The sequence below is a fragment of the Lawsonibacter celer genome (genome assembly GCF_014281125.1).
GTDB lineage: Bacteria > Bacillota > Clostridia > Oscillospirales > Oscillospiraceae > Lawsonibacter_B > Lawsonibacter_B celer.
In genome coordinates this window covers 113659-171329 of record NZ_JACOEA010000005.1, presented here as the reverse complement: position 1 = coordinate 171329, position 57671 = coordinate 113659, and the positions used below count along the sequence as shown (strand labels likewise).

Annotated in this window: 45 protein-coding genes and 2 pseudogenes (2 of these 47 only partly in view); 24 read left to right on the top strand and 23 right to left on the bottom strand. The window is 59.1% G+C overall.

Translation table 11 applies throughout. The features are described 5' to 3' along the window. From infB to H9Q75_RS09875, 5 genes are all read right to left on the bottom strand, one after another. A protein-coding gene (gene infB, locus H9Q75_RS09895) for a translation initiation factor IF-2 (RefSeq protein ID WP_207720819.1) crosses the window boundary here: on the bottom strand, positions 1-1486 show its 5' portion. It extends 899 nt beyond the left edge of the window; the window shows 1486 of its 2385 coding nt (coding positions 1-1486); its start codon is at positions 1484-1486; the stop codon falls past the left edge of the window. Between the two features lie 114 nt (positions 1487-1600). Then, positions 1601-2143, bottom strand: coding sequence for a L7Ae/L30e/S12e/Gadd45 family ribosomal protein (locus H9Q75_RS12805; protein WP_186566603.1), 543 nt, complete (start codon positions 2141-2143; stop codon positions 1601-1603). Then, on the bottom strand, positions 2136-2408 hold the full coding sequence (rnpM, locus tag H9Q75_RS09885) for an RNase P modulator RnpM (protein ID WP_186566601.1): 273 nt from the start codon (positions 2406-2408) through the stop codon (positions 2136-2138). Before rnpM ends, H9Q75_RS12805 begins: the two co-directional genes overlap by 8 nt. Positions 2409-2480: 72 nt before the next feature. After that, a complete protein-coding gene (gene nusA, locus H9Q75_RS09880; protein WP_186566599.1) occupies positions 2481-3635 on the bottom strand; it encodes a transcription termination factor NusA in 1155 nt (384 codons plus the stop codon). A gap of 70 nt (positions 3636-3705) precedes the next feature. Further along, positions 3706-4161, bottom strand: coding sequence for a ribosome maturation factor RimP (locus H9Q75_RS09875; RefSeq protein ID WP_186566597.1), 456 nt, complete (start codon positions 4159-4161; stop codon positions 3706-3708). 253 nt (positions 4162-4414) lie between these two features. Here H9Q75_RS09875 and H9Q75_RS09870 point away from each other — a divergent pair, with 253 nt between their 5' ends. From H9Q75_RS09870 to H9Q75_RS09845, 6 genes are all read left to right on the top strand, one after another. After that, complete coding sequence (locus tag H9Q75_RS09870; RefSeq protein WP_186566595.1) at positions 4415-5350, top strand: AAA family ATPase; 936 nt, start codon at positions 4415-4417, stop codon at positions 5348-5350. A gap of 4 nt (positions 5351-5354) precedes the next feature. Further along, positions 5355-6362, top strand: coding sequence for a DUF58 domain-containing protein (locus H9Q75_RS09865; protein WP_186566594.1), 1008 nt, complete (start codon positions 5355-5357; stop codon positions 6360-6362). After that, a complete protein-coding gene (locus H9Q75_RS09860) occupies positions 6359-8668 on the top strand; it encodes a transglutaminase-like domain-containing protein (RefSeq protein ID WP_186566592.1) in 2310 nt (769 codons plus the stop codon). The genes H9Q75_RS09865 and H9Q75_RS09860 overlap by 4 nt, the downstream gene beginning before the upstream one ends. Positions 8669-8785: 117 nt before the next feature. Next, a complete protein-coding gene (locus H9Q75_RS09855; protein WP_341480934.1) occupies positions 8786-11110 on the top strand; it encodes a sugar phosphate nucleotidyltransferase in 2325 nt (774 codons plus the stop codon). Positions 11111-11377: 267 nt separating this feature from the next. After that, complete coding sequence (locus H9Q75_RS09850) at positions 11378-13036, top strand: ribonuclease J (RefSeq protein WP_186566588.1); 1659 nt, start codon at positions 11378-11380, stop codon at positions 13034-13036. Positions 13037-13180: 144 nt separating this feature from the next. Then, positions 13181-15241 carry a sulfatase-like hydrolase/transferase gene (locus H9Q75_RS09845; RefSeq protein ID WP_186566586.1) on the top strand — a complete coding sequence of 687 codons (2061 nt, stop codon included), beginning with the start codon at positions 13181-13183 and terminating at the stop codon, positions 15239-15241. Positions 15242-15309: 68 nt separating this feature from the next. Here H9Q75_RS09845 and H9Q75_RS09840 read toward each other — a convergent pair whose 3' ends face one another. From H9Q75_RS09840 to H9Q75_RS09810, 7 genes are all read right to left on the bottom strand, one after another. Continuing rightward, positions 15310-17103 carry a substrate-binding domain-containing protein gene (locus tag H9Q75_RS09840; RefSeq protein WP_186566584.1) on the bottom strand — a complete coding sequence of 598 codons (1794 nt, stop codon included), beginning with the start codon at positions 17101-17103 and terminating at the stop codon, positions 15310-15312. A 155-nt stretch (positions 17104-17258) separates the two neighbouring features. Next, positions 17259-17816 carry a prolyl-tRNA synthetase associated domain-containing protein gene (locus H9Q75_RS09835; protein WP_341480933.1) on the bottom strand — a complete coding sequence of 186 codons (558 nt, stop codon included), beginning with the start codon at positions 17814-17816 and terminating at the stop codon, positions 17259-17261. Positions 17817-17821: 5 nt separating this feature from the next. Next, positions 17822-19105, bottom strand: coding sequence for an O-acetylhomoserine aminocarboxypropyltransferase/cysteine synthase family protein (locus H9Q75_RS09830; RefSeq protein WP_186566582.1), 1284 nt, complete (start codon positions 19103-19105; stop codon positions 17822-17824). A 72-nt stretch (positions 19106-19177) separates the two neighbouring features. Further along, the gene (locus tag H9Q75_RS09825; protein WP_186566580.1) at positions 19178-20095 is read right to left on the bottom strand and encodes a GerMN domain-containing protein; all 918 of its coding nucleotides are present in this window, start codon (positions 20093-20095) and stop codon (positions 19178-19180) included. Next, positions 20092-21549: a sensor histidine kinase gene (locus H9Q75_RS09820; protein WP_186566578.1), complete on the bottom strand. Its 1458-nt coding sequence runs from the start codon at positions 21547-21549 to the stop codon at positions 20092-20094. The genes H9Q75_RS09825 and H9Q75_RS09820 overlap by 4 nt, the downstream gene beginning before the upstream one ends. A gap of 229 nt (positions 21550-21778) precedes the next feature. After that, the gene (locus H9Q75_RS09815; protein ID WP_186566576.1) at positions 21779-22462 is read right to left on the bottom strand and encodes a response regulator transcription factor; all 684 of its coding nucleotides are present in this window, start codon (positions 22460-22462) and stop codon (positions 21779-21781) included. Further along, positions 22459-22860, bottom strand: coding sequence for a ComEA family DNA-binding protein (locus H9Q75_RS09810; protein ID WP_243200782.1), 402 nt, complete (start codon positions 22858-22860; stop codon positions 22459-22461). The genes H9Q75_RS09815 and H9Q75_RS09810 overlap by 4 nt, the downstream gene beginning before the upstream one ends. A 101-nt stretch (positions 22861-22961) precedes the next feature. Here H9Q75_RS09810 and H9Q75_RS09805 point away from each other — a divergent pair, with 101 nt between their 5' ends. The 3 genes and pseudogenes from H9Q75_RS09805 to H9Q75_RS12695 all read left to right on the top strand — a co-directional run. Further along, entirely contained in the window at positions 22962-24380 is a 1419-nt protein-coding gene (locus tag H9Q75_RS09805; protein WP_186566574.1) for a D-alanyl-D-alanine carboxypeptidase family protein, read from the top strand. 101 nt (positions 24381-24481) lie between these two features. Further along, the gene (locus H9Q75_RS09800; protein WP_207720818.1) at positions 24482-24775 is read left to right on the top strand and encodes a MerR family transcriptional regulator; all 294 of its coding nucleotides are present in this window, start codon (positions 24482-24484) and stop codon (positions 24773-24775) included. 40 nt (positions 24776-24815) lie between these two features. Next, positions 24816-24982, top strand: a pseudogene (locus H9Q75_RS12695) (TipAS antibiotic-recognition domain-containing protein); the annotation flags it as partial. Positions 24983-25139: 157 nt separating this feature from the next. On the opposite strand, the gene H9Q75_RS09785 reads toward H9Q75_RS12695, so the two are convergent. Genes H9Q75_RS09785 through H9Q75_RS09775 form a run of 3 tightly spaced genes read right to left on the bottom strand, consistent with a single transcriptional unit; the run spans position 25140 to position 27006 of the window. Further along, positions 25140-25349: a PF20097 family protein gene (locus H9Q75_RS09785; RefSeq protein ID WP_186566572.1), complete on the bottom strand. Its 210-nt coding sequence runs from the start codon at positions 25347-25349 to the stop codon at positions 25140-25142. Positions 25350-25408: 59 nt separating this feature from the next. Next, a complete protein-coding gene (locus H9Q75_RS09780) occupies positions 25409-26608 on the bottom strand; it encodes an ATP-binding protein (RefSeq protein WP_186566569.1) in 1200 nt (399 codons plus the stop codon). A 56-nt stretch (positions 26609-26664) separates the two neighbouring features. After that, positions 26665-27006, bottom strand: coding sequence for an MGMT family protein (locus H9Q75_RS09775; RefSeq protein ID WP_186566567.1), 342 nt, complete (start codon positions 27004-27006; stop codon positions 26665-26667). A gap of 149 nt (positions 27007-27155) precedes the next feature. Here H9Q75_RS09775 and H9Q75_RS09770 point away from each other — a divergent pair. The 6 genes and pseudogenes from H9Q75_RS09770 to H9Q75_RS09745 form a co-directional block, all read left to right on the top strand. After that, positions 27156-27254, top strand: a pseudogene (locus tag H9Q75_RS09770) (AbrB/MazE/SpoVT family DNA-binding domain-containing protein); the annotation flags it as partial. 324 nt (positions 27255-27578) lie between these two features. Next, positions 27579-28172, top strand: a complete 594-nt coding sequence (locus H9Q75_RS09765) for a type IV toxin-antitoxin system AbiEi family antitoxin domain-containing protein (protein WP_186566565.1) — start codon at positions 27579-27581, stop codon at positions 28170-28172. After that, on the top strand, positions 28169-29014 hold the full coding sequence (locus tag H9Q75_RS09760) for a nucleotidyl transferase AbiEii/AbiGii toxin family protein (protein WP_186566563.1): 846 nt from the start codon (positions 28169-28171) through the stop codon (positions 29012-29014). Before H9Q75_RS09765 ends, H9Q75_RS09760 begins: the two co-directional genes overlap by 4 nt. A gap of 490 nt (positions 29015-29504) precedes the next feature. Further along, entirely contained in the window at positions 29505-30224 is a 720-nt protein-coding gene (locus tag H9Q75_RS09755) for a TetR family transcriptional regulator (protein WP_186566561.1), read from the top strand. Between the two features lie 117 nt (positions 30225-30341). Continuing rightward, positions 30342-37427 carry an S-layer homology domain-containing protein gene (locus H9Q75_RS09750; RefSeq protein WP_186566559.1) on the top strand — a complete coding sequence of 2362 codons (7086 nt, stop codon included), beginning with the start codon at positions 30342-30344 and terminating at the stop codon, positions 37425-37427. Positions 37428-37536: 109 nt separating this feature from the next. Beyond that, a complete protein-coding gene (locus H9Q75_RS09745; RefSeq protein WP_186566557.1) occupies positions 37537-37827 on the top strand; it encodes a DUF6809 family protein in 291 nt (96 codons plus the stop codon). A 38-nt stretch (positions 37828-37865) separates the two neighbouring features. On the opposite strand, the gene H9Q75_RS09740 is transcribed toward H9Q75_RS09745, so the two are convergent. Beyond that, positions 37866-38816: a sigma-70 family RNA polymerase sigma factor gene (locus H9Q75_RS09740; protein WP_186566555.1), complete on the bottom strand. Its 951-nt coding sequence runs from the start codon at positions 38814-38816 to the stop codon at positions 37866-37868. Continuing rightward, a complete protein-coding gene (locus tag H9Q75_RS09735) occupies positions 38813-40099 on the bottom strand; it encodes a DUF6076 domain-containing protein (RefSeq protein WP_186566553.1) in 1287 nt (428 codons plus the stop codon). Before H9Q75_RS09735 ends, H9Q75_RS09740 begins: the two co-directional genes overlap by 4 nt. 335 nt (positions 40100-40434) lie before the next feature. Here H9Q75_RS09735 and H9Q75_RS09730 point away from each other — a divergent pair, with 335 nt between their 5' ends. The 7 genes from H9Q75_RS09730 (at position 40435) to H9Q75_RS09700 (ending at position 49940) form a co-directional block, all read left to right on the top strand. Then, positions 40435-42048, top strand: coding sequence for a hypothetical protein (locus H9Q75_RS09730; RefSeq protein ID WP_186566551.1), 1614 nt, complete (start codon positions 40435-40437; stop codon positions 42046-42048). Between the two features lie 678 nt (positions 42049-42726). Beyond that, the gene (locus tag H9Q75_RS09725) at positions 42727-43056 is read left to right on the top strand and encodes a plasmid mobilization protein (RefSeq protein WP_423788648.1); all 330 of its coding nucleotides are present in this window, start codon (positions 42727-42729) and stop codon (positions 43054-43056) included. Between the two features lie 2 nt (positions 43057-43058). Continuing rightward, positions 43059-44453 (top strand): relaxase/mobilization nuclease domain-containing protein, encoded by a 1395-nt coding sequence (locus tag H9Q75_RS09720; protein ID WP_186566547.1) that lies wholly within the window; start codon positions 43059-43061, stop codon positions 44451-44453. 48 nt (positions 44454-44501) lie between these two features. Continuing rightward, entirely contained in the window at positions 44502-44762 is a 261-nt protein-coding gene (locus H9Q75_RS09715) for a hypothetical protein (protein WP_186566545.1), read from the top strand. A 139-nt stretch (positions 44763-44901) separates the two neighbouring features. After that, positions 44902-45918 (top strand): virulence RhuM family protein, encoded by a 1017-nt coding sequence (locus tag H9Q75_RS09710; RefSeq protein WP_186566543.1) that lies wholly within the window; start codon positions 44902-44904, stop codon positions 45916-45918. A 2-nt stretch (positions 45919-45920) separates the two neighbouring features. Further along, positions 45921-48077 (top strand): stage V sporulation T C-terminal domain-containing protein, encoded by a 2157-nt coding sequence (locus tag H9Q75_RS09705; protein WP_186566541.1) that lies wholly within the window; start codon positions 45921-45923, stop codon positions 48075-48077. A gap of 468 nt (positions 48078-48545) precedes the next feature. Further along, entirely contained in the window at positions 48546-49940 is a 1395-nt protein-coding gene (locus H9Q75_RS09700) for a TrpB-like pyridoxal phosphate-dependent enzyme (RefSeq protein WP_186566539.1), read from the top strand. 59 nt (positions 49941-49999) lie between these two features. Here H9Q75_RS09700 and sleB read toward each other — a convergent pair whose 3' ends face one another. Further along, positions 50000-50668 (bottom strand): spore cortex-lytic enzyme, encoded by a 669-nt coding sequence (sleB, locus tag H9Q75_RS09695; protein WP_186566537.1) that lies wholly within the window; start codon positions 50666-50668, stop codon positions 50000-50002. Positions 50669-50803: 135 nt separating this feature from the next. On the opposite strand from sleB, the gene H9Q75_RS09690 reads away from it, so the two are divergent. Then, on the top strand, positions 50804-51085 hold the full coding sequence (locus tag H9Q75_RS09690) for a translation initiation factor 2 (RefSeq protein WP_207720817.1): 282 nt from the start codon (positions 50804-50806) through the stop codon (positions 51083-51085). Further along, positions 50970-51932, top strand: a complete 963-nt coding sequence (locus H9Q75_RS09685) for a nitroreductase family protein (protein ID WP_423788647.1) — start codon at positions 50970-50972, stop codon at positions 51930-51932. The genes H9Q75_RS09690 and H9Q75_RS09685 overlap by 116 nt, the downstream gene beginning before the upstream one ends. Before the next feature lie 72 nt (positions 51933-52004). On the opposite strand, the gene H9Q75_RS09680 is transcribed toward H9Q75_RS09685, so the two are convergent. From H9Q75_RS09680 to H9Q75_RS09660, 5 genes are all read right to left on the bottom strand, one after another. Continuing rightward, complete coding sequence (locus tag H9Q75_RS09680; protein WP_186566533.1) at positions 52005-53888, bottom strand: S-layer homology domain-containing protein; 1884 nt, start codon at positions 53886-53888, stop codon at positions 52005-52007. Between the two features lie 85 nt (positions 53889-53973). Further along, entirely contained in the window at positions 53974-55209 is a 1236-nt protein-coding gene (locus tag H9Q75_RS09675) for an ABC transporter permease (RefSeq protein WP_186566531.1), read from the bottom strand. After that, entirely contained in the window at positions 55206-55961 is a 756-nt protein-coding gene (locus H9Q75_RS09670; RefSeq protein ID WP_186566529.1) for an ABC transporter ATP-binding protein, read from the bottom strand. The genes H9Q75_RS09675 and H9Q75_RS09670 overlap by 4 nt, the downstream gene beginning before the upstream one ends. A gap of 4 nt (positions 55962-55965) precedes the next feature. Then, positions 55966-57612, bottom strand: a complete 1647-nt coding sequence (locus H9Q75_RS09665; RefSeq protein WP_186566527.1) for an RND family efflux transporter — start codon at positions 57610-57612, stop codon at positions 55966-55968. A 17-nt stretch (positions 57613-57629) separates the two neighbouring features. Next, a protein-coding gene (locus tag H9Q75_RS09660) for a TetR/AcrR family transcriptional regulator (RefSeq protein ID WP_186566525.1) crosses the window boundary here: on the bottom strand, positions 57630-57671 show its 3' portion. The gene runs 570 nt beyond the window's last position; 42 of the gene's 612 nt are visible here — the last part of the coding sequence; the start codon falls outside the window, past its right edge — the gene reads right to left on this strand; the stop codon is at positions 57630-57632.

The following is a 57671-nucleotide window of genomic DNA, read 5'->3' as shown; positions in this document are numbered from 1 at the left end:
CGTTCTGCACCAGCAGGGTGGCCACGGGGCCGCGTCCCTTATCCAGCTTGGCCTCGATCACCGCGCCGTGGGCTGTACGGTTGGGGTTGGCCTTGAGCTCCTTCATCTCGGCGGTCAGGATCACCATCTCCAGCAGGTTGTCGATGCCCTGGCCGGTTTTGGCCGAGATGGGGCAAATGATGGTGTCGCCGCCCCACTCCTCGGGCACCAGCTCGTAGGCGGTGAGCTGCTCCTTAATACGCTCGGGGTTGGCCTCTGGCTTATCCATCTTGTTGATGGCCACAATCACCGGGATATTGGCGGCCTTGGCGTGGTTGATTGACTCCACCGTCTGGGGCATAATGCCGTCGTCGGCGGCCACCACCAGGATGGCCACGTCGGTGACCATGGCGCCCCGGGCGCGCATGGCGGTAAAGGCCTCATGGCCAGGGGTATCCAGGAAGGTGATGGGCTGGCCGTTGACCTGCACCTGATAGGCGCCGATGTGCTGGGTAATGCCGCCCGCCTCACCGGATACCACATTGGCGTGGCGGATATAGTCCAGAAGGGAGGTCTTGCCGTGGTCCACGTGGCCCATGACCACCACCACGGGGGCGCGGGGCTCCAGATCCTCTTCCTTGTCCTCGGCGGTGTCAATCAGGCGCTCCTCAATGGTGACAATGATCTCCTTCTCCACCTTGCAGCCCAGCTCCTCGGCGATGATGGCCGCGGTGTCAAAGTCGATCACATCAGAGAGGGACGCCATGACCCCGTTCTTCATCAGGGTCTTGACCACCTCGGCGCCGGTCTTTTTCATGCGGGAGGCCAGCTCACCCACACCGATCTCGTCGGGGATTTTCACCACCAGCGGGTGCTTTTTGGCAATCTCCGCCTGGAGGCGGCGCATCTTCTCCTGCTCCTCCTGGCGGCGCTTGCTGCCCTGGAAGCCGCCCTTGCGATTGCCGCCCCGGCCCTGGAACTTCTGCTTGCCGCCCTGCATCTGCTTGGTGCGTCCGGCGGCCAGATTCTCCAGCTTCTCATCGTATTTGGCCAGGTTCACATCGCCGCCCTTGCGGGTGTCCACAATCTTTTTCTCCGGCACCCGGGTGGTGGGGCGGCTGACCGGCTGCTGCTCCTGGCTCTGGGCAGGGCGCGGCTGGTTTTGTGCCTGCGCCGGAGCGCCGCTGCCGCTGGGGCGGGGCTGGGCCGGCAGCTGGGTCCGCTGTGTCTGGCCCGCCGGCGCGCCCTTCCCCGCCGGGGCCGCCATCTCCTGCTTGGCCGGCTGGGCGGGCTTGGGCTCCCGGTACACATCGGCAAAGATGCTCTCAATACTCTCCACCTGGTTGTGCTGGGTCAAATACTCGAAGATCAAGGAGAGCTCCCGGTCCTCCAGCACCTGCATATGATTTTTCGGGGTCGTTGCATACTTGGTGAGAATGTCGGAAATCTCCTTTGAATTCTTGCCAAAATCCTTAGCTACCTCATGCACACGATATTTATTCAGCAAAAAAGCCACCTCCACTGGAGGGCTTGCACCAATAGGAAAACCCGGAATTTTTCCGCGCTTTCTTATTGGAACAAGCCCGTCTGTTTCTATGCTGTACGCCGTTTCCTTTTTGGTTCATGGCGTCTGTTTTTTCCGGATGCTTACAATGCCGCGGGGGGCGGGCCGCCTCCCGGCCGGCGCGCCCGGCCCTCCGGCTCTGGGCCGCGCCTTCGGCTTGGCGGCCGGCGCTGCCCAAGGCTTTTTCTTCGCCTTGAGCAGATTCTTCTCGTGCCGGTGCTGTTCCTTCTGCCGCTGGAGCGCCTTCTGCGCCTTCTCCTCTAGCGCCCGGGCCGTCTCGCCGTAGCGCTCCGGCTCCTGCTGCGCCAGCTTGGCACACAGCGCGCAGGCCAGCCCGATCTCCGTCACCGCTGCCAACGCGCAGGAAGCGCGCCCCACTGCGCCGCCCAGCTCCACCTTGGTAAAGCCGGCCCTCAGCCAGGGCACATTGCCCTGCTGAGCGAAATGGGAGGCCCGCCGGACCGTGTTCTCCGCCGCGTCCGACGCCACCAGGATCAGCTTTGCCTGGCGCGCCCGGGCGGCGGCGCCCACCGGCTCCTCCCCCACCTCCAGGCGGCCCGCCTTTTTGGCGATACCGACCAGATGCAGTATACTATCCATCTCCGCCCTCCTTCATCTGCGCCTCCAGGGCATCGTACACCCCGTCCGGCATCTGGGCGGAAAAAGCTCTCTCCAATGCTCTGGACTTGCGGACCCGCTTGAGACACTCCGGATCCGGGCACAGATAGGCGCCCCGGCCCGGCTTCTTGCCCTTAAAGTCCAGTGAGATCTCCCCCTCTGGGGAGCGGACCACCCGGATCAGCTCCTTCTTGGGTTTCATCTCCCTGCATCCAAGACACTGGCGCAGCGGTATTTTCTTGGGCACGATGGGTCACCTCCTGCTCACTTCGGCCCGGGGAACCGGGTTCAGACACAAGTCCCGCCGGAACCGCCTTTTTTACTCCTCGGCCTGCTCCTCATCCTCCAGGAGCATGTCGCCCTCTGCCTCCGGCTCCTCGGCGGGGGCGGAGGCGGGCTTGATATCGATCTTCCAGCCGGTCAGCTTGGCCGCCAGCCGGGCGTTCTGGCCCTCCTTGCCGATGGCTAGGGAGAGCTGGTCGTCCGGGACCACCACGCGGCAGCTCTTGCCCTCCTCCTGAGTATCCACGCTGAGCACGTCGGCGGGGGCCAGGGCTGCGGCCACATAGGCGGCCGGGTCCTCCGACCATTTGATGATGTCCACCTTTTCCCCCTTGAGCTCCTCCACAATGTGGTTGACCCGCTGGCCGCGGGGACCCACACAGGCGCCGATGGGGTCCACGTTGGGGTCGGCGGACCACACGGCCAGCTTGGTGCGGCTGCCCGCCTCCCGGGCGATGGATTTGACCTCCACCGTGCCGTCGTAGATCTCGGGCACCTCCATCTCAAACAGCCGCTTGACCAGCCCCGGATGGGTGCGGGAGATGAGCACCTGAGGCCCCTTGGTGGAGCGGCGCACCTCCACCACATACACCCGCAGGCGCATGCCCTCGGTATAGCTCTCGCCGCGGACCTGCTCGCCGGGGGCCAGGAAGGCCTCGGTGGCCTCGCTGCCGGAGCCGATGCGCAGACTGGCCGCGCCGGAGCGGGGGTCGATGCGGGTCACCACGCCGGTCAGGATCTCGTGCTCCTTAGAGCTGAATTCATCATAAATCATGCCCCGCTCGGCCTCGCGCATACCCTGGATAATCACCTGGCGGGCGGTCTGGGCGGCGATACGGCCAAAGTCCCGGGTCTTGACCTCGATGCGGATCACGTCGCCCAGGGAGACCTGGGGCAGTTTTTCCCGCGCCTCGGCCAGGCTCATCTCGGTGCAGGGGTTATCCACCGTCTCCACCACGTCCTTCTTGACGTACATGCGCACGGTGCCCGCCTGCTCGTTGGCGTCCACCATCACATTGTCGCCCACGCCCTCATGGTCCCTCTTATAGGCGGATACCAGGGCCTGGGTGATCTTTTCCAGCATATAGCTCTTGGGGATACCCTTTTCCTTTTCAATCAGATCAATGGCCGCGAAAAACTCGGCCCCGTCCAGCTCGTTGGTCTTCTGCGCTTTGCTATTCTTCTTCGGCATAATCCTTCTCCTCTCCCCGCCGGGCCCGCTTGGCCGGGCTTCGGCGCGGCCTGTATCTCTAAATGAATGGTTAAAACCGGACCGCCAGCCGCACCTGGGCCACGTCCTTTTTGGCAAATTCCTTCCGGCCACCGAGGGTGTCCAGGCTCACTGCGCCGTCACTGTAGCCGGCCAGCGCCCCGATCCAATCCTTCGCGCCGTCCAGCGCCCGGTAGAGGCGTACCTCCACCTCCGCGCCCATGAACTGCGCAAAATGCTCTGGCTTTTTCAGCGGCCGGTCCGCGCCGGCGGAGGACACCTCCAGCGTATAGGAGCCCTCAATGGGGTCCAGCTCATCCAGCTTGTCGGACAGGGGACGGGAGACTGCCTCGCAGTCCTCAATGGACACGCCGCCCTCCTTGTCGATATACACCCGCAGAAACCAGGAGCCGGCCTCCCGCACATATTCCACGTCCCAGAGAGAGCACCCCTGCTCCGCCGCGATGGGAGCGGCCAGCTGGGCCGTCAGTTCCGTTACTTTCGCCATGCACATACCTCCGGGACGGGACATCCACAATTTTCCAGTCCCATTTTTCTCAATCAAAAAGAGCGGGGCGGACCCCACTCTCATTACACCTACACTACCTTATAGTTGTGATTATAGCACAAAGCCGCTTCCCGCGCAAGGCTTTTCCGTGATTTTTTAGGGGTTGTCATCTGTTTTGTAACCGTTTCTCAGTTGACATAACTATCACCTTTCGATAAAATGGAAGAAATTGATGCAGGAGGGCGGCGCATTCATGAAGGGGAATCCGTTATTGGGCGAGGTACTCGCCCAGGTCCGTCAGGCCGTGGTGGGCAAGGACGAGGTGCTGGGCAAGGTTCTGCTGGCCATTTTGGCCCGGGGACATATCCTCCTGGAGGATATTCCCGGCGTGGGCAAGACCACCATGGCCCTGGCCTTCTCCCGGGCCCTGGGTCTGTCCTATAACCGAGTGCAGTTCACGCCGGACGTGATGCCCTCGGACATCACGGGCTTTTCCATCTTTAACAAGGCGTCTGGACGGATGGAGTACCAGCCGGGCGCGGTGCTGTGCAATCTGTTTCTGGCGGACGAGCTCAACCGGGCCACCAGCCGCACCCAGTCCGCCCTGCTGGAGGCCATGGAGGAGGGGCAGGTAACGGTGGACGGGGTATCCCATGCGGTGCCCCAGCCCTTTCTGGTCATCGCCACCCAGAACCCGGCCGGCGCCTCCGGCACCCAGCTGCTCCCCGACTCCCAGCTGGACCGGTTTATGGTGCGTCTGTCCATCGGCTACCCCGCCCCGGCGGATGAGGCGGCCATGGTGCGCCGCAAGCAGGCGGGCAATCCCCTGGACCATGTGCGTCAGGTGACCGATCTGGCCGGTCTGGCCGATCTGCGGACGCAGGCCGACCGGGTCTACGTCTCTGACGAGGTGCTGGACTACATCGTCAGGCTGATCACCGCCACCCGCAGTCATCCCCTGATCCTCCAGGGGGCCAGTCCCCGGGCCACGCTGGCGGTGACCGCCATGGCCAAGGCCGCCGCCCTGCTGCTGGGGCGGGACTATGTCCTGCCGGAGGATGTGGCCCTGGTGTTCTCCGACGTGGTGACCCACCGGCTGCTGCTCTCCCCCCGGGCTCAGAGCGAGGCCGAGCCCTTCCGCCCGGCGGAGGAGCTGCTGCGCGCCGTCCCGGCCCCCAAGGTGGAGTAAGGCCATGCTCCATCGCCGGATCGGCTATGCCGGGCTTTTGGCCGCCGCAGTTCTCTTCCAGATCGTCTTTGTAGGCTGGCTGTCCACTTTTCTTCTGGCACTGGCCTTCCTCTTTCCCCTGCTCTCTCTGGCCCTGAGCCTGCCGGGGATGCGCCTTTGCCGCCTCTCCCTCGGCCCTCGTGCCTCCCGGGTCGTCCGGGGAGCGGAGGGCGCCTTTGTGCTGTCCCTGTCCAATCCCACCCATCTGCCCCTGTCCCGGGTGCGGGTGTGGTATGATTATACCAATCAATTGACCGGGACGCGCCGCAGCTTCCGTCGGGATTTCTGCGGGGCCGGCGGGGGTGCGGCGATGGAGATCTCCTTTGCCGCACCCCACTGCGGACAGGTGGTGTGCCGGATCAGCCGGGCCCGGGTGTGCGACCTGCTGGGCCTGTTCTCCCTACCGGTCCGCCATGGCGGATCGGCCGCTCTGCTGATCACCCCGGAGCCTCTGGAGCTTCCCCTCCCCCCGGAGCTGACCGGCAGCGAGCAGCAGGGCGTCCGTCTGCGCCCCCGCCCCGGCGGCGGCCCCGGCGAGGACTACGACCTGCGGGACTACCGGGCCGGGGACCCCCTGCGCGCCATCCACTGGAAGCTCTCCTCCAAGCGGGACGAGCTGGTGGTACGGGAGACCCTGGAGCCCCACCGCGCCCCCCTGGCCCTGACCTATGACCACTTCGGCGCCCCAGAGGAGCTGGACCGGGTATTTGCCTGCCTGTGCGCCCTGTCCCGGGGGCTTCTGGAGCAGGCACGCCCCCACGCCATCGTGTGGGCCGACCCCCGCTCCGGTGCAGTCCACTGCAGCGTCGTCACCTGCCCGCGGGAGCTGGCGGGTTTTCTGGAGGAGGCCTTTTCCCTGTCCGCCCCCGCTGCGGGGCGGTCGGTGCTGGACGGCCCCATCTCCATCCCCGGAGAGCCCGGCGTGGTGCGCCGCCTCCACATCACCCCCCAATGGGAAGGAGGGAGCCTATGAAGCCCGCCGCCCGTGCCTTCCCCGTCTCCCCTGTGTCCCTTCTGACCGGCGGTATCCTGCTCTTTTTGTCCCTATACGGGGCGGTGTTCTGCTTTACCTCCGCCTTTTCCGCGCCCGTGTCCGAGTCCCATCTGCTGATTCTGTGCGCGGTGTGGGCCGGGCTGTTCTTGGCGGTCTTTTCTCTGCCCCGTCTGCGCTGGCTGGCGCTGCTGTGTGTGGTCTGCGCCGCCGCCCTGGCCGTCTGGCGGCTGCGAGGAACCCTGTATCTGGGTGAAATCGCGGTGCGCTGCGCGGTGGTCAACACCTTTGCCGCCCAGTTTCCATCCATCGGCGTGATAGAGCCCATCGCCCAGCTGCCCCAGTCAATCTGGACGCAGGCCGCCACTGTGCTGGTGGGCGCCGCGGCCCTGCCCCTGGCCGGCCTGCTGGGTCTGTCCGCGGTGCGCCTGCGCTCAGCCTGGCTCACCCTCGCCTTTACGCTCCCCTTCGCCGCGGTTCCGGTGGCCATTCTCATCACCCCCGCCTGGCCGCCCCTGGCCGCCCTGCTGTGCGTGTGGTGCGCCATGGCCCTCTCCGCTCTGGCCGGCCGATGGGATCCCGCCGGCGGCGCCCGCCTGACCCTTCTTGCCCTCCCCGCCGCGGCGGTCCTGCTGCTGGTGCTCACCGCCGCCCTACCCCGGGAGGACTATCAGCGTCCGGCCTGGGCCGACCGGGCCAACGTCTCGCTCACCAGCTGGGTCACCCGCATCACTGACCGTTTTCTGTTCGACAGGTCCGGCGGCGCTCTGACCGCCGCCGACGCCGGCGTCGACCTGTCCAGCGCCGGCCCCCTGCGCTACTCCGGGCGCATGGTGCTGCGGGTGGAGACCCCGCTGCGGGGCCGGATCTACCTGCGCGGCTTTTCCGCCGGAGTTTATCAGGACAGCCAGTGGTCGCCGTTGTCCGACGCGGACTATGAATTGCTGGATTGGGAGAGCGATCCGCTCCCCCTCTACAGCAGCCTTTACCGCCCCTCCCTGGGCGGCTTTCAGCCCATGAACTTTCCCGCCCTGGCCGACCGGGACGCCTTTCCCGGCCACAATTATGTGCCGGTGAGCGTGGAAAACACGGGCGCTGATCCGGGGTATGTGTACTACCCCTACCAGCTGCTCTCCACCCCGGAGCAGGTCAACGGAGCCCAGTTCGTCCACGACGGCTGGCTGGCCCGGGAGGAGGGGGTGTGGAAGCACACCCTCTATGTGATGCCGGAATGCGATCCGCTCAGTCAGGCCCAGCTGTCTCCACAGGCCAGGCAGGCCGAGGCCTCCTACCGGGACTTTGCCGGCCTCCACTATTGTGACGTGCCGGCGGAGCTTCTCTCCCCCCTGTCCGACTGTCTGGAGCAGATGCTCAATCACCCCGGGCACTCCCTTCCCGGCGGGGCGGACAACCCCCACTACCAGGCGCTGATGTACGGTTCTTACACCTCTTCCAATGAATTCAGACTGGAAATTGCCGCCCTGATCAGGGATTATCTGGGCAAACTTGCGGTCTATGATCCGGACACCCCCGCCGCCCCGGACGGGGAGGACGCGACGCTCTATTTCCTCACCGAGAGCCGACAGGGCTACTGCATGCATTTTGCCAGCGCCGCCGCCCTGCTGCTGCGGCTGGTGGGGATTCCCACCCGCTATGTGGCCGGCTATGTGGCTGATATTCCGGCCTCCGGAAAGGCCAATGTACCCGACTCCAACGCCCACGCCTGGGTCGAAGTCTACCTGGATGGCTACGGCTGGGAGCCTGTGGAGGTCACTCCCGCCTATGCCGGGAGCCGCCCCGGTCAGAGCGGGACGGTTGCCCAGCCCAGCCCCACCCCCGGTGCCGCGATCACGCCGCGCCCCTCCGCCGGCCCGGCCACGCCCTGGCCGACGCCCACACCCACGCCCGCGCCTTCGCCCGCGGACGAGAGCTCCATCCTCCCCCCGCGTCTGCTGTGGATCCCGGCGGCGGCCCTGGCCGTTCTGGCCGTTTTGGCGCTGCGCCGCCGAATTCTGCTCCGCCGCAGGGCGCGGCGCTGGCTTGGATCGGAGCCCGACCGCGCTGTGATCGATGCCTACCGCTATCTGGTCCGGCTCTCCCGCTGGGGCGGCTGCATCCCAGAGGAGGTGGAAGCCCTGGCCAAAAAAGCAAAATTCAGCCAGCACCCCCTGACCGCGGCAGAGCGCGACGCAGTCCTGGCTGCCGCACGGGAGCAGGCCGCGGCCGTCTGGCAGTCCCTGTCCTGGTGGAGGCGTGTGCTCTTCCGCTACGGTATGGTTTTCAATTGAACCTTTCCCCTTCCGCGAACCGCCTGCGAGCCGACAGTGCCCGCAGGCTTATTTTTTTGCTTGTGTGGCAATACTAGTGGAAACCCGCTTTGAAAGGATGGTTTTCACTTGAAAGCAGTGATTATGGCCGGGGGCGAGGGTACTCGCCTGCGCCCCCTGTCCCTGGGGCTGCCCAAGCCCATGACCCCCCTGTTTGACCGGCCGGTAATGGCCCATATCATCGACCTGCTCCGCCGCTGCGGCATCCGGGAGATCGCGGTCACCCTGCAGTACATGCCCCAGGCGGTCATGGACTACTTTGGGGACGGCAGCGAGTTCGGTGTACGCCTGGCCTATTTTGTGGAGCGGGAGCCCATGGGCACTGCGGGCGGCGTAAAAAACTGCATGTCCTTTCTGGGCGACGAGGACTTTTTGGTGATCAGCGGGGATGCGGTGTGCGACCTGGACCTGGAGGCCGCCATCGCCTTCCACCGCAGCCAGCCCTCCGCCGCCACCCTGGTGCTCCACCCCCATCCAGCGCCGCTGGAATACGGCCTGGTGGTCACCGATGACCGGGGACGAATCACCAGGTTCATTGAAAAGCCCGGCTGGGGCCAGGTTGTGACGGACATGGTCAACACGGGCATCTACCTGCTCACCCGTCAGGCCATGGAGCATGTGCCTGACGGGGAGCCCTGCGACTTTGGTCGGGATCTGTTTCCCCGCCTTCTCTCGGAGGGCGCGCCCCTGTTCGGCTATTGCGCAGAGGGCTACTGGTGCGACATGGGGGACTGCAGGGCCTATCTGGACTGCGTGGCCGACGCGCTGTCCGGCAAAGTGCATCTGGACCTGAGCGCGCCGCAGATCGCCCCCGGCGTGTGGTCGGCCAGCCCCATTCCCCCGGGTGTGCAGATCATTCCCCCCTGCCGCATCGGGCGGGACGTGTCCCTGGCCCCCGGCTGTCTCATCGGCCCCCACACCGCCCTGGGCTCCGGAAGCACGGTGGGGCCGCGCTCCATGGTGCAGCGCTCCGTGCTCCACGGCTGCGCGGTGGGGGCGGGCGCCGCCCTGTATGGGGCCATCCTGTGCAAAGGCGCATGGGCCGGGGATGGCTGCGTCCTCAACGAGGGCGCGGTGCTGGGTGAGAACGCCCGGGCCGGAGAAGACGCCATCCTGGCCGAGGGGGTCAAGGTGTGGCCCAACCGGGAGGCCCCTGCCCATGGAAAGCTCACCTCCAACCTGACCACCGGCGGGATGCGCGGGCCTGTCGCCTTTGGGGACGGCGGCGTGATCCGGGGCGGCCTGGGCGCGGAGATCGGTCCGGAGCTACTGCTCGCGCTGGGCAATCTGTTCGCCGCCGACGGAGCGCTGGGGCTCGGCCACTCCGGAGGCGAGGGGGCCCGTATGCTGGCCCAAGCGGCGGGCAGCGGAGCGGCCGCCGCCGGCGCTCGGGTCTACCTGCATGACGCCCCCTCACCCGCCGCAGCCGCCTGGCTCGGGGAGTGCTATGGTCTGACCTCCTCTCTCTTTGTGGAACAGGAGGGGGAACGGGTCTACCTGCACCTGTTCGGACGCAGCGGCCTGCCCCTGGACCGGGCCCGCCAGCGCAAGCTGGAGAGCGCGCTGCTCCGCGGGGAGCAATCCCGTGTACCTGCCCTGCGGGTGGGCAAATGGGACAACGTCTCCGGCGTACACGCCGCCTATGCCGCCGACGCCGCCCGGCGCGCCCGTTTTTCCCGCGCTCCGCTGCGGCATGTGGAGGTCTCCGTGCCCGGCCGCACGCCAAATGACCGGGCGATGGCCGAGGCTCTGGCCGAACTGGGCTGCACGGTCCTGGAAGAGCGCAGGCCCGGTATTCCAGGCTTCGCCTCCGAACACGGCGGTTTTCGGCTCTCTGGCTGGGATGAGGCCGGGAAGCCTCTGCCCCCGGAGTCCCTCCTTACTCTGATCACCCTCATTGAGTGCGAGAACGGCGGCGGGCGGGTGGCGGTTCCCTCCGGGGCTCCTGTAGCAGTGGAGACCACCGCCGCAGGCTGCCGGGGGGCGGCCCTGCGCCTGGGTCGGGACGGCCCGGAGGCGGAGGAGCGCTACCAGGCGCTGCCCTGGCTGCGGGACGGCGTATTCGCCGCCTGCCGCATCTGCGCCCGTATGGGGGTCACTGGGGAATCGCTGCAGGCCCTGGCGGGCAAAATTCCCCGCTTTGCCCTGCGCAGCCGGGAGGTCCCTCTGCGCCGCAGCCGGGGCGAGCTGATGCAGGTCCTGGCCGCTGCAGCCGGGGCCGAGCCCGCCGGAGACGGCGTCCGCCTGCGTCAGGGACAGGGCTGGGTCTATCTGTCCCCCCTCACCCGCCGCCCCGCCCTGCGGGTGGTGGGTGAGGGACCCGACCTGGAGACCGCCGCCGAGCTGTGCGATTTCTTTGCCCAGCAGGTGCGGAAGCTGGACGCCGCGCCGGAGGAAAAATAAAGGTATACTTTTCCATGCTTGTGTGGTATACTAAATAAATCAAAGATGGCTTTATGTGTGTTCAGCGCACTGATATAAGGCAGGACACGGTATGAATAGAGCGCGGACCATGGCGAGGGGCCGCCCCCTTTTCCGGCGAGGCAGGGCCGGAACGGGCGGGCGGATTCGCCCTTGTTTTGCTGTGCCCGAATGGGCAGTCCCGGCGCTCCCGTGTCCCTACATACCCAACCAATGGGAAAAATAAAGAAGGAGTGTCATACTGATACAATGGCAGAAAAATTGAAAATTATTTCTCTGGGCGGTCTGAACGAGATCGGCAAGAACCTGACCGTATACGAGTACGGCGGGGATATGATCGTGGTGGACGTTGGCATGGGCTTCCCCGACGACGATATGTACGGCATCGACGTGGTTATCCCCGACTTCACCTATCTTATCAAGAACAGGGACCGCATCCGCGGCATCTTCCTCACCCACGGGCATGAGGACCACATCGGCTCCATCCCCTATCTGCTGCGGGACGTGCAGGCCCCCATCTACGCCACCCGCATGACCGCGGGACTGGTGAAGCTCAAGCTGGAGGAGCACCGTCTGTTGGACAAGACCAAGCTGGTCACCTGCGAGGCGGGCGAGGTTGTGAAGGCGGGTAAATTCACCGTGGAATTCATCCACGCCAACCACTCCATTGCCGACGCGGTGAGCTTCGCCATCAAGTGTGGCGTTGGCACGGTGGTGCACACCGGCGACTTCAAGATCGACCCCACGCCCATCCAGGGGGGCATGATGGATCTGGGCCGCCTGGGGCAGCTGGGCAAGGAGGGCGTTTTGGCCCTGCTGGCCGACTCCACGAATGTGGAGCGCCCCGGCTACACCAAGAGCGAGCGCAGCGTGGGCGCATCCTTTGACGCCCTGTTCCGCGGGTGTGAAAGCCGCATCATCGTCACCACCTTCGCCTCCAACGTGGACCGCATCCAGCAGATCATCGACGTGGCCGCCCGCTACGGCCGCAAGGTGGCGGTCACCGGCCGCAGCATGGAAAACGCCATGAAGGTGTCCACCGAGCTGGGCTACATGAAGGTGCCGGAGGGCGTGGTGGTGGACATCAACCACATCAAGAGCCTACCCAAGAATAAGATCTGCATCATCACCACCGGCAGCCAGGGGGAGACCATGTCCGCCCTCACCCGCATGGCCTACTCCACCCACCGGCAGGTGGACATACAGGCCGGGGACCGGGTCATCATCTCCGCCTCCGCCATTCCGGGCAACGAGAACGCCATCGGCAACGTGGTCAACGAGCTCTACCGCAAGGACGCCGAGGTGGTCAACGAGCGGGAGGCGGCCCTCCATGTCTCCGGCCATGCCTGCCAGGAGGAGCTGAAGATCATCCACGCCCTGGTGCAGCCCAAATTCTTTATCCCGCTCCATGGCGAGCAGCGCCACCTCAAGACCCACGCCAAGCTGGCCCAGCAGATGGGCATGAATCCCAAGCATATCATCATCAGCGACATCGGCAAGGTCATCGAGCTTACCCCCAGCTCCGCCAAGATCAACGGCACCGTGCCCTCGGGCCGGGTGTTTGTGGACGGCTACGGCGTGGGCGACGTGGGCAGCGTGGTGCTGCGGGACCGCAAGCATCTGGCCGAGGACGGCATGATCGTGGTGGTGACCTCCATGTCCGGCGAGGACGGCAGCCTGGTCTCCGGCCCGGACATCATCACCCGGGGCTTTGTATACGTGAAGGAGTCCGAGGCGCTGATGGAGGAGCTGCGGTGCGTGGCCATGCGCGCTCTGGAAAACTGCCAGCGTGACAACTGCACCGACTGGGCCGCCATCAAGAGTGAGGTCAAAAACGCCCTCTCCAGCTTCCTCTACAAAAAGACCAAGCGCAACCCCATGATCCTGCCTGTCATCATGGAGGTCTGAACATCCCGGCTTCCCCTCCGCGCCAGAGGCGCGGAGGGGAAGCTTTCTGTTTTATCGCCCCTTCCGGCCCCGCGCTTGCGTTTTCATCAGAATCTGCTATAATCTTTTTGTTTTGTATCCGTTTGCCTGAGAGGAGGTGGACCCATGGCCAAATCGAATACCGCCCGCAGACAGCGGGAGCTGGAGCGCCGCCGGAAGAAGAACCGTCAGCGCTCCAACGCGGCCCGCAGGCCCGCCTCCGCCCAGCCCCAGGCGGTCATACCGGCCCACTCCGCGGCTGGGCGGCCGCCGGAGCCGCCCCGGGAGCCCTCAAAACCCAAACGGCCGGTCTGGGCGCTCTGCTCCAAGCCCTGGGTCTGGTATGCCCTGTGCGGCCTGGCCCCGCTGGTGTCCCTGTTCTCTTGTCAGTTGATGACCCTGCAGGATGTGGGGGCGGTCTTTGCCTGGCTGGGCGGCCACCCGGGGGCCGCCCTGTTTACTTATCTCCTGCTCCTGGCGGCCCAGGTCCTTTTGGCCGCCCTGACTCAGCGGCTCTTCTGTTCGGCCATGATTGTCCAGGTCTCCGCAGTATGCCTCGCCATGGCCAGCCATTTTAAGGAGGTGGCCAACGGCGTCCCCCTGCTGGCCAGCGATCTGGCTATGGCGGGGCGGGCGGGGGAGCTGCTGGGCTTTGTCCAGCCCAGGACGGCCATGGGCCCCGGCTTCTGGCTGGCCTTCGCCCTTCTGGCCGTCCCTATGATTCTGATCTTTCTTCTGGCTCACCGCCCCAGACATCTGCGCCGCCGGTGGCCAATCCGCCTGGCGGCCGCTCTGGCTTGCGCCCTGGTTCTGGTCGGTTCGGGCACACTGGCTCCCGCCCGGGCCTTTCTCCTGGGCCCCGGCGGGGAAATCCAGGCCGAGCGCAACCAGCGTCTGGGCTTTCTCGCCGGGCTGTTCAGCGGTATTCTGGACCATGCCGTGCAGGAGCCGGACGCCTATAACGAGGAGCGCATGAACGCCATTCTCGTCCAGGCCCGACTGGGCGCCCCTGCGGATGCGGATGCACACAATGCCCAGGGTGTGCGGCCCAATGTGATTCTCGTGATGTCGGAAAGCTTCTGCGATCCCACGGTGGTGCTCCCCGGGGTGGAGTTCCAGGACGACCCCATCCCCAACTTCCACGCTCTGGCCCAGGCGTGGCCCTCCGGTGAATTTCTCTCCAATACCTACGCCGGGGGCACGGGCAATGTGGAAATGGAGGTCTTTACCGGGATTCCCAGCGCCTACCTGGGGGAGGATGAATCGCTCACCTCTCTCAAGGACGCCTCCGCCTATGAGCGCATCCCCTCGATCATTAAGGCCTTCTCCTCAGAAGGCTATGCCACCGAGTTCATCCACTCCTTCTCTGACCGGCTCTACAACCGGCGGAGCAATTTCCCCGCCATCGGCTTTGAAACGCTGGTCTTTGAAGGCGATTTCCCTTCGGACGCGCCGCGCTCCGGCCCCTATCTCTCCGACCTGGCCCTGACCCAGCAGCTCATTGCGGAATTTGAGGGGCGGGACAAGAGCAGACCTCTGCTGCTCTACGGCCTGTCCATGGAAAATCACCAGCCCTATTACGCCGGCAAATTTTCACAGCCCTCCGGTCTGCGCTGGTCCGCCCCCGGCCTGGACGAGACCGCTCTGGCCTCCGTGGACGCCCTGCTCCAGGGCCTGCACGACGCGGACGCGGCCCTAGGCGCCCTGCTGGACTATTTTGAGGGCTGTCCGGAGCCGGTGATGGTGGTATTCTGGGGGGACCACCTGCCCAGCCTGGCCCTGGACGACGACAACACCGTGTACTCTCTGCTGGGCTACTCCAGCTCCGCCGACACCGGTACCTGGCAGCCGGAGGAGCTCAAGCGGATGCTCACCACCCCCTTTCTGGTCTGGAACAACTACGGCGCTGAGCTGGAGATTCCCGGGGTCGTCAGCACTCTGCGGCTGGGCACCAGTATTTTGGACTGGGCAGGGGTGGACAAGCCGCTCTACTTCCGCTGGGTGGACCGCGCGCTTGCGGACATGCAGCTCTATCGTCAGCGGCTCTTTGTGGACGGGGACGGTGTCCCTTACGTGCAGCCCCCCGCCGGGGCCGCATCCGACACGGCCGACGATTACCGCACTCTGGTCTACGACCTGCTCTACGGCGAGGGCTATGTGGCCCGGTCCATGACCGCCTCCCCCTGACTCGGCGTCAAAAGCGCCCCGGATACGGCTTTGCCGTATCCGGGGCGCTTGCTTTTCTTCAGTTCCGCTTATGCGCCTTCCAGAGGCTTCAGAGGGCCGAATCCCGCGCCGAGCACGCATTCCTGTCCCCGCTGGCTGAGCATGAAGTCCACCATGCGGCGGGCCGGGGAGTCCTCCGGCTCGTCGGAGCGCACCACTGCGTAATTATAGCCCGCCAGGGGATAGCTGCCGTCGGCAATGGTCTCGTCGCTGGGGTACACCCCCTCCACCGCGAGCAGCTTGAGGGCGTCCACATCGCCCAGCAGGATCTGAGTGGCGCTCTGGTAGTAGTAATAGATGCTGTACCCCAGGGCATAGGTCAGAGGCTCGGCCTGATAGGCCTCCTCCACGTCGGTAATCACCGAGGCCATGGACACCGAGGTGGTCTCCCGCTTGATATCCGGATGGATTTCCGCCCCTTTCAGGAAGAACTCCTCCATCTGAGCCTGGCTGCCGCTGTCTCCATTGCGGCAATAGGGGACAAAGGCCGCGTCCGAGCCGCCCAGTTCATCCCAATTTGTATAGGCATTATCCACATATACGTTTCGTATTTGCTCCATGGTGAGATTTTCCGCAGAATTGGCACTGTTGGTGAAGAACACCATGGCATCGTGGGCGATGGGGATAAGCTCCAGCTCCACCCCGGCTGCCTTGGCCTTGGCCAGGGTGGCCTCGGTGGGCTTGGTGGAGGCGAAGAGGAGGTCCGCCTCGCCGCTGATCAGCCGCTCATAGGAATAGTAGCTCTTGGAGTGCTTGGCCGGGTACTGGGGGTGATTGGTATAGTTGTCAAACAGGGCGGCATACACCGCGTCGGTGTATGGCTTGGTGGAGGTGGAGCCGTCGATGACCGGCATGGCCTGGTCAAAGCCGTATGCAATGGCCTCCGGGGAGGGGTAGAGGGGCACATAGCTCAAAGCGCTGCTCACAAACTCGATCACCTCTCCCCGGGTGATCTTCCGCCCCGATTCGACACGGACCTTATATACCGGCCCACCGTCCTCCGACTCCCCAGTCTCTTCCCAGGTGAGCGCGGGCGCCGCGCCGTGGGAGGCCAGAGCCAGATAGGACGGCAGAGCCCAATCCGGGATCTCTGTCCCATCCTCCACCTGCCAGTCCTCCAGGGTCCATTTGCACTCCGCATCCTCGTCCAGCCAGCCCACGGTCTTCATGGCCCGGCAGAGCATGACCGTGAACTCGCCCCGGGTCACGCTGTCCAGTGGGCGGAAGTACTCCGGCTCGTTGGTAATGCCCGCCGCCCGGGCTGCCGAGGCCGTCTCATAGTACCAGTCGCCGCTCTTCACATCTGCAAACCCCGGCTCCTCCCCCGGCTCCAGGGAGAGCAGACGGCATAGAATGGTGAAGGCCTCCGCCCGGGTGATGGCCGAATCGGCCTTCAGCTGTCCCGTACCGTCCCCCAGGATGACCCCCCGGAGGTTCAGCGCATCGGTGCCCACGGGGGCGTCGTAGTACTCATGTCCCTCCCATACCGTCACATGGTCCATAAAATGCAGCGGATCGCCCTGGAATACCTCCAGCGGCCGGTCCGCCTGAGCGGCCGGAACGGTGGCGAACAGGTAGCCTCCCCATTTATACAGGCTGCTCAGCGCCACCGGCTCCAGGGTATCCGCGTAACGGACGCACAGCTTCTGGGTATCCGCCCAAGCCAGCTCCTGCCCTTCCGGATACGTCAGGCGGACCGTCACATAGTTCCCGCCAGGCTCCGTACGCTCCCAGAGCGCCTCCTGCGCCCCCGCCGCGCCGGCAGACGTACCGGCCAGAACGGACAGGCAAAAGACCAGGGCGAGAAATGATCTCAGCTTCATCTTGTTCGCTCCTTTCACATCGTGTTTATCTTCCATTTTTATCATAGCCGCTTCCACTTCCCTTGGCAAGTTACAGTACGGCAACAAGTCCTTAAGAATCCATTAACCAAAAAATGCCCCGAAGGCAGATACCTTCGGGGCGGCGGCGCGCTCTGTCAGTCCGTATCCGGCCGGGGCAGATCCACGATGGTGGGCTCGTGCCGGACTGCCGGGAGAAACTTGTTGCGAAAATCCACCATACGCACCTTCAGGGTGGAGGTGGAAAAACAGGGATGCCCGCTGATATATTCTCCCGAGAGCAGCTCCCGGTCCATCAGCAGGCGTACCCTGCCCTCCCGGTCGTTCATCAGCTCAAACCCGCTGGCCGAGCCGGGGGCCGCCCCCAGGAGGGCCTCCATGTGCTCCGGCGTGGCAAAGGACAGCCGTGCACAGCCCAACTGCGCGGTCAGGTCCTTGGTCTTAAAGGGTTTGTCCCCCGGCATCATCAGCAGGTAGAAATCGGTCTGCTGCCGGTTGGTCAGCAGCAGGTTCTTGTACACCGGCACGCCCAGCACCGCCTCCACCGCCAGGCAGTCGGCCATGGTGTTGGCATAGTCGTGGTCGCAGCGGGTGTAGGGGATGCCCAGCCCATCCAACAGGGCGTAGACCGCCATCTCCCGGGGATCGCGGGCCTCACTGGGCGCTGTGGTAAACAGTTCGGGGTTGACGTGCACGGCTCTCACACCTCCGCCAGGGCCTGCTCCACGTCGGCCAGGATATCCGCAATGTCCTCAATGCCCACGCTCAGGCGCACCAGGTCGGGGGAGATGCCGGCCGCGGCCAGCTCGGCGTCGCTCATCTGCCGGTGGGTGGTGGAGGCGGGGTGGAGCACACAGGTCTTGGCATCGGCCACGTGGGTGGCGATGGAGGCCAGCTTCAGCCCGGCCATGAAGCGGGAGGCCGCCTTCCGTCCGCCCTTCACGCCGAAGGAGACCACGCCGCAGGTGCCGCCGGGCATATACCTCTGGGCCAGCTCGTAGTATTTGTCCCCCTCCAGGCCGGGGAAGCTCACCCAGGAGACCTTGGGGTGGTTCTTCAGGAACCTGGCCACGGCCAGGGCGTTTTCACAGTGGCGGGCCATGCGCAGGGGCAGGGTCTCCAGGCCGATGTTCAGGTAATAGGCGTTCTGGGGGGAGGGAATGGAGCCGAAGTCCCGCATCAGCTGGGCCGTGGCCTTGGTGATGTAAGCCCCCTCCAGGCCAAAGCGCTGGGTGTAGGTCACCCCGTGGTAGCTCTCGTCCGGGGTGGTCAGGCCGGGGAACTTGTCCGCGTGGGCGTCCCAGTCGAATTTCCCGCTGTCCACAATGGCGCCGCCCACTGTGTTGGCGTGGCCGTCCATATATTTGGTGGTGGAGTGGGTCACAATGTCCGCCCCATGCTCAAAGGGGCGGCAGTTCACCGGGGTGGGGAAGGTATTGTCCACAATCAGGGGCACCCCGTGGGCGTGGGCCGCCCGGGCAAATTTCTCGAAGTCCAGAACAGTGAGGGCCGGGTTGGCGATGGACTCGCCGAACACCGCCCGGGTCTCGGGCCGGAAGGCCGCCTCCAGCTCCGCCCCGGTGCAGTCCGGTTCCACAAAGGTGAAGTGGATGCCCATGCGCTTCATAGTGACGGCAAAGAGATTGTAGGTGCCCCCGTAGATGGCGGAGGAGGCCACCACGTGCTCCCCGCAGGAGACAATGTTGAAAATGGCGTAAAAGTTGGCCGCCTGACCGGAGGAGGTGAGCATAGCCGCCGTCCCCCCCTCCAGGGCGCAGATCTTGGCCGCCACATGGTCGTTGGTGGGGTTTTGCAGGCGGGTGTAGAAATAGCCGCTCGCCTCCAGGTCAAAGAGGGCGCCCATCTGCTCGCCGGTGGCGTAGCGGAAGGTGGTGGACTGGACGATGGGGATGTTTCGGGGCTCCCCGTTGCCCGGGGTGTACCCGGCGTGGATGCACTGGGTGCTGATGCGCTGCTGGCTCATGGCGTTTCTTCCTTTCGTGATATGCGTTGCAGACAGGCTGCTTTTTATCCTACGCCCGCCGGAGCAGGCTTGTCAATTCTTTTCCAGCGACAGATCCGGAATCAGCGGCTGGGACGTGTCCACGCCGCCTATGGCGGCCGGGGCCTCCCCCTCCACCAGCAGCTGCACCCCGGCCACCGAGTCCAGGCTGCCCATGGTGTTGACCAGGGCGTAGACCAACAGTGCCCTCTGGGCGGAGTCCGAGGGTAGACCCGACAGGAAATCCTCCGACAGGTTCACATAGCAAATCCCGTTTTCCAGCTCTACCGAGCGGATCTGCGTGTCCTCCGGCACGGAGGTGGTCAGGCTCTGATACTCCGGGCCGGACAGCCAGGCGGTGAGCACCGCCTCCCGCAGGGGATGCTCCTCCGTGCGCGTCACCTGGCGGTATTCCACCCCCAGGCCGTCCCCCTGGCTGCGCGGGAACCAGAGGCTCACCCGCACATGAACGGCCTCTTCCTCCGCGCCGGAGAGGACCACGTCGTCCGCGCTCAGCTGCTGGGTGCGCCGGAAGGGCATCTCGTCCCCCTCCACGGTGATGTAGACCCGCTCTACCCCCTCCACCTGGCACAGGGTGAGGGCAATGCAGTAGTCCGCCACCGTAAGGGCCACGCCGGACAGCCCGCCGTACTGCTCGGACAGGTCCAGGTGCAGCTGCCCCTCCTCCAGCTGCCAGGAGAGCAGCCGCACGCCCGTTGGGAAGGGGGAGCTCAGGCCCAGATTCTCCGGCTGGGCAAGCAGCAGCTCCATCAGCGCGGGCACCGGCTGGGCGCCCTCCTCCAGGGTGCGGTATTCGCAGTCCACCGCGGCGCTTCCCCGGTTTGAAGCGGACACGGCGTAGTAAACCCCGTAGGCGCCCTTCGGCGGCTGTCCCCGCTCCGCGCCCTGCCCGATGCAGGCGCACAGCAGCAGGGCTATCCCGCACAGCAGGATCAGCACACGCTTCCTCATGGCTGCATCTCCTCCTTTTCCGCGTAATAGGGAAAAGACACCTCAAAGCAGGAGCCCTCCGGCTCCCGCCGGCGAACCGTGACGGCCCCGCCGTGCTGGCGCACCATGTCCCGGACAATGGACAGGCCCAGGCCGGTGCCTCCCGCGGCCCGGGAGCGGGCCTTGTCCACCCGGTAAAACCGGTCAAAGATCTTCGTCATATCCCCCTCCGGGATCCCCACGCCCGTGTCCTCCACCCGGAGGGTGACCCAGCAGGCGCGCCCCTCTCCCCGCCGGAACACCGTGACGATCACCCGGCCCCCGGGTACATTGTATTTCACCGCATTTTCCATCAGGTTGAAGGCAATCTGGTACAGGTCGTCCTCCGTGGCAAGCACCAGGCAGTCCTCCTCCAGCCGGCTCTCCAGGGTAATCTCCGCCGACCGGGCCAGGGGGGTGAGCATATGGCGCACCTTTTCCGCCACCCAGGCCACGTCCACCGGCACGATTTTGGCCGGCAGAGCGTTGTCCAGCCGTGTGAGGGTGAGCAGCTTTTCCGTAATGCGGGTAAGCCGCTCCGCCTCCTCCCCGATATCGTTGACAAATTCCCGGGCCGTCTGGTCGTCCATATTTTCCGCCTGCAGGATGGAGTCGGTCAGCAGGCGGATGGAGGCCAGGGGCGTCTTGAGCTCATGGGAGGCGTCGGAGACAAACCGGCGGCGCACCTCTTCGGTGGTCTGCAGGCGGTCCGTCAGGGCGTTGAACTCCTCCCCCAGCCGGGACAGCTCGTCCCCGCCGGTCACCGGCACCCGGTGGCTGTACTCGCCTTCCCGCACCACCCGGATGGCCCGGAGCAGCGCGCCGATCCGCCGGGTGAGCGCCTGGGAGAACACCGCGCTCATAATCACCGCCACGATGCAGATCACCACGGACATGGAGCGCAGGTTGCTCTGGATGCCCAGCAGCAGGGCGCCCTGCTCCGTGTCATACTCGTAGAGATAGACCGCACCCATGGTCATGCCCCGGTAGGACACCGGCACGGCCGCCCGGCTCCGGAAGGCCCCCTCCCGGTATTCCGAGCGAAACACATCATTGCCCCGCAGAGCGGTGGTCAGCTCCCAGATCAGGGCATAACGGCCCCCGGTGCCCGCCCGCTCCCCATTGTTGTAGTCGTAAAGGATCTGTCCCGCCGGGTCCGTGACCATCACCCTGCGCACGCCGGGCATACCCAGCACCGTGATGGTCCGCTCCACACTCTCGGCCGTCAGGACCTCCGGTCCCGCCAGGGCGGAGGCAATAACCGCGGCCTGGCTCTGCAGGGACGCCTTCTTGGACTGATACATCAGGTCCTGGGACACCAGCACCGGATAGGTGTTGAGCAACACGATCACCGCAGCCACAATGACCATGTAGGTCAGGGCGAACTTGGTCCGCAGAGAGCGCCAGAAGGGCACCTTCTTCGATTGATCTTCCATGGCGCTCACCTCGATCCCCGAACAATCCGGAGACACCGGCCTCCGGCAGAAATAGAATAAAAAGAAGTCCGCAGGCGCATTCACTTCGCCGCAGGACCCTGCCCCCTGCCCGTACCGGCGGGCAGGCACCCGCGCTGCGGGCGGGTGAGGGGGTATTGAGACCGCTGTGCCGCGCAGGGCGGCGCGGCACAGCGGTCTCATATTCAGGGGGGATAGCGTCCCCCTGGACCTAGACGCTCTTCAGATAATACCCCACGCCCCATTTGGTGAGAATATACTCCGGGTTGGCCGGATCCAGCTCCAGCTTCTCCCGCAGGCGGCGCACATGCACGTCCACGGTGCGGTAGTCCCCTGCGTACTCGTAGCCCCAGACCACATTGAGCAGATTCTCCCGGGAGTACACCCGCCCCGGGTTACGCAGAAACAGCTCCATCAGGTCAAACTCCTTAGCCGTCAGGTCCACGCTCTGCCCGTCTTTTTTGGCGGTACGGGAATCGGCATCCAGGCTGATGTGCCCCACGCTCAGGCGGCTGTTCTTCTCCTTCTGGTTGGCCATGCCCGCCCGGCGGAGCAAGGCCCGCACCCTGGCCTTGAGCTCCAGAATGTTGAAGGGCTTGGTGATATAGTCGTCCGCGCCGCACTCAAAGCCGATGATCTTATCTGCATCCTCGCTGCGGGCGGTGAGCATGATAATGGGCACATTGGAAAATTCCCGAATGCGCATACAGGCCTGGAGTCCGTCAATTTTGGGCATCATGAGATCCAGGATAATCAGATCGAAGCCGCCGCTTCTGGCCAGATCCACGGCGGTTTCCCCGTCATAGCCCACCTCCACCTGGTAGCCTTCGCTCTCCAGGTTGAATTTGATGCCCTTGACCAGCACCCTCTCGTCGTCTACTACTAAAATCTTCATTGGGGCTCCTCTCCTGTTGTAATCCGGTCGATCAGGCCCTGCAGCGTCCCCTCTCCGATCCCATCCACCTTGGTCAGATCCTCCGGGATCCGGAAGGGTCCGTGCTCAGTCCGATAGTCTATGATATCCTGGGCCCGCTTCTCCCCGATCCCCGGCAGCTGCTGCAGGGTCTGCGCGTCCGCAGTATTGATGTTGATCAGCTCCGTCGGGGCTGGCGTCTGCTCCGACGGCGACGGCGCGGGCGCCCCGATGGGCTCGGCCTGGCGCAGGGTTCGCTGGGTCTCCACCCGCACGCCTTCGGCCTGTCGGCTCCCACCCAAAAACCATCCGGCTGTGAAGGCCAGGAAAACGGCCGCCAGAAGGAGGGTCAAAAGCTCCAGTTTTGAAATCTTCATCATTTTGTAACCGCCTCCCCTGTTGCACGGCAGGCTCTGGTTTGCTATAATGACAAGCGCAATCTGTAACAGAATCAGTATAACACATTGTTTGGGAGTTTCCTATGAAAAAATACCGTCTTGTGTCCTTTTTCCTCTGTATCCCCCTGCTGGCAGGACTCCTGGTCCTGCCAGCCGCTGCCGCCGGCAGCGCCGACCCCACCGCCACCGCGGAGGCCAGCGGGATTGTCGCCGGCATGCACATTGAGGCCAGGGCCGCGCTGCTGGCCGACCCGGATACCGACGAGGTGCTCTACGCCCAGAACGCCCATGAGCGGATGTACCCCGCCAGCATCACCAAGGTGATGACCGCGCTTCTGGCTCTGGAGGCAGTGGACCGGGGGGATCTGAGCATGGACCAGGTGATCACCGTCAGCAACGATGTGTTTACCGGGATCGGCGAGGGGGGCTCCACAGTCGACATCAAGCCCGGGGAGCAGCTTACGGTGCGCGATCTGCTCAATTGCGCCCTGATTCCCTCCGCCAATGAGGCCTGCAACGCCCTGGCTGTGGCGGTCAGCGGCAGCATCGCCGCCTTTGTGGAGCAGATGAATCAGCGCGCGGCGGAGATCGGCATGGCGGAAACCCACTTTGCCAACACCCACGGCTACCACGACGACGACCATTACACCACGGCCTATGATGTCTATCTCATGTGCCGCGAGGCCATGGACCACGCGGAATTCCGCACCATCGTCTCCTCCAAGAACTACACGGTGCCCGCCACCAACCTCCACGAGCAGCGGGTGGTGCGTGACACCAACGCCCTGATCTCCAACTATCGGATCACCGGCTACCTCTACGAGTACGCCAACGGCATCAAGACCGGCTCCACTCCGGAGGCGGGCTACTGCCTGGCCGCCTCCGCCAGCAAGAATGGCAAGAACCTCATCTCCGTGGTGCTGGGGGCGGAGAACCCCAAGGACGCGGCCGGCAACACCAGCCGCCTGCAGTTTTCCGAATCCGCCCGGCTGCTGGAGTGGGGTTTCAACAACTTCTCCCAGCAGACCATTTTGGATGATACCGCCTTGAACATCGCCGAGATTCCGGTCACCCTGTCCGACCAGGTCAATTCGCTGGTGGTGCGGCCCGAGGGCACCCTTACCGCAACTCTGCCCAACGATATGGACGTAAAGGATTTTGACTGGGACTGGAGCCTCATTGCAGAGTCGGTGGAGGCCCCGGTGGAGGAGGGCCAGGTTCTAGGAAGCATCACGGTCTCCTACAAGGGCACCGAATACGGCACCCTGGACCTGGTGGCCAACACCTCGGTCAGCCGCTCCGAGTGGCTCTACCGGCTGGACCGCATTCAGAAATTCTTCGGCCAGCTCTGGGTACGTATCGTGATCGCGGCGGTGCTGGTGCTCATCGCCGTACTGGTGCTGCGCCGGGTCCTTTTCCGGGGCCAGCGGGGCGGCGGCCGGCGCCGCGGCTATGCCTACAGCGGCTCTCGCTATACCGGCGGACGCCGCAGAAAACGATAACACCAAAGGCGGGCGCTTAAAGCGCCCGCCTTTTTTCAAAAAGCCCTTGACCTTTCCCCTGCGTCATAGCTTATACTCCCCTTTGTCAGGAGGGACCATCCATGGAATACACCGCCAAAGCGCTGGCTGACCTGTCCGGCGTCAGCCCCCGCACGCTGCGCTGCTATGACCGGTTCGGCCTGCTCAAACCCCTGCGCACCACCCGCTCAGACTACCGCATTTACGGCCCCGCGCAGGTAGACCGGCTCCAGCAGATTCTTTTCTACCGGGAGGTGGACTTTTCCCTGGCCGACATCGGCCGTCTGCTGGACACCCCTGATTCAGGCCCAGGAGGCGCTGCAGAGTCACCTGTCCGCCCTGGAGGCCAAGCGCCGGCGGTTGGATGCTCGATCTGACCCGGGAGGAGTATGACCGCAGGTAGGCTCTGGAGAGCCAATTGAATCCCATCTGACCCAAGCCGTCCGTAATCGGGAGAGTCCCGCCGGGCCGGAGGGCGCGCAGCTGGCCGCCCTCCACCGGGCGTGGCTGGAGCGCTCCTGGCCCCGGTACACGCCCCAGGCCCATGCGCCGCCCTCTACACTCAGAATGAGCGGTTTACCGCCTATTATGACCGCCAGGTCCCCGGCTGCGCCGCCTTTCTCCGCGCGGCCATAGAGGCCTATGTAAAAAACAGAACCCGTAAGCGCGCAAAAACGCCCCCGGCCGGTTCTCCGCCAGGGGCGCTCTCTTTTGCCTCCCACTTCCGCCGGGGCCGGCCCCTCAATAGCGGAAGATCACCTTCCGGCACGCGGGGCAGTACTGCACCGGGATCCCAGTCCCCTCCTTCCGGCCGTTCAGGCGGGCGATCTTATCCTTCTTTGGGGCAATCTGCGGCCCCGCAAAGGGGTGCAGCTTTGTGGTCAGGTACAGAAATCCGCTGCTCTCCAGATAGCAGTTGCCCAGCTCGCTTTCACAAAAGGGACATTTCATGTTACCGCTCCTCCTCTCAACAGGGCCTGCCCGGTAGGGAGATGAGCTTCCCCCTGTTTTTACAGGTGCAGGCTGGCAATAAACTGCTTCGCGGTCCTGGGCGTCCTTCCGGGATGGCGCATCTCCCATTTTGCCGCCTCGGCGCGGAGGGTATCCCGGTCCAGGGTGACACCGGCCTGTGCGGCCATACGCTCCACCAGCCCCAAAAATTCCGGCTTCCCCAGGGCCAGATAGGGGATGCGCAGGCCAAAGCGCTCGGACAGAGAGGTCTTTTCCGAAATGGTCTCCGTGCGGTCCACCTCGTCCCCCGCCCGGTCGGAAAAGGTCTGGCGCACCAGGTGGCGGCGGTTGGAGGTGGCGTAGATGGCCACGTTGGCGGGCCTCCGCTCCAGCCCGCCCTCCAGGATGGTTTTAAGCACGGAATAAGTGCGGTCGTCCTGGTCAAAGGCCAGGTCGTCGATAAACAAAATAAATTTCCGGCGGCGGCCCTCCAGCCTCCGGATGAGGTCGGGCAGGTCGGCCAGCTCCTCCTTCTGCACCTCAATCAGGCACAGATCGTCAAAGCCCGGAACAGAGAGCAGGGATTTCACCGTGGCGGATTTGCCCGTGCCGCTGTCCCCATAGAGCAGGACGTTGTTCACCTGGCGGCCCTCCAGCATGGCGCGGGTGTTGGCCACCACCTGGTCCCGCTGCAGCTCATAGCCCAGCATCTCCTCCGGAGTCTGACTGTCCGGCTCGGCCACCGGGAAAAGCCTGCCCTCCTCCCACAGGAAAGCCCTGTACCGGGCAAAAATACCAGAGCCGTTGGCACGGTAGAACTCTGTGAGCGTCTCAAAGGAAAACGGTGCGCCGCAGGTCCATCGGGGCAGACCTTCCACCGTCGCGGAAAAGTCCGGCGGCACGGTCTGTCCCATCCGCGCCAGCACTGCGGAGCAGTCCAGCTCCGCCAGGGCGGCCAGGGTGTCAACATCCCGCCGGGCCGCCTCGGCGAGGGCACTGTCCGCCCTCCCCTGCTCCACCATCCGGGCATAGGGGGACTCCTGATAGCGCAGTTGGTCGTGCAGCCACTCTCCAAGTCCCCCGCATCCAGCGGCGCGCAGCTCGTAGAACAGACGGGTGTAGTCCTCCAGCGCCCCTGTGCCGTCTCCGGCGGACAGCTTGTCCAGCAGCGAGAGAACCAGGCCCATCATGGGCTCGTCGGTCAGATGTTTATAGGCAGCGACCCCGTGGAGGGCGGGGCGCAGTTGTTCCAGTTCCATGGCAGAGGCCTCCTTTTTGTTCACGGCCTTTATTGTAGGACAGAAGCGTCCGCCTGTCAATCGGCGTCCGGTCCTGCGCGCTTCCACTCTGCTTCCCCGCCATCCCACAAAAAGCGGTCCAGATCCACCGTTCCGTCCGGTTCAAACCCCACACCCTCCATCTCCAGCAGCATCCGGTGGGTCTCCTTCCCACAGGGCAGAAACGCGCCGCACAGGCCTCCGAACCGGTTCACCACCCGATGGCAGGGCACATCCGGCGGGGCGTCGTGCATGGCGTATCCCACTACCCGGCTCAGGCGCGGCCGCCCCAGCAGGCGCGCAATCTGCCCATAGGTGGCCACCCGTCCGGCCGGAATCTGTCGGACCAATTGATGGATTTGTACAAACGTCTCTTTCATGAAATGATCCTATCATATTCTCTGTCTATCCCGCAAGTTTTCACTCAAACATTTTCCAAATGAAACCACCAGTCCTTTCCGCATAGGCAAAAGAAACCTGCGGATAATAAGGAGCGTTACCATTCAAAACCACAGGAGGAGTTTTATATATGAAAGCGACTGGAATTGTACGCCGCATCGACGATCTGGGCCGTGTTGTCATTCCAAAGGAGATCCGCCGCACTATGCGTATCCGCGAGGGCGACCCGTCACAGACTACATTGACACCGTGGGAAAAATACTGCTTCGCCATGCTCGATTTAGCCAAACGCCGAGGCTGGTAGCTGTACATAGTGACGAAGAACAGCTTTGGGACGATGCGTATTCGAGATGGTTAAAAAAGCTTTTATAAGGGCTAAAAATACTGTGGCTTAAAGGATTTCGGAAAACCAACGGTTACACAAAAAACCCAGCTACGACAATAACACATCATTTGCGAATGATTTAATGTGTAATTGTCGCCTCCGCAATTGACTATAACACATCTTTTGTGTATAATATAATGTGTAGTAGTCGAAAGCGGGGTGGCAATCATGACCAACAAGGAAAAAGTCAAAGAGCTATTGGAAGCGTCGCGGGACGGAACGATTACCGCAGAACAGGTGACAGCAGCAGGGCTGCACCGAAGCATTTTACAGGAGCTTGTAGAGAACGGAAAACTTTACCGTTTCGGACGCGGTTTGTATGTGCGCAGCGATGCATGGGAAGATGATTTTTACCTGCTGCAGCGGAAGTATGGGCGAGGAATATACTCACACGATACCGCGCTGTATTTGCTGGGCTATTCTGACCGAACCCCGGCGCAGTACACCATGACATTCCCCAAAGGCTACAATTCACCATCGCTAAAACAGGAAAGAATCAACATCAAGCGAGTTGTGCCGGAGAACTATTCTTTTGGTGTAATTGAACTGAGATCCCCCTGCGGCAATCCTATCCGTGTTTATGACCTTGAAAGGACGCTGTGCGACATCCTTCGCGGCAGCGGCAGTGACATTCAGATTGTGGGCGCGGCAATGAAGAAATACGCGGCTTCCAAAGAAAAAGACATACACAAACTGATGCAGTACGCAGATCAGCTTCGTGTGAAGCCCAAAGTGCTGCGCTATTTGGAGGTGCTATTATGATTACAAAGAATCCGATGCAGCTTAAAGCCTTCATCAAAAAGAAAGCTGCGGAAAAGAATATCTCTGCCCAGCTCGTCATGCAGAACTATATGCTGGAAAGACTGCTGGAGCGAATTTCGCTGTCAAAGTACAAGCATAATTTCATACTCAAAGGCGGCTTCCTTATTTCCGCAATCGTCGGTCTGGACACAAGGGCAACAATGGATTTAGATACAACAATCAAAGGCTTTACGCTGACGCATGAATCCATCCGTGAAATCTTCGGAGAGATCTGCGCCGTGGAAATTGCCGATGATGTGAAGTTTGAGCTGGTGGACATTTCAGACATCCGGGAGGGTGACGATTATCCGGGCATCCGTGTGGCTCTGAAAGCGAACTACCCGCCGATCAGCGTACCCTTGACCGTGGATGTAACTACCGGGGATGTTATCACGCCGAGGGAAATCGAATATACCTTTTCGTTGCTGTTCGATGACCGGACAATCAGCATCCTTGCCTATAACCTTGAAACAGTGTTAGCGGAGAAGATAGAAACGGTACTGTCCCGCAGTATTGCCAATACCCGTCCGAGAGATTTTTACGACATATATATTCTGTATGCCCTTCGCGGCGCGGAGTGTAATGCAAAGACGCTGCTGCAAGCTTTGGAACGGACCACGGACAAGCGCGGCAGCCATAAAGTGCTGGAAATCTACCCGGATATTATTGCGGAGATTCGTGTAAGCGAACAGCTCCGGGGCTTCTGGAAAAAGTATCAACGCGATTTTAACTATGCAAAGGAGATTTCCTTTGACGATGTCTGCGACACTGTCCGGCACATTATGGACAGCATCACGGAATAAATGGGAACAAAACTTACACTTAGCTGAAGTTTAAGTCAAGTTTAAAGTACACTTATCATACAGTTATTATGCAGAAGAATATTGGCTCCAGATAACAAAGGTCGGTATTTGAAATACAAATTGAATATTTAAGGCAGTTAACGCACATCCAACGCGTTGGATGCGCGTTAGGAAAACCTCCGAAGGGAAGATTTTTGCATTTATATGCATTTTTCTGTCCTAAGTGTAGGCGGTATTTAGTATATGCAGTAAGACGATAGAATCATACAACGCAAAAAGGAAAAGGGCCTGTTGCATAATTTGATGTGAATTCGTCAATGGCACATATCGAGAGAGACAATAGACGGGAGAAATCCCGTCTATTGCTTTATGTGAAAACCATGAGAAAAATTCACCTGCCATCTTGTAATTTTGCAGTCTGAATGCTATACTTTGCTCAGAAAATAAACGCGTTTTGAATTGATAATTTGTGTAAAAGAGGTGGCGTGGAGTGGCGACACACAGAAACGAACAGGAACGACTACATGACCGCAAGCTTGTGCTGTATACGGCGGCGAGAATGTTTTTGGAAAAGGGCTACGAAGCGGCCTCCGTTCGGCAGATCGCATCGGCAGCGGGAATCAACGTCAACACCATGGTGCATGATTTTGGCGCGAAGGAAAACATTCTTTGCGAGCTTGTGGAATACGTTCTAAACGGACAGTTTTCTGCCGCCAAACATCTGCTGCTGGGCCAGACCGAGGACAGGGTTCTGTACTACGCCGCGGAGACGGCGCTGCAGCTCCACATGGCAGAATGCAGTGAGGCAGCCCGGAACTTATACCGCTCCGCCTACTCCCTGTCCCTGCCCTCAAAACTGATTCAGAGGAATGTGGCTGAGAAGCTGACCTCTGTGGTGTTCCGGGAGTACCTGCCCGACTGTTCCTTGGAGGACTTCTACCGGCTGGAGATCGCCTCCGGCAGCATGATCTGGGGATACATGGCAATTCCTTGCGACGCAGAGTTTACCATAGACCAAAAGGTGGATTGCTTTCTGGATGCAGCGCTGCGGATCTACCGGGTGCCGGAGGAAAAGATCGCGGAGGCCAAAGCCTTTGTAAAGCGCTTTGACTATCCCACCATCGCAAGACAGACAATCGCAGATATGCTGAAATTTCTGGAGAAGCCGGAGAAGGACGGCTCTCCGCCGCCGACAGATGTGGCGATATAATAAAATTGACCGACAACGGTTTATGATGAGGGGGTACCCCCTCATCATGGGTTAATTAACCCATGATCGTCTCTCGATATATTTTGTATTTTTGATTTTTCCTAAGGAGGAACGCTTATGAAAAAACGAATTTTAAGTATGCTTCTCGCCATCGTAATGATGGTGGGACTTGTTCCGGGATTTACGCTTTCGGTAAATGCAGCGGAGATAGTGGCAAGCCAGCCTGCCAATGGTGACGGCAGTGCCGAAAATCCCTATCAGATCACGACAGTCGAAGAACTGTACTGGTTTGCAACTCTTGTCAATACGAAAGCAAAAGATGGCGGAAATAATAACGCTCATGCAAAGCTGATGAACAATATCACTGTCAACGAGAATGTGATCGTTGACGGTGCTTTGACATCCGATACTTCTTCCCTGAATGTTTGGACGGCCATGGGCAAGTCATTCACTTCATCGAGCTGGTTCGGCGGCAGTTTTGACGGCAATGCCAAGACCATCAGCGGCCTTTATGTGAATGAAACGAGCAGCTATCGTGGCTTTATCGGCTATTTGGGTGAAGGTGCTTCTGTTAAGAATCTTACCATCACAGATTCGTATTTTACGAGCACTTCGAGCACGCTTGGTGCAGTTGTAGGATATGCGGATTTAACTTCTGTTGTTGAAAACTGCAAGCTGACCGACAGCGTTGTTAGCGGTACAAGCTCTGTTGGCGGTATTGTCGGCGGCGGTGATTACGGCGAGATTATCAGCAACTGTCATGTGTATAACTGCGCAATCACAGGCTCCGGAGATAATGTAGGCGGCATTGCCGGTTCCGCAGGTGACTACAACAATGAAGCCTACATCAGACTCTGCTCTGTAAACGACAGCAGTGTCAGCGGTGCCAATAACGTTGGTGGTATTCTTGGCGAAGGCGGGCGTTTGAGCAAAACCAAAATTTCCGCCTGCTGTAACTACAATACAACCGTTACTGCCACGACAAAAAATGCCGGCGGTATTCTTGGTTCGGACGCAACTTGCTATTCCTGTTTTGTTACCGCAAAAGTAAGTGCTCCTTCCAAACAGGGACCTTTTGCAGGCAACGGCAATAATTCTAATTCTGCCTATGACAGCGAGGTTTACGGTGAAGTTATTACCTATAACAGTTCGAAGGCCTTCACTACTGAAGAGATCAAAGCAGGCGTTGCGACCTATTATCTTACCGATAAAACAGCCAGCAATACTGTCTATGTTCTGTGGGGTCAAAAGATTGGAGAAGACAACTATCCCTCCTGGAATCCGGACAGCAACCCGGACTATATTGTATACCGTGAAGATGACCCTGATGCAGAGGGCGGATACCGTTACTATAACGGTGATGCTGCGGCATCTTACGAACCCAACGAGGACGGTATTTATGAAATCGCTAACAGGACCGATTGGTACAAATTTGCGAAAAAGGCAAAGGAAGATCCTACGATTGACGGTGTCCTGACCGATAATATTGATTTCTCTGCGGTGACTTCCGATAAAATCGAAGATTACCGTATTGGCGAGGGTGATGCCTACACCGGCAGTTTTGACGGCGACGGCTATACTATCAGCGGACTGCCACAGATGGAACTGCCGTTGTTCGATACTATCGGAAGCGGCGGTGAGCTGAAAAATCTGACACTTTCCGGTGCTACTGTCAACTATATAAGCTCTACTCCGGCAGTTGGTTTGGTTGAGAACAATAACGGTACGGTTTCTGATTGCGCAGTATCGGATATAACCCTTATCGGCAGTACAAGTTCTGCAATGATTGGTACGAACAGGGGTACAGTAACCAACTGTACGGCAACTAATATTACTGTTGAAGGCAAATCAGCTGCAGCAGGTATCGTGTATTTCAATACCGGAACTATCGAAAAATGTAATGTTGTTTCAGGCACAGTAAAGGCAGTTCATACCGAAAACTACGATTCACATGCAGGCGGTATTTGTGTGCGTTCAGGTGCAGGAACGATCAGAGAGTGTTCTAATAATGCAGATGTTATCGCAGAAAGTAGTTCTACGATGATATATGCCGCCGCAGGTATTGTAGCTGCCCCAAGCGATAGCGACGGAGCATCGGTACAGGTAACTAAATGCTTTAACTCCGGTGATATTAAGGGCGGTTATGCCGGCGGTATTTCCGGTTATGATAATACATCAGTATATGTAAATCTTTCACTTTGCTACAATGAAGGCGCGATTACCGGCAGCATCGCAGGTGGTATTGCTGCTAGTGGTTCGAATGATTCTTCTGATAAAATTATTAACTGCTACAATGTAGGTGCTGTAAATGCCACTTCAAAAGCAGGCGGTATTGCGGGCGATCAGGGCAATTGCATTATTGAAAACTGCCACAACTATGCAAAAATCGTTTCCGATAACATCGGCGCTCCCATCGTAGGATATAGTTCAGATGTCTGGCCCGGTCCGGACGAGCTAATCAACAACCATGCCATCGAGGGCAACGTTGATGCACCCACAGTCAGTTCCTATCTGGATACAAAAGGAGCTACATCAAACTTTGACGCCATCACTGTCGGAAGCACACGTGAAGAATTTGCAGACGGTACCGTTACCGCCAAGCTCAATGCAGGCAACAGCGAAACTGTATGGTATCAGTACAACGACTATCCCATTTTGGAACAGCGCCATATGCACAAGTGGGCATACGCTCTGGATGGAACCAACACAATCAAGGCAGAATGTGTCAATGCAGGCTGTGACCTTACCAATAACAGCGGTGGCAGCGTTACTATAACAGCTCCTACCGAGCTTGTTTACAGCGGTTCAGCTATGGATGCAGAATGCACCTATGATAACTGGGTGCCAAACAAGCCGACCATCGTTTATAACGAGGTTGACCGTGTGAACGTTACCGGTAACGATATCACCGCTTCCATCACTTTGGGAGATGCAACTGCAACCGTAGATTATAAGATTCAGCCACGTGAAATTATCTCTTCAATGGTAACTCTTTCAAAAACATCGGTTTCATATAACGGAAACAAGCAGACAGTCACCGTTACAGTCAAGTACAATAGTTCTACAACTCTTAATGCAGATACTGACTACGAAATTACAGGTATCACCTCTGCAACAGATATCAGCACCGGAGACGGATATGCCGTTACTGTTACCGGCAAAGGAAATTACATTGGTACAGTTACGAAATACTGGAAAATCAACAAAGGCTCCCTCAGTACACAAATAGAACTTGAGGGATGGGAGTATCTTGACACCCCCAATGCACCTTCTGTCACAAACAACCCTGAAAACGGTGAAGTGACATACACTTACTACGTTCGTGCCGGACGAGGATATAATCCAACCGGATCTGACCACGGTGCGCAAACAGAAGGCGGTGTTCCGAGTTATGTAGGTACTTATTATGTTGGAGCAGTCATTGCTGAAACGGAACATTATCTGGAAACGACGATAAATATTAGACAGTATAAGATGTTCGAAATCTCTTCCAGAGAAGTAAACAATCCTACATTTGAGGGCTTGCAGGCAACTTACCCCTACGATAACGGCAACGAAATCAAGCCTGCCTTCACTCTGAAGGATGATCTGGGCAATGTAATTCCCGAAAGTGAATACACAGTCGCTTACACCAACAATACCGCTGTCGGTGAGGCTACGATTACGGTTACCGACAACGATGGCGGAAACTACACGGTCAGTGGCAGTGCAACGTTTACTATTGCGACGCATAGCCACGAATGGATGTATGAACTTGATGGTACAGATACTATCAAGGCTACCTGTACGGCTGACGGCTGTACCAATACCGACGGCGGCAGCATCAAGATCACAGCAAACAATAGCACCTATACGCCCAATACTCCCCATGCGGCAAACCTGACCGACGCTAATGGTGGTGACGCGGTTGTCATCGGTGATCTTACCGAACTCCCCACCATTCAGTATCAGAAGAAGTCCGGTGAGGGATGGGAAAACGCAACTACCATCACCCCCACCGATGCAGGCACCTACAAGGCCAGCATTACAGTGGATGGCGTGACCGCCTCTGTGGACTACACCATCTCCCCCCTGACCATCACCGGCGCATTGGTTGGAGCCTTTGAGACTATGACCTACAACGGCGGTGCACAGACACCTTCTGCAGTGGTCACCATTGATGGTCTGACCGCTGAGGGCAGATGGAGTCAGGTTACCAACGTGACCGACACTACCACCTTCACCGCCAGCGGAAACTTCACCGGCAAGATCGAGAATCAGAATCCCGGTATGCAGAAGCTGTTCCTGAATGGCGCGACAATCACCCTCGAGAGCGACAGCCTGATCTACAACGGTAGCGCACAGAGCGTGACCATCACCAGTGTCAAGGTGGGCGATGTAGTGGTTCCTACCGATGCCTATAGCGTGTCCAGTAACAGCGGCACCGAAGTGGGTAGCTATACCCTGACCATCACCGCCAACGCCAACGAAAATACCAACTTCACCGGCTCCGCAACCAAGGGCTTCACGATCAACCAGTCCGGGTCTGTGATCGGCGATGACAGTATCAAAACCTATAGGGGTGAGACCGAGACCACGGCCTTCACCTACGGCGATGTCATTACCGTAAAGGCGCAGGTCGCGCCCACCGGAGAAGCACCTATAACCTTTGCTCTGATGCCCAACCAGATGGCGCTGTTCTATGGCGATACGCAGATCTGCGAGGCAGTTGAGGCAGTTAACGGTGTGTATACCATGACCTACAACACCGCCGGCAAGGATCTTCCTGTTGGAACCAGAACCCTTACTGTCAAGTATGTGGGCAACGGCAACATGGCGGATACAGAGAAGAGCGTAGACGTTACGCTGAACAAAAAGCCTCTGACTGTGGTTTCTGCTGTGTCTGACGGCAGAGTTTACGAAAAGAACAATACCTCTGTTACTATTACCGGCGTAACCATCAGCGGCAAGGCTCTGGATACGGATGCGGTTTCTGTGGACACTACTGATCTGACCGGTTCTCTGGCTTCGGACAACGCAGGCACCTATACCAAGGTGACCCTGCCTGCACTGACTCTGACCGGTGATCATAAGGACTATTACATCATCTCCGGCGGCGAAGTTGACACCAATGTTGCCATTGCACAGATCACCGGAACCACCTCTGTGAATGCCTCTCCCGTCACCTACAGTGACATATCCGCAAAGACACAGGATCTGGCTGATGTGGTAGCTTCGTTCAAGAACGGTACCGAGGATCTGACCTACACGGTTGCATCGAAGAGCAGCGAGATCGCCAGCGCATCCATGGATGGCAGCCAGCTGACCTTCAATCTGGCAAGTGGTCTGACCGATGCAGGAACTGCCGCGATCACGGTCGATGTGACCGGTTTTACCAACTATTCCAAGGTCACTGTAACTGTCGATATCGAGCTGACAGACAAGACTATAGTTACGGTTGATATGAGCGACATCGTTCTGGTCAACCGTGACTTCAACGGCGAGGCATTGACCTATACCGGCGAGGCAAAGGCCGACGGCTACACAGGCGCATTTACCTATACCTGGCAGGATGCCGAGGGCAATGCACTGACCGAAGCTCCCACGGATGCAGGCACATACCGTCTGGTTGCATCTGTTTCCGACACCGTGTTTTATGCAGGCTCCAACTATGTGACCGTGACCATTGCACCGAAGGAAGTTACTGTCACTGCTCTGGACAAATCCGCTTATGTGGGCAGCACGGCTCCTGACCTGAGCGTTCCTGTTGCTGGTAAGGATTACACCATCTCCGGACTGGTGGATGATACTGTTGTCACTGTAACACTGAGCTGCACGCCCGACATGAGCAAGGCCGGTGAATATGCCATTACGTCCAGTGCCAGCGAAGAAAGTGGCAACTATACATTTACCTATGTGAATGGAAAGCTGACCGTCACCTATATCCCTTACATTCCCAGCACCCCCAGCGCACCTACTACGCAGAAGGTCACCGTTCCTATCTCCAGTGATGAAGAGACCATTCATGTGGATACCAAGGTCAAGGGAGATACGGCCACCATTGATCATGTGAACCTCGACCATCTCGATACCGTCATTGGTGACCACGTAGAGGAAATCGGCACTGTCACAATCGATTTCTCCGTTCTGGATAAGCCTATCACCACTGTCGAGATTCCTGCCAACGCGGTCAAGGAGATTGCTGATGCAGTCAACGATCCGCACAATGATGCACACAGCTTCGAGGTCATCCTGACAGACGGCACTTCCATTGACTTCGATGCCGAAGCAATGGCTGAGATGGCCGTACAGGCTGATGGAAACGACATCACCATTTCCATCGTGTCTCATGAGGACGCAAAACTGACCAGTGCTCAGGAGTACGTTGTTGGTGATCATGTTGCGTTTGACATCAACGTGACCTCCGGCGGCGAGCATATCAGCGACATGGGTGGCAAGATCACCGTCCACGCTCCCTACGAACTGCAGGATGGCGAGCATCCCCGCGGTATCGTCGTCTGGTACGTCGACGAAGACGGCAAGCGCGAGCGCTGCGAGACCAGCTACGATGCCGAGAACAAGCGCGTCAACTGGAAGACCGATCACCTGTCTCTGTACATGATCGATTATGACGCATCCCTGGCTGAATCCTGCGATGGTGTGACCAACTGCCCCTCCAGGGCATTTACCGATCTGGATACCTCTCTGTGGTATCACGAGGCCACCGACTATGTCCTTGAAAACGGCCTTATGAACGGTGTCGGCAACAACCTATTTGACCCCAACGGCACCACCAGCCGCGCCATGATCGTTACCATCCTGTGGCGCCTGGAAGGTGAGCCTGTGGTCAACTACCTCATGCAGTTCGAGGATGTAGCTGCCGAAACATGGTACACAGAGGCTGTCCGCTGGGCTGCTTCTGAGGGCATCGTCACCGGTTACAGTGATGTGGCATTTGGCCCCAATGATCCGATCACCCGTGAACAGCTGGCGACCATCCTTTACCGCTATGAGCAGCATAAGGGCGGCGGCTTCACCGGTGCCTGGATGTTCCTGTTAGATTATACCGACAGAGACGAAGTTTCCGACTGGGCCTACGAAGCAATGTGCTGGACCACCATGCACGGTGTTATCAACGGCAAGGGCGATGGCATCCTTGATCCCAAGGGCAATGCCAAGCGCTGTGAAGCAGCACAGATGCTGACGAACTATCTTGATAAGTAATTCCTATCAAAAAAGGCGGAGAGTTTCGACTCTCCGCCTTTTTCTGCTTTTAGGGATAGCTTTTCTTCCTCTTATGTGGTAGCTTGTGTTGCTACAGGAGGGATAACACATGAACGAACTACTGAAAGCACTATACGATAATTTTTATGAGAAGCTCCCTGCGGCTGAGATAAAAGCAGAGATAGAAGAATGCCACCAGGTACTTATTGACAGGCTGGAAAAGCCGGAACGCAGACTGGTATTGCATATCATTGATTGCAAAGACCAGATTGCCGAGGACTTGTCCATCGACAGCTTCATCGCCGGTTTCCGTCTGGCAATGCGGCTGAGCCAGGAACTGAATATGTACGACGAAGGGCGTCCAACTCGACCTGTGTGGTCTGAGGAGGACGCCCTTTAATCATTATCTTCTCTGGAATTAGCGTGTGAGAGCAAAGTTTAGTCACACATCAAGGTTTCATCTGTGCTTGCTTCGCTCAGCACCCCGTAGACCTCTGCCAATGCATGAACATATTCGGGGAATTGCATTCGCAACTCCGTATTATCTTCGGGCGGGAGGATCGGTCGCCGCAGCATCCGATGGACAGCCTTCCAAAGCTGAAGTTCGCTTCCTGGATAGGCTTTTTCTAACTTCTCGATTGCACGTTCTTTCGCCTTTTCCACGGCAGACTCCCTCATCATGTGGTACATTCCTATTTCCTTTAGCGGAGTCTTTTTGAATCCAAACACACCGTAAATTTTGCCAAGGATATCTCTGTCCTTTTTCGGAAGGTCATTAAACATCTCCCGAAGCAGTTCGATACAGACCTTTCGGTATACAATTTCCTCCGCCGGTGCCGAGAGTTTACCTGGCATCAACCGCTCAAAGGGATCGCCGTCATAGTCCTCCGATAAAAGGTCATACACGCCACGAAAATGGGTGTTGTAGCGAATATGTCGGATGACCTCTGCTCTGGTGATGTCCATTTCTTCCGCGATTTCATCGATACTGAGCCAGTCCGAGTGGTATAGCTTTTGCGCTCTCCGGACAGCTTCCATGTCGCCCTTGCTCAACGCCAGATTTCCAATGCTCTGCTCCAGCCAGCGTGTCATCCGCCCTTTCAGGTGCGGATAGAGATAGGTGGTCAACTTGGCTCGGCTTTCATCGTACTCTCTGTTTTTAATTCGTGTTAGAAACTCCAGCACCCCCTCACCGAAAAGGTCGTCCAGAATTGTATTCGTATAGGCGGAGAAATACTCCGGACGCTCACTGTCCCTTTGCAGACAGTTGAAATCCTTGGCAGCTTCCTCTGCAATCTTGCGTATCAGACCAATGTTCCTGCGGTAAAGTTTATCCAGCGCGGCCTCGTCTCCATCATAATATTGACGGATCAGCTCTTCGTTGGTCATAGAGCCTCACCCGCCTTTTTCTTCGGAGGACGGCCCCTTTGTTTGGACAGCCGGGTGATCTGACAGAAATGATAGACACGTTCGGCATCTATCTGCTCCGTAAAGCTTTCAACCGAAACGTTCGGATCACGCAGGGCGTCGTAGAGCAGGTCGCGGATATAGTCTTTGGCTCTTCTGGCCTCTTCCTGCGTGATGGAGCCTCTCTGCATATCCTTCGTGATGCGGGAAAATGCGGTCAGCTTGGCCTTCACCTTCGGAATGTTTTTTGCCAGTTCCTTCTGCACCTCCACCGTGCCGAACTGCCGACAGGTATAACCGGGAGCGTGGGGACAGGCGCCCTCACAGTACAGAGCGTGAACACCACTTTTGAGCAAAAAGAATTTCTCGCAGATGATACACCGGCGAATATTGTATCCACTATTTAGGGCCAGCATATAATCCGCTTTCATCAGCGCCTGCAAACTGTCCGTTACATGCTCCTGACAGATGGCCACAGAACCATCCGGCAGCTCCCGCGGCACATAAGAGAGCATATGCCTGTCGTGGGTCCTGTAACAATCGCCGTCACAACGAATGGGATTAACGATGAGCTTTTCCGCAAGACGCCGGTCATTGTAAAAATCATAAAGCGCAGCCGCATAGGTTTCCGGGCTGTTGGTTTTTAATTTCGATAAGATGAATTTAATAAAGTTGCGAATTGTTGGAACGAAGGCGCGGATATCATGGAGATATCTCCGATATCGATCAATATGTCCGCAATACAGATTCCATGTTTCGTCTGTGGCTCCGACCGCAAGCAGCATCTGATAATACATATCCTCATCGCCGCAGTCTGGGTCAAACAAGTCAAAATCTCCTTGTCGGGGTTCTGTTTGCTGGAAGAAGTCATCAACAAAACTCTGCAATTTTAGAATTGTGCTTTCAGGAGAACTGCTATATTCCTCTCCAGCAAACAGGTCGTACTGCTCGGTCACCTGCCGCACAACGGAAAAATACCGATCCTCATCCTCGTCCAACAGCAAACGAAACACGGTCCATGAGCGAAGCTCCTGACAAAGCGCGGCCATCTCTTCGTTCAGTTCCCACCATACAGGTAACTGCTTGCTCTTGGCATAGGACTGCTCCAACTCGGTGATATGCGCCATCCGTTCGTGCATGGGACGGTAATCATCGGGCGACAGATTCAGCAGCTCCTCCGTCAGTCTTCCTGCATCGAACTGCTGTCCGCTCAGTTCCAGGGTGCTGCCATAGGTATAAAAAATAATATTGTTCTCCATCTCCATAAGCACCCTCCTCGGAATTAATTTGTCCTACTTGATTTTTAATCCGTCCACACTTTTTACAAGAATACCATGATTTCCTCCACAATACAAGCAGAGGGGTAAAGAACGCACGCCACCTGTGTTTGCCATCTCTCTGCAATATGAATACTGGCCCCACTTTTTGTGGGGTCAAATCTTTTAAGGAGGAAAAATATTTAAAGCAAATCCCCGAAAACATTTACGCAGAAAACTTCGTAGCTAAGAACAACTGCCTGTACGATGTCCGCACCAACAGGCAGGGGTCCAATGAACGAAAGCTCTGCAACTTCGTCCCCTGGCTTGTCCGAGAGGTCACCATGGATGACGGAGTGGAAACTACAACGCGCATCGCTCTCACAGGTGTCCACGAGAGCGGTCGCACACTTCCTGTGGTAGAGATCCCCACAGAAGATCTGAGCAGCTTCAACTGGCTCAATAGACATTGGGGCATCGACTGTATTCTGGAACCCGGTGCCACCATCAAGGACACTATCCGTTATGCCATCCAGACCACCGCGCACAATGCTGAACGCAGTATGGTCTACACCGTCACCGGCTGGCGTGAAACCGAGGAAGGCTGGCAGTTCCTGATGCCCGGAGATGAAGCCGTCACGGTTTCTCTGCCCGGTAAGATGCAGGGCTACAATATGGAGCGGCATTGGGAGAAGATAGACATCGCAACTTCTCTCGCTCTCCTGGATTCCAAGGTCGCACCACCTGAGATCCTGTTCCCCATGCTGGCGTTTGCATTTCTCTCTCCGCTGAATCATTTTCTCAAGCTGGCCAGCCACGAACCTAAGTTTGTTCTCTTTCTCGTGGGTAAGACCGGCAGCCGCAAAAGTACACTGGCAGCTTTGTTCCTGTCCTTCTTCGGAAGGTTCACCGGGACGGAGCTGCCTTTGTCATTTCGGGACACCGGCAACAGTATTCTGAATCACGCCTTTTCTCTGAAAGATGTGCTCACCTGCATTGATGATTTCCATCCCGCAGGCAGACAGGAGGAAAGCAAACTGACCGCATCCGCGCAGAGTATCATGCGCGCCTATGGTGACAGAACCGGCCGTGGTCGTCTGAACTCAGACTCCACTCCTATGGAAACGCGGCCTCCCCGGGGCAACGCTATCGTCACCGGTGAGTTCCCGCCCGACATTGGCGAGAGCGGCACCGCCAGATATTTCTCTCTGGAGTTACATGACGGTGATGTGGATCTGGATGACCTCACCATGTTCCAGGAAGAGGCATCGAAAGGCGTGCTGCAGAGATGCATGTTCAGCTTTGTGGAATGGCTGAAGGAAACGTGCCTTAGCAACAAGGAAGTAGAAGCAAAATTCATCTCTGCATTGAAAAATCTGTTTGAAGCACGACGCAGTGTATTTCAGAAAGCATGTCCCAACTGCCATGGTCGAGTACCGGAGTCTGCCGCATGGCTGGAAATCGGTATGGAACTGTATCTGAGTTTCACCGCAGCACGGTTAGAGCTTCCGAAAAGTGATCTGAATGGGTACCGCAATCAGTTCTATGAGATGCTGGTGCGACTCTGCAAACAGCAGGCTGAGAATGTTCGGCAGGATCGTCCCACCCATAAATTCATCCGCAAGCTCTACGCACTTCTGGAAAGCGATCAGTGCTGTCTGCTGAACAGATACACCACCGACGATTATATCCCTCCCAACTGCATTGGCTACGAAGATGATATGTTCATCTATCTGCACAGTGAGCCCGCGCACAGATTGGTGAGAAAGTTCTGCGAGGAACAGGGTGAATCCTTCAGCATTTCTAATAAGGAACTCCTCAAGCAGATGGCAGAGGAAGGTCTGCTTTCTCCTGGCAAGGAACAGAACACTAAGTCTATTCGCATCAACGAAAAAAGCAAGCGCCTGGCCTGCATCTACAAGTCCAAAGCACGACAGATCTATGACGGTGCTTTGTAAAAAACATGTGTGGCAGGCGTCGCAGAGGAGAAAACCGCAGTGCTTGGTGTATCGCATGAATGTCCAAAGCCATTGAAAACACTGGCTTACAGGCAACTGCGGGAGATGGAGAGCGTCTGCATTTCTGCCTCTGCTCTGCATCTGATTCGCGCCTGCTCTGTATCTGAAAGAGCAGTGTAGAAAGCCTTGAATCTACTGATTTTCCGCCTTCTGCATCTGAAAACACGCTTGTGAAACAGATACCCGGCGCGGTACAAAACTCCGCCGTTTGAGGCCACAGGAGCCGCTGTGTGCGGTTTTCAATGCAAGGTAGAGTAGCTGCCCCACCGGCAGAGCGCGGGGAAATCACCTCCCCCAATAGGGTTCCCGCCGAAGCCCAGCGAAAGCGGGTTCGGTGGGAAGAGGACGAGCGACAGAGTGGACGAGCCTTCCCGCTTGCGGGGAGGCGAGGGATGCGTCGTCCGCTCGGACGACGGCCAGCATCGCGTTTGTCTGGTCTGCGGCAATGCCGCTGCCCGCCTTCCGCACATATCCCGGGCAGAAGCCCGGACCCACTTCCAGCTGCGAGCGTTTCTGCGGAAACGCTTTAACCGCCTGTCGGCGGCGCAGCTTCAAAGGGGGACCAGTCCCCCTTTGAGGATCCCCCAGCTCTCCGAGGGGGACGGAAGGAATTATTCTATGAAAGGACAACTCATTATGAAGAAAGATATCAAGTTTAGTACCCGCATGGCAGCTGAAGACCGTGCGACCATCAAAGAACTGGCAACGCAGTCTCGTATGTCTATGAGCAACTATGTCACTGCCTGCTGTCTGGGTCAGCAGATCATTATTATTGAAGGTCTGAAGGACGTGCTGAAAGAGCTCAAGGCCATTGGCAACAACCTCAATCAGCTGGTGACGCTGGCACACATGGGAAAGATCACCGTGGTCAATCTCAATGAGGTGCGTCAGCTCCTCGCTGACATCCGAACCACCGTACGTGAGATTGCGGAACGAAAGCGATGGTGACCATGGCAATCGTAAGTTTCACAAATTACAAACGAGGTCAGACTCGTGGTGGCATGGGCGCGGTGATGCGATACACCACCCAGGACTGGAAGACGGAGTTCAACGGTCGGCAGTTGGTAACAGGGATCAACTGTCAGCGGGAAACAGTCTACGGCGATTTTATGCTAACAAAATCTTTGTACCATAAAACGGACGGTACGATGTTCTACCACATGGTGCAGAGCTTCCCAAAGGGCGCCGATGTCGATCCTGCGGTTGCACATGCGGCGGCGCAAAAGCTGGCTGAGTATTTCAGTGGTCATGAAGTTCTGGTGTGTACGCATACGGACCGTGAGCATATCCACTCCCACTTCATCATCAACTCAGTCAGCTTCGACACCGGAAAGAAACTGCACATCGCAAAAGAGCAACTGCAGGAACTGCGCCAACGCAACGACGAAGTGTGTATGCAGTTCTCTCTGCCGGTGTTTGTGCCCGACCCCAACCGACAGAAGTCCAAGCGCACGACCACCGGTGAATATCACACCGCTGCCCGTGGTCAGAGCAAGAAGATGCAGCTCATGAATATCATCAACGACTGTATGCGCCACGCATCCAACCGTGATGAGTTCATCGCTCTGATGGAAAGCGAAGGCTATAAAGTGCGCTGGGAGAAGTCCCGGCAAAACATCACCTATACCACGCCGAGTGGTTGGCAGTGTCGTGACCGCCTGCTGTTCGGCGATAAATATCTGAAGGAGAATATGGAACATGAATTTGAAATCCGAGCAGAACTTATCTATGGACGAACTCATGGAGAGAAATCGTCATCCGCATATGCGACAGACAGAGCCGCAGCAGACTACTATGCCGACTCCGTCAGAACCGGAGGTGAAGGAACATCATGTGGTGATCAACTGGACGATACCCGAGAGCATGGAACGCCTCGAGAATCGGTTGCAGACACTGGAGGAACAGAACAGTTGGCAGACGGAGCTCCTCCGCAGGCTGTGCGAGAGGCCGACAGCGTATGCGACACAGACGCAGATGGACGAACTGCTGAAAGCGGTGAAGCATCTGGAGCAGATGATCGAACAGGCTGGGAAGCCGAAAGAGAAATCTTCTTTGCGGCGCAAAATCAGACTGCCCAGGCTGCACCTGTCTCTTCCGGAATGGGACTGGCCGACAGTGGTCACGGCAGTGATGGCGCTGGCCATGGCAGCGTTGCTTCTGTTCTGGTTCAAGTCGGGCGGCGGCTGGAGCAGTCTCAGTCTCCTGCGCCGGTGATGGACAGCACCACGCAGCATCACCACACCGACAGCAAAGCGCTCCGCAAGGAGAAGGAAAAGAAAATCGCTCTCGGTCACAAAGAGGATGACCATGAAGAACAAACCTATACCTGGCAGCAAATGCTGTGAATATTCCCCTCCTGCGAGGGGAATACTTTTTGAAAGGAGTGACGCCTATTGCGCATGACAGTGAATGAAGAGAGTAAAATCGTTGGGATCTGGCTGACAAATGCGGAAAAAAACGACGCCGAACTGCGTGAGTCTCTGAAGCCGCTGTACAAACAGTACCATGATCAAAAATACCTGGTCGCCGTATATATGTCAGGTGAGCAAGACCTGTACGAAAATACGCGCGACCTTTTGCTTTACAATCGCCGACGCTCTGCGGAAAAGGAAGTTCAGGCAGAAAAAGCTGCCGGAATGACTATGCAGATGTAAGCATCAAGGGGGAGGCAATGCCTCCCCCCGATTTTTTATTCCGAAATACCATTGCAATTTCCAAATGCATGATATACAATGTTGTCTGTAAGTGAAATTGGATTCGCGAAACAAAATTGACAGAAAGGAGCCGTGCTGAATGGATCATGAGCTTATGAAGCAGGGCGACATCCTGCTCTACGATAACGGCACAGACAAGCAATTTGTCAGTGTGGTATTTCAAGATGAGACATTCTGGCTCACCCAGAACGGTATGGCAGAACTGTTTGACTGCACACCGGAGAACATCATCCAACACTTGAAACATATCTATGCAGACGAAGAACTGTACTTCGAAGCAACTGCTAAGAAATTCTTAGTGGTTCGCAAAGAAGGGACGAGAAACGTCAAGCGAGAGCTGGATCACTACAATCTGGATGCCATCATCGCTGTTGGTTACAGAGTGAACAGTAAAAAGGCGACCCGCTTCCGTCAGTGGGCGACAAAAACACTGAAGGAATATATCCAGAAGGGTTTCGTCCTCAATGACGAAATGATGAAAAACGGTCGTCCCTTCGGAAAAGACTATTTCGATGAACTGCTGGAACGCATCCGTGAGATCCGCGCCAGCGAGCGAAGAGCCTACCAAAAAATCGCCGACGTGTTTGAGCAGTGCAGCTATGACTACGATAAAAACAGCGATACCACCAAAGCCTTCTACGCCTTCGTGCAGAACAAGCTGCACTTCGCGGTCACCGGAAAGACAGCGGCGGAGCTCATCAGTGAGCGCGCCTCTCTGGACAGCCCCACCATGGGTCTCACCACGTGGAAAGGAGCTCCGGACGGCAAAATCATGAAGAGTGATGTTCTTGTGGCAAAAAACTACTTGAACGAGAAGGAGATGTCCAGACTCAACCGCCTGGTCACCATGTTCATTGACTACGCCGAATTGATGGCTGAGGATGAGCAGCTTATGAGTATGGCCGACTGGCTGGCCGAAACAGACCGCTTCCTGACCAACAACCGCAGGAACGTGCTGGAGGGGAAAGGCCGGGTCTCGCACGAAGCCGCGGCGAAGAAAGCCGGTGATATCTACGCTGAGTTCCGCAAACGGCAGGATGCCGAGTATATCTCGGACTTCGACCGTGAAACCGCAAAGTACTTAAAGGGTGAATGACCATGATTGAACGCTTCGATATTGCGGGATACACGCGAATATCGGTGGACGATGAGCTTGACAGGGATAACGTATCCATCGAAAACCAGAAAGCAATCATCGCCGATTTTGTGAAAGAGCGGTTTCCACACAGCACGCTGACCTTCTACGAAGACCGTGACCGCTCCGGCTATACCTTCGAGCAAAGAGAAGATTATCAGCGGATGCGCAAAGAACTGATGCGCCATAAATACGACATCCTCATCGTCAAGGACTTCTCACGCTTCTCCCGTCGCAACAGCCGAGGACTTGTGGAGCTGGAAGACCTGCGTGATGCAGGTATCCGCATCATCTCCATCGGTGACGGCATCGACTTCCCCAATGACGATGACTGGCTGAAGATCCAGTTCCAGTTCCTGCTCAATGAGATGCCCGTTACCGACACCTCCAAGAAGGTGCGAAATGTCATCAAACGCCGCCAGGCAGATGGTCAGTGGATCTGCGCCGCGCCCTACGGCTATATCGTGAACAAGCGCAAGGAATTTGAAATCGTCCCCACCGAGGCCGATATTGTCCGAAAGGTGTTTAAGCTGTACAACGAAGAAGGCTGGGGCTATAAGAAAATCGCCAACTATCTGACCGAGCAGGGCATCCCCACGCCGAGAATGTCCGAGCAAATGCGAAAGGAAGCCGAGGGTGAAACCAGCAAGCGTGTGGTCAAGGCTGCATGGAGCATTATCAGTATACAGGGCATTCTGGACAACGACTTCTATATCGGCACACTGCGCCAGGGCAAATACACCCGCGCCAAAATCAACGGCAAAGATGTCCGGCGGGATGAAGATGAGCAGATCGTCATTGAAAACCACCATCAGCCTATCATCGATTATCGCACCTTTGCCACCACCCGCGCCCTGCGGGAAAAGCGCACACGCTCCAATTACCGCGGCGTGAAAAAATATGATAACTTCTATTCCGGATTCCTCGTCTGCGGTGATTGCGGCAGCCCCATGTTCTCCATGAGCCGCAGCGATCTGAAACCGGCCTACACCTGCGGTACCTACCACCGCCGTGGACTGGCCGGATGCACCTCGCATCACATTCGTGTGGACAAGCTGGACGAGCTTCTGAAAATCTATGTAAAGATGGTCAAGGAAAACTCGGCGAAGATGCTGGCACGGCTGAATGAAGACCTTGCAAAGGAAAACGACGATGTGGCAGAAACCGAGCAGTCCGCCGACCATCTGGCCGAGGTGCTGGAGGAACTGCGTGAAGAACTAAAGGCCACCAAGCGCCAGCGCATCAGAGATATCATGAAGCATCCGGAACAGGAGGCTCTGCTGGAAGAAACCTACGACGAAATGGAGGCAGAGCTGCAAAAGAAAATTGAGGGCATCAACCATCAGATCGACCTGCTCTCCGATAAGCGCAACACCATCATTCAGGTCAACCGTGTGGCCAAAACTGCACTGGATATTTTCGAGGAGATCCTGACCAAGGAAAAGCTGGAGCGCAACGACCTGGAACTTCTCATAGACGAGATCCGTGTGTACGAAGACCATCTGGAGCTGAAGCTCCAGTCCGACATTGACGCTCTCCTGCGCAGCGCGATTCCGGAGGTAGCCGTAAATTTTAATGGGGGCATCGAAAATATCTTAAATCGCCGATTAGTCCAGAGCGCAGATAAGCGTCCGGACAAGGTTTTCGATGTCAATGTTATCAGTGACGGCGACCCACTGGAGATTTATACGGATAAGGATGGGGGCGTTATTTTTAAAAAGTACTCGCTCATGGGCGGCCTGAGCGACTTTGCCGGTCAGATGTGCGAGACGCTGAACAAAACCACGGGCGAGATCGCCGTGATTGCCGACCGCGACACCTGTATTTCCGTGGCGGGCACAGCCCGCCGGGATTTGGCTGACAAGCGCATCTCCCCGGAGCTGGAGCAGATCATGGAGGGCCGACAGATCTATCAGTTCAAACCGGGTGAGACTCCCCTGCCTGTCTGCGACGACGGCAGCCGGTATCTGATTTCCTGCGCGGCACCCATTCTCTCCGAGGGGGACGTGCTTGGCTGCGTGCTCTTTGTGGGCACAGAGGGCCACCTGCGCAGCAGCGACACCGACTACAAGCTGGCCCAGACCATTGCCGGCTTCCTGGGCCGGCACATGGAATCCTGACCTGCGTCCACCCTTGGGGGCGCTCTCCAGCGCGTATCCCGTTTTCGGGATACGCGCTTTGTGTGCTTTGGACAAGGTCTCAAATTTTTACTTGACAGCCGGGCGGGCGGGCAGTATAATTGCCCCAAAGTAAATCGCAGAACCAATGACGGAGAGGAGTAGCGCCGGGAATCGGACCCTCACAGAGAGCCGCGGGCGGTGGAATCGCGGCAGGGAAAGCAGGCGTGAATGGACTCTATCAGGGCATAGCGAACCGGCCTGCGGCCTTAGTAGCGAGACGGGGACTCCACCCGTTATCAGGGGAGCATGCGCTGTTGGGCGTGTGAAAGTGAGTGGGCGTATTTCCATACGTCAATCCGGGTGGCACCGCAGAGGCTGATGACAGTCCTTTGTCCCAGAAAATCATTTTTCGGGGACAGGGGGCTTTTTTGTTGCCCTCCTCCCCAGAGTAAAAAGGAGAGACCAACCATGAACAGTCAGAAACACATTCCCCACCGCCTGTATTTGACCGAGGACCAGATGCCCCGCCAGTGGTTCAACCTGCGCTCGGCTATGAAAGAGCAGCCCGATCCCCTCATTCACCCCGGCACGCTTCAGCCGCTGGGCGTGGCCGATCTGGCGCCGATTTTCTGCGAGGAGCTGGCAAAGCAGGAGCTGGACGGCGCCACCGCCTATGTGGATATCCCGGAGGAGGTGCTGGAGGTCTACCGGATGTACCGCCCCTCTCCCATCATCCGCGCCTATGCGTTGGAGAAAGCCCTGGGCACGCCGGCCAAGATCTACTACAAGTTTGAGGGCAACAACACCTCCGGCTCCCACAAGCTCAACTCCGCTGTGGCCCAGGCTTACTATGCCAAACAGCAGGGTCTGACCGGTGTCACCACCGAGACGGGCGCCGGCCAGTGGGGCACCGCCCTCAGCGAGGCCTGCTCCTATTTCGGGCTGAGCTGCGACGTGTACATGGTCAAGTGCTCCTATGAGCAGAAGCCCTTCCGCAAGGCGGTGATGGGGGTCTTTGACGCCCAGGTCACCCCCTCCCCCTCCAATACCACCCAGGCGGGCCGGGCGATTCTGGCGGAGCACCCGGATACCACCGGAAGCTTGGGCTGCGCCATTTCCGAGGCGGTGGAAGCCGCTGTGGGAAGCGGCGGCAAAAAACGCTATGTGCTGGGCAGCGTGCTCAACCAAGTGCTGCTCCATCAGTCCATCATCGGTCTGGAGAGCAAGCTGGCCATGGACCAGCTTGGCGAGTATCCGGACGTGGTGGTGGGGTGCGCCGGCGGCGGCTCCAACTTAGGCGGACTGATCGCCCCCTTTATGGCCGACAAGCTGGCCGGCCGAAAGGATGTGCGCATCGTGGCTGTGGAACCCGCCTCCTGCCCCTCCCTGACCCGTGGCAAATACGCCTATGACTTCTGCGACACGGGCAAGGTCACCCCGCTGGCCCGGATGTACACCCTGGGCTCCGGCTTCATCCCCTCCCCCAGCCACGCCGGCGGTCTGCGCTATCACGGTATGAGTCCCATTCTCTCCAAACTGTACCACGACGGCTATCTGGAGGCGGTAAGCTACCGTCAGACGGAAATCTTTGAGGCCGCGGTGCTCTTTGCCAAGCGCGAGACCATCCTTCCGGCCCCGGAGTCCGCTCACGCCATCAAGGGGGCCATTGACGAGGCGCTCCGGTGCAGGGAGAGCGGCGAGGCCAAGACCATCCTGTTCGGTCTGACCGGCACCGGCTATTTTGATATGACGGCCTACGAGGCCTATCTCAACGGCACGATGTCCGACTACGTTCCCACGGACGCCGATCTCCAGAAGGGCTTTGACTCCCTTCCTGACATTCCCCAGAATAGGGGCATCTGAGCCAGCTCCTCCGCCCGGACGGCTGACAGGCCCGGCCAAACGGCCGGGCCTGTCCCTTTTCAGCTGCAAAAACGGTGGTTTCCAATGACCTTGATCAGCGGTCGGCTCCAAATCCAGGCGCTGGTGGCGGTGCTGGGATTAAAGTAATAGATGGCCCCGCCGCTGGGGTCGGCCCCGTTGAGGGCATCCCGGGCAGCCCGGATACAGGATTCCGCCATCGGCTGGTTGATCTGTCCGTCCACCATACAGGTAAACGCCCCCGGCTGGTAGACCACCCCGGCGATGGTGTTGGGGAAGGACGGGTGCTCCACCCGATTGAGGATCACCGCTCCCACCGCCACCTGTCCGCTGTATGGTTCTCCCCGCGCCTCCGCGGAGATCACCCGGGCCAGGAGCTCCACATTCGCTGATTGGCTGGTGGTTGTGCCGGAGGATGTGGGCATTCCAAGCGCCTGCAGGGTTGCCCGGCCGACGATGCCGTCCACCGTCAGGCCGTTCTTCTTCTGAAACAGCTTGACCGCCCGGGTGGTAGCACTGCCGAAGATTCCGTCCACCACACCGTCGTAGTAGCCCCAATTCTTCAGTTTGGTCTGAATGGTGCGCACCTCACTGCCTGTGGAGCCCTGTCGATAGGTGGCCGCCTGAGCGCTCTGGACCAAAGTAATGACTAAAATATTGACCAAAAATAAAATCAGCAGCGCACCGGTCAGCCGCTTTTTTCCCTGCATAAGCCCATCCTCCTCTTTTTCTGTGGCTGGCCTTAGTCTACGGGAAAGTGCGGCGGGATATGCGCGGAAAAATTGGGCAGTCCCACGCCGCATAGGCGGGCAAAAAAACGGCCATACTGGAAGAAAACGGATTGGATGGTGACAGTCTTGGTCAAGGGTATTGCACGTCAGGTAATTGTGGTCCGCTCTCCCGATCCCCGCCTGTTTGAGCAGGCCATTTTTATTGTAAAGGAAGACGCGCTGCTACGCGGCGTCTCCGCAGAGGCGGTTCTTCAGGAGGCCCGCCGGGTAGCGGACGGCTATGTGCGCCGCAACGCCCGACACCGCCGTCTGCTTGCCCGCATCCCCGCGCCGGCCTACGCCGCCGCGGGCGCGCTGCTGGCCACCATCGCCTGGAGCGTCGCCCTGCTCTTGTAATGCAGCCCATGCTTATGATAAAATAGACGGCAAGAAACCGAAAAAGCGAGGGACCGACATGCTGTCTATCAACGAAAGCCGCTGCGTCAACTGCGGCGCCTGTGTGCGCGCCTGCCCCATGGGAATTTTTCAGCTGCGCAAGGGTGCGGTGCGGGTGGGGACCCAAAGACACTGCATCCTGTGCTACCACTGCTCCGCGGCCTGCCCCCGGCAGGCCATCGAGCTGGAGGGGATCTCCCACGAGGCCTTCTACCCCCCCAAGCCCCAGGCCCCGGTACAGGAGCTGGTGCGCTCCAAACGCCGCGCCATCCGGCATTTTACGGACAAGCTCCCTGAGAAGGGGCAGCTCCTGTCCGCTCTGGAGGGGGCGGAATACGCCCCCAGCGCCAAAAATCGCCGCCCCTACCGCTGGGCGGTGCTCTACGGCCGGGAGCAGACCGTCCGGGCCCGGGATCTGACCGTGGCCTGGTCCGAGATCTCCGGGGAGTCCCCGGAGCTGCCCATTCTGGCCGCCAAGGGAATGGATCTGGTGACCTGCGGCGCGGCCTGCCTGCTGGTGCTGCTCATTCCCAAGGATGATTTCCGTGCACCGGTGGACGCCGCGGCGGTGATGACTACCACGGAGCTGCTGCTGGTTGACCAGGGGCTGGCTACCTGCTGGGCCGGGTACTTCAACCGCGCCTGCGCGGACAGCCCCGACCTGCGCGCCCTGGTGGGGGTCGAAGAGGGCTGGACGCCCGCCTGCTCCCTGATGGTGGGCTATCCCGACCGGGAGCGCTATCCCAATCTCCCCTACCGGCCTCTTCGGCCGGTTCGTTGGGTGGAGTGTGAACGCACCTCTGATTAAGCCCAACCCTTCCCTGTACCCCCGAGGCAAAAAGCGCTGGAACCCGGTTCGGGTTCCAGCGCTTTCTCCTTTTTACTTGGCCACAATCACGCGGATGCGGCCGCCCGCGGACTCCGCCTTGTCATACCAGCCGGTCAGGGTATGCGTCCCGTCGTTGACGCGGGCCAGGCTGGAGTATTGGTATTCCCCGTTCACCAGCTCGTAGACCGCCACCGCGTCGGACAGGGTATAGCTGCGGTTGTCCTTGCCCAGGGCCACGGAGCCGGTCACGCTCTCCAGCTTCACCTCAGTGAGATTGTAGAGCCGGTCAATGGAGGAGGCGGTATCCATCTTGACCTGGCAGGGGCCCTCCTTGAGGTTGTAGACGGCGCTCTCGGAGCCGAACATCATGCTCTGGCCGCCCACATCAAACTCGTACTGGGAGCTGATCAGGAAGCCGCCCGTGGGCAGGGAGGCGTTTACCTCCGTCACGTCGGTGATGACGCCGTACTGGTGCATATCTCCGGTGACGTCGTTCAGGATCAGGTGGCTGATCTCCCCCTTGGTGTTGAGCGCGTAATAGCGCACCATATCGCCGCTCATACTCACACCGGACAGCCGGGAGGGGTACACCCGCACCGGGGTGCCCTCTTTATAGGTGTCCAGGATTTCCACATCGTCGGCCAGCACATAGCTGCCCAGCTTGGCGCCGTCGGAGCTGACCTTGCCGGTGAGGCTGGCGCCGGACAGGCGTTTGACCTGTACGCCGCCGTTTTCATTCACCACCCGGACGAGATCGCCCGCGTCCAGCGTCTTGTCCTCCACCTGATAGCTGTACTGGCTTCCGTCGGTGGCGCAGACGGTGGCCGTGCGCGCGGTATACGTGCCTCCCTTGCCGTCGCTGTAAGAGGCGGAGGAGATGCTCAGTACAATGCCGTAGAGCACGCCGGCGCTCTCCGCGCGCTTCACTACTGCGGCCACGCCGTCGTTCCGGCCCAGCAGGAGGGTCACGCTGTCCCCCACCTGATAGGTGCCCAGATCGGACAGGTCATAGGCCGCATCCGGCGTGGCAATGGCATAGGTCTTGCCCGCCACGGTGACCGATGTGGGGGCGGACGCAGAGGGCGAGAGGGCGTTGATGGCGCCGGTCACCTTGTTGGTGTAGGCCCAGACCGTGCGCATGGATTTAGAGTAATACACCACGTCCTGGTTCTGGATGGCGGAGAACGTGGATAGCTTGCCGGAGCGGTAGACCGTGGCGCCGCTCACATCAAAGGGCACGGCGGACTGCCATCCGGCGGAGGCCACCACGGGCCCCTCCATGGCGGAGTTAATCAGGGCCACCCGGTCGATCTCACCGCTCTGGCTGACCAGGTTGAGGGCTGGCTCCAGCACATTGAGATGGTACGTACCGGAGGTATTCCGGGTAATCATCAGATTGTAGAACAGGTACATAGCGTCCCGGCGGGTCATGTTGGTGTTCTGCCCAATGGTGATGCCCTCGTTGAGCTTGAGCGCCCGGTATTGGGCCATCTGGCCGGAAGGCCATACGCCGGTAAAATCGCCGTCTGAATACCCCAGCAGGCGCAGCACAATGGTGACCCCTTCCGCCAGAGTGATGGTGCGGTTCGGGTTAAAGTATCCCCTCAGATCGCCCTGCACCAGGTTCAGGTCCACCGCCGCCTTCACATAGGGCGCGGCCCAGTGGGTGCTGGGCACGTCCGGATAGGGCTTGACGGAGACGGTGTCCCCCACGCTGTCCCTGCTGGTGGAGGCGGCCACCGCCATCTTGGTGAATTCCGCCCGGGTGACGGCCCGGTCCAGGTTCAGGTTCCCATTCTCATCCCCCACCATGATGTCCAGGGCGGCGAGCACTTGAGCGGCCTCCTCCTGAGCGGGGGCCGCGGCGAACGCTGCCGGCAGGAGGCCCAGAACCAGGACCACCGCCAGCAGACCGGATAACAGTCGCTTTTTCATATCGTTTTCTCCTTTTGTCTTGAGACACCGGATACATACAGTATATACCGCCCGCCTCCGGCGGGCAAGGGGGAGTTCTCCAAAATCAGTCGTACCGCAGCGCGTCGATGGGGTTGAGCTTTGCCGCCTTGTTTGCAGGCAGATAGCCGAAGGCAATTCCGATGGCCACGGAGACGCCGAAGGCAATCCCGATGGACCCCACCGTGGGGATAGCGGAGAAGCTGGCTCCCCCCATGCTGGAGGACATCAGGCTGCCGATCAGCGCGCCCGCCGCCTGGGCCAGAAGGATGCCCACCACAATGCCGATGATGCCGCCGATGGCCGACGTGGTGCCCGCCTCGATAATAAACTGGCTGCGGATGTCCCGCTGCTTTCCGCCCAGGGACTTGCGGATGCCGATCTCCCGGGTGCGCTCGGTCACCGAGACCAGCATAATATTCATGATCCCGATGCCGCCCACCAGCAGGGAGATTGCGGCGATGGCCACCAGCACGACCATCATGGTGTTCATCATGGTGTTCATTGCGTCCATCATCTCCGCCGAGGACATCACCATGTAGTAGTCTGAGGATTGAAAGGTCTTGTACAGCCGGTTTTCAATGACCCCTTTGGCTGCGGCGGACGCGTCTTTATTCGTACTTGTGAACAAGTAGAGGTTGACCTCGGCGCTGGCATTCATGCGGGATGCGTTGTTGTAGGACAGGTAGAGCACATCGTCCCCGCTGCCCTCGGTATTGTCCGCCTTCTTGGCCAGCACGCCGATGACCTTATAGGGCGTCCCGGCAATGGTCAGGGTCTGTCCCAGTCCGCTGCCCCGAAACATCTCCTGGTTGAGGTAATCTCCGATGACGCACACGTTCTGGTAGCGCTCCACATCAATATAGCTCAAAAAACGGCCCTGGGCCAGGGATTCGCCGGTAATGGCCTGGTTGCGCTCATAGTCATAAAAGGCCTCGCTCACCCCGTAGACGCTGGTATGCTTGAATTCATCGGTGCCGTGGCGGATCACGGGGGTCTGATAAAAATTCACGTAGGGGCTGACGCTGGCAATGTACTGGGGATATTTGTCCGCCAGCTCATACATATCGTCCGGGTCAATGCTGCGGGAGCCGCCGCCCATGCCGTATACCTGCACCTGAATCAGGTTGGCGCCCAGCTGGTCGAACTGGTCGTTCATCATCTGCTGCATGCCGTTGCCCAGACTGGTAATCACAATGACCGCGGCCACACCGATGATGATGCCCAGCATGGTGAGGATGGCCCGCATCTTGCTGGTCATCAGGCTCTTGAGGGCCAGACGGAAGGATTGACCGAAATTCACGCGTCCAGCACCTCCCCGTCCAGCTCCGCGCCGACGTCCTCCTCGGGCTGCACCACTGCCTGAGGATCCCGGGCGTCGCCGTCATAGATGACTCTGCCGTCCTGGAGGCGGACAATTCGCTTGGCCTTCACCGCGATGGAATTGTCATGGGTGATCAGCACCACCGTGTCCCCTTCCGCGTTGAGCTTCTGGAGGAACGAGAGCACCTCGCGCCCGGTCCGGGAATCCAGCGCACCGGTGGGCTCGTCGGCCAGGATCACCGACGGGTTGCCGGCCAGGGCCCGGGCGATGGACACCCGCTGCTGCTGCCCACCGGAGAGCTGGCTGGGCAGATTTTTGCACTTGTCCGCCAGACCCACCCGCTGCAGTGACGCCATGGCCCGCTCCCGCCGCTCGGACGCGGACAGGCCCGCATAGAGCAGAGGCAGCTCCACATTCTCCAGCACATTGAGCTTGGGAATCAGATTATACTGCTGGAAGATAAACCCCAGCATTTTGTTGCGGATTTCCGCCTGTTGGTCGTCATCCATGGTGGATACGTCCACGCCCCCCAGGTGGTAGGTGCCGCTGGTGGGCACGTCCAGGCAGCCGATGATGTTCATGGCCGTGGACTTTCCGGAGCCCGACTGGCCCACAATGGCCACAAACTCCCCCTCATCCACGGTGAGGCTCACGCCGTCCAGTGCGTGGACCGCCGTGTCTCCCATCTGATAAATCTTGTAGATATCTCTTAATTCAATGAGGTGTTCCATGCCCTTACCCCATCATTCCAAAGAAGCTGGAGGCCTGGTTCTGCGTGAGCACCACATCACCCTCCTCCAGACCGTCCAGGACCTCAATATAGGTCTCATCGTTGCGGCCCAGGGTAATCTGCCGGGTCTCAATGGCCGACGGATTCACCACGGCTCCGTTTTCATCCAGGCAGCCGGGGCCGGCCACCAGCACCTCGTTGCCGCGGGTAACCGCATCCACCGGAATAGTGAGCACATTGCCCACATGCTCCACGATGATCTTGGCGGAGATATTCATGCCGGGCTTGAGGGCCTCCGGCGTGCCGTCCACCAGGACGGTGACCGGATAATTGGTAAAGCCGCCCTGAGTGGCGCCGTTGATATTCACTTTATCCACCACGCCGGTGAAGCTCTCCCCGTCCAGGGCGTCGGCGGTGATCTCCACCTTCTGTCCCACCTGGATCTTATTGATGTCCAGGTCGCTGACGTTGATGTCAAAGGTGAGCGCGGACATATCGTAGATGACCGCCATATAGGAGGCACTGGTGCCGGACGCACTACTGCCGCCCACATTGTCGCCCACATCCACATTCTTTTCAATCACCGTGCCGGTGATGGTGGAGGTGATGGAGTAGTCCTCCAGCCTGTCCTGGGCGTTTTTCAGGGAGAGCTGGGCGTTTTCCACCTGGATGCGGGCGTTTTCAATCTGCGTGGCCATATCGGTCTCGTCGATAACGCCGATCACCTGGCCGTCCGAAACCCGGTCGCCCTCCTTCACGCTGAGTGTGCCCAGCTCGCCGGACGCCTTGGCCGTAATCTGCTTGGAGGCGGCATAGGTGAAGGCCGAGCCCGAGGCGCAGGCGCTGTTCCCGATGGACGCAGTGCCCCGGCTGGTCTCAGACAGCGCGCCGGGATTGCTGACCAGAATAGTCACCTGGCGCACCAGAGTTCCGCCGGGCCCCACCTCGTCGGTGGCCGCAATGGAATCCACAGTCCCGCTCATCGTTTCGGCCGTGCCGTCCACCGCCACGGAGGCGGTCTGCCCCACATAGAAAGCCGCCGCGTCCGCCGCATGGAAAGGTACGGTGAGCTTCATGCGGTCCCGGTCCAGCACGTCCGCCACCAGAGTGCCCACCGTCACCATGTCCCCCTGCTCCACATAGAGCTTGGTAATGACCCCATCGGCGCCGGATTTAATGTTCCGGTCCTTCTGATTGTCGCTCTGCGTCTTCAGCAGGTCGTTGAGGGTCAGCTGGGCGGAGCGCAGGGTGAGCTCCAGCTGCTGGATGCTGTTCTCCGCGTCCTTGGCGTCAATGCGGAAGAGCAGGTCCCCCTTATTCACTACCTGCCCCTCCTCAAAAGGCGCCTCCAGCACTTCGCCGCTGACCAGGGTGGTGGCCTTATAGGTGTGCAGCGGCTCAATGGGGCCTGTGCCGGAGACGGATACCGTCATGTCCCGCACCTCGGCCACATTCGTTAAGTACGTCCCTGCCACAATCTGTGTGCCCGCGCTCATGCAGCGGGAGAGAAGGAACACAATCAGGGCCGCGATGACGGCCAGGATAATCAGCCGCTTGACCCACTTACGTTTTTTCTTGGGCGCTTTGAACTTGGGGGGCGCGGCGTGCTCCGGCGCCGCCGCAATCTCCTGTTTGATTTCCGTGTTTTCCATAGACAGTATCTCCTTTTCTAGGCTTTCTCCAGGGGCGCGGCTTTGGCCATGCCCCGCTT

Coding starts and splice junctions, on each gene's coding strand:
- H9Q75_RS09875 (WP_186566597.1), bottom strand. CDS start 4,161: ATGGCGAAAGTAACGGAACTGACGGCCCAGCTGGCCGCTCCCATCGCG.
- H9Q75_RS09775 (WP_186566567.1), bottom strand. CDS start 27,006: ATGAAAGAGACGTTTGTACAAATCCATCAATTGGTCCGACAGATTCCG.
- H9Q75_RS09780 (WP_186566569.1), bottom strand. CDS start 26,608: ATGGAACTGGAACAACTGCGCCCCGCCCTCCACGGGGTCGCTGCCTAT.
- H9Q75_RS09865 (WP_186566594.1), top strand. CDS start 5,355: ATGCTCCATCGCCGGATCGGCTATGCCGGGCTTTTGGCCGCCGCAGTT.
- H9Q75_RS09690 (WP_207720817.1), top strand. CDS start 50,804: ATGGTGACAGTCTTGGTCAAGGGTATTGCACGTCAGGTAATTGTGGTC.
- H9Q75_RS09760 (WP_186566563.1), top strand. CDS start 28,169: ATGATTACAAAGAATCCGATGCAGCTTAAAGCCTTCATCAAAAAGAAA.
- H9Q75_RS09705 (WP_186566541.1), top strand. CDS start 45,921: ATGATTGAACGCTTCGATATTGCGGGATACACGCGAATATCGGTGGAC.
- H9Q75_RS09765 (WP_186566565.1), top strand. CDS start 27,579: ATGACCAACAAGGAAAAAGTCAAAGAGCTATTGGAAGCGTCGCGGGAC.
- H9Q75_RS09670 (WP_186566529.1), bottom strand. CDS start 55,961: ATGGAACACCTCATTGAATTAAGAGATATCTACAAGATTTATCAGATG.
- H9Q75_RS09860 (WP_186566592.1), top strand. CDS start 6,359: ATGAAGCCCGCCGCCCGTGCCTTCCCCGTCTCCCCTGTGTCCCTTCTG.
- H9Q75_RS09680 (WP_186566533.1), bottom strand. CDS start 53,888: ATGAAAAAGCGACTGTTATCCGGTCTGCTGGCGGTGGTCCTGGTTCTG.
- H9Q75_RS09850 (WP_186566588.1), top strand. CDS start 11,378: ATGGCAGAAAAATTGAAAATTATTTCTCTGGGCGGTCTGAACGAGATC.
- H9Q75_RS09735 (WP_186566553.1), bottom strand. CDS start 40,099: ATGGAGATGGAGAACAATATTATTTTTTATACCTATGGCAGCACCCTG.
- sleB (WP_186566537.1), bottom strand. CDS start 50,668: ATGCAGGGAAAAAAGCGGCTGACCGGTGCGCTGCTGATTTTATTTTTG.
- H9Q75_RS09740 (WP_186566555.1), bottom strand. CDS start 38,816: ATGACCAACGAAGAGCTGATCCGTCAATATTATGATGGAGACGAGGCC.
- H9Q75_RS09700 (WP_186566539.1), top strand. CDS start 48,546: ATGAACAGTCAGAAACACATTCCCCACCGCCTGTATTTGACCGAGGAC.
- H9Q75_RS09805 (WP_186566574.1), top strand. CDS start 22,962: ATGAAAAAATACCGTCTTGTGTCCTTTTTCCTCTGTATCCCCCTGCTG.
- H9Q75_RS09840 (WP_186566584.1), bottom strand. CDS start 17,103: ATGAAGCTGAGATCATTTCTCGCCCTGGTCTTTTGCCTGTCCGTTCTG.
- H9Q75_RS09785 (WP_186566572.1), bottom strand. CDS start 25,349: ATGAAATGTCCCTTTTGTGAAAGCGAGCTGGGCAACTGCTATCTGGAG.
- H9Q75_RS09845 (WP_186566586.1), top strand. CDS start 13,181: ATGGCCAAATCGAATACCGCCCGCAGACAGCGGGAGCTGGAGCGCCGC.
- H9Q75_RS09830 (WP_186566582.1), bottom strand. CDS start 19,105: ATGAGCCAGCAGCGCATCAGCACCCAGTGCATCCACGCCGGGTACACC.
- H9Q75_RS09815 (WP_186566576.1), bottom strand. CDS start 22,462: ATGAAGATTTTAGTAGTAGACGACGAGAGGGTGCTGGTCAAGGGCATC.
- nusA (WP_186566599.1), bottom strand. CDS start 3,635: ATGCCGAAGAAGAATAGCAAAGCGCAGAAGACCAACGAGCTGGACGGG.
- H9Q75_RS09745 (WP_186566557.1), top strand. CDS start 37,537: ATGAACGAACTACTGAAAGCACTATACGATAATTTTTATGAGAAGCTC.
- H9Q75_RS09685 (WP_423788647.1), top strand. CDS start 50,970: ATGTGCGCCGCAACGCCCGACACCGCCGTCTGCTTGCCCGCATCCCCG.
- H9Q75_RS09810 (WP_243200782.1), bottom strand. CDS start 22,860: ATGATGAAGATTTCAAAACTGGAGCTTTTGACCCTCCTTCTGGCGGCC.
- H9Q75_RS09720 (WP_186566547.1), top strand. CDS start 43,059: ATGGCAATCGTAAGTTTCACAAATTACAAACGAGGTCAGACTCGTGGT.
- H9Q75_RS09800 (WP_207720818.1), top strand. CDS start 24,482: ATGGAATACACCGCCAAAGCGCTGGCTGACCTGTCCGGCGTCAGCCCC.
- H9Q75_RS09710 (WP_186566543.1), top strand. CDS start 44,902: ATGGATCATGAGCTTATGAAGCAGGGCGACATCCTGCTCTACGATAAC.
- H9Q75_RS12805 (WP_186566603.1), bottom strand. CDS start 2,143: ATGGATAGTATACTGCATCTGGTCGGTATCGCCAAAAAGGCGGGCCGC.
- H9Q75_RS09820 (WP_186566578.1), bottom strand. CDS start 21,549: ATGGAAGATCAATCGAAGAAGGTGCCCTTCTGGCGCTCTCTGCGGACC.
- H9Q75_RS09750 (WP_186566559.1), top strand. CDS start 30,342: ATGAAAAAACGAATTTTAAGTATGCTTCTCGCCATCGTAATGATGGTG.
- H9Q75_RS09870 (WP_186566595.1), top strand. CDS start 4,415: ATGAAGGGGAATCCGTTATTGGGCGAGGTACTCGCCCAGGTCCGTCAG.
- H9Q75_RS09725 (WP_423788648.1), top strand. CDS start 42,727: ATGAAAGGACAACTCATTATGAAGAAAGATATCAAGTTTAGTACCCGC.
- H9Q75_RS09665 (WP_186566527.1), bottom strand. CDS start 57,612: ATGGAAAACACGGAAATCAAACAGGAGATTGCGGCGGCGCCGGAGCAC.
- H9Q75_RS09730 (WP_186566551.1), top strand. CDS start 40,435: ATGGATGACGGAGTGGAAACTACAACGCGCATCGCTCTCACAGGTGTC.
- H9Q75_RS09825 (WP_186566580.1), bottom strand. CDS start 20,095: ATGAGGAAGCGTGTGCTGATCCTGCTGTGCGGGATAGCCCTGCTGCTG.